This window comes from Pseudomonas frederiksbergensis, assembly GCF_000802155.2.
GTDB lineage: Bacteria > Pseudomonadota > Gammaproteobacteria > Pseudomonadales > Pseudomonadaceae > Aquipseudomonas > Aquipseudomonas frederiksbergensis_A.
Window position 1 is genome coordinate 1 of the sequence record NZ_JQGJ02000013.1, and the last position, 57,671, is coordinate 57,671.

54 protein-coding genes (1 of these 54 running past the window's edge) are annotated in these 57,671 nt (G+C 55.8%); 40 read left to right on the forward strand and 14 right to left on the reverse strand.

The genetic code is table 11. The features are described 5' to 3' along the window. Positions 1 to 131 precede the first annotated feature (131 nt). Genes gyrB through dnaA form a run of 4 tightly spaced genes read right to left on the reverse strand, consistent with a single transcriptional unit; the run spans position 132 to position 6,345 of the window. Entirely contained in the window at positions 132 to 2,549 is a 2,418-nt protein-coding gene (gene gyrB / locus JZ00_RS21030; RefSeq protein ID WP_039593247.1) for a DNA topoisomerase (ATP-hydrolyzing) subunit B, read from the reverse strand. Between the two features lie 5 nt (positions 2,550 to 2,554). Next, positions 2,555 to 3,658, reverse strand: a complete 1,104-nt coding sequence (gene recF / locus JZ00_RS21035; RefSeq protein ID WP_039593171.1) for a DNA replication/repair protein RecF — start codon at positions 3,656 to 3,658, stop codon at positions 2,555 to 2,557. A 14-nt stretch (positions 3,659 to 3,672) separates the two neighbouring features. After that, positions 3,673 to 4,776, reverse strand: a complete 1,104-nt coding sequence (dnaN, locus tag JZ00_RS21040; RefSeq protein ID WP_030132563.1) for a DNA polymerase III subunit beta — start codon at positions 4,774 to 4,776, stop codon at positions 3,673 to 3,675. 39 nt (positions 4,777 to 4,815) lie between these two features. Further along, positions 4,816 to 6,345, reverse strand: a complete 1,530-nt coding sequence (dnaA, locus tag JZ00_RS21045; protein WP_039593172.1) for a chromosomal replication initiator protein DnaA — start codon at positions 6,343 to 6,345, stop codon at positions 4,816 to 4,818. A 567-nt stretch (positions 6,346 to 6,912) separates the two neighbouring features. Between dnaA and rpmH the strand changes: the two genes are divergently transcribed. The 27 genes from rpmH (at position 6,913) to JZ00_RS21180 (ending at position 36,176) form a co-directional block, all read left to right on the forward strand. Then, positions 6,913 to 7,047 carry a 50S ribosomal protein L34 gene (gene rpmH / locus JZ00_RS30400; protein ID WP_003213577.1) on the forward strand — a complete coding sequence of 45 codons (135 nt, stop codon included), beginning with the start codon at positions 6,913 to 6,915 and terminating at the stop codon, positions 7,045 to 7,047. Positions 7,048 to 7,063: 16 nt separating this feature from the next. After that, on the forward strand, positions 7,064 to 7,465 hold the full coding sequence (gene rnpA, locus JZ00_RS21050) for a ribonuclease P protein component (protein ID WP_039593248.1): 402 nt from the start codon (positions 7,064 to 7,066) through the stop codon (positions 7,463 to 7,465). Next, positions 7,458 to 7,703 carry a membrane protein insertion efficiency factor YidD gene (gene yidD, locus JZ00_RS30405; RefSeq protein ID WP_010465488.1) on the forward strand — a complete coding sequence of 82 codons (246 nt, stop codon included), beginning with the start codon at positions 7,458 to 7,460 and terminating at the stop codon, positions 7,701 to 7,703. Before rnpA ends, yidD begins: the two co-directional genes overlap by 8 nt. 2 nt (positions 7,704 to 7,705) lie before the next feature. Continuing rightward, positions 7,706 to 9,388, forward strand: a complete 1,683-nt coding sequence (gene yidC / locus JZ00_RS21055; RefSeq protein ID WP_039593173.1) for a membrane protein insertase YidC — start codon at positions 7,706 to 7,708, stop codon at positions 9,386 to 9,388. A 79-nt stretch (positions 9,389 to 9,467) separates the two neighbouring features. Next, positions 9,468 to 10,838: a tRNA uridine-5-carboxymethylaminomethyl(34) synthesis GTPase MnmE gene (gene mnmE, locus JZ00_RS21060; protein WP_039593174.1), complete on the forward strand. Its 1,371-nt coding sequence runs from the start codon at positions 9,468 to 9,470 to the stop codon at positions 10,836 to 10,838. Between the two features lie 564 nt (positions 10,839 to 11,402). After that, positions 11,403 to 13,301: a tRNA uridine-5-carboxymethylaminomethyl(34) synthesis enzyme MnmG gene (gene mnmG / locus JZ00_RS21065; RefSeq protein ID WP_039593175.1), complete on the forward strand. Its 1,899-nt coding sequence runs from the start codon at positions 11,403 to 11,405 to the stop codon at positions 13,299 to 13,301. 5 nt (positions 13,302 to 13,306) lie between these two features. Next, positions 13,307 to 13,942 carry a 16S rRNA (guanine(527)-N(7))-methyltransferase RsmG gene (gene rsmG, locus JZ00_RS21070; protein WP_196304733.1) on the forward strand — a complete coding sequence of 212 codons (636 nt, stop codon included), beginning with the start codon at positions 13,307 to 13,309 and terminating at the stop codon, positions 13,940 to 13,942. Between the two features lie 18 nt (positions 13,943 to 13,960). Further along, positions 13,961 to 14,758 carry a ParA family protein gene (locus JZ00_RS21075; RefSeq protein WP_039593177.1) on the forward strand — a complete coding sequence of 266 codons (798 nt, stop codon included), beginning with the start codon at positions 13,961 to 13,963 and terminating at the stop codon, positions 14,756 to 14,758. Positions 14,759 to 14,767: 9 nt separating this feature from the next. After that, complete coding sequence (locus tag JZ00_RS21080; protein ID WP_039593178.1) at positions 14,768 to 15,640, forward strand: ParB/RepB/Spo0J family partition protein; 873 nt, start codon at positions 14,768 to 14,770, stop codon at positions 15,638 to 15,640. 148 nt (positions 15,641 to 15,788) lie between these two features. Continuing rightward, complete coding sequence (locus JZ00_RS21085; RefSeq protein ID WP_039593179.1) at positions 15,789 to 16,196, forward strand: F0F1 ATP synthase subunit I; 408 nt, start codon at positions 15,789 to 15,791, stop codon at positions 16,194 to 16,196. Positions 16,197 to 16,212: 16 nt separating this feature from the next. Next, positions 16,213 to 17,082, forward strand: coding sequence for a F0F1 ATP synthase subunit A (gene atpB, locus JZ00_RS21090; RefSeq protein WP_039593180.1), 870 nt, complete (start codon positions 16,213 to 16,215; stop codon positions 17,080 to 17,082). Between the two features lie 132 nt (positions 17,083 to 17,214). Beyond that, positions 17,215 to 17,472 carry a F0F1 ATP synthase subunit C gene (gene atpE, locus JZ00_RS21095; RefSeq protein WP_003097235.1) on the forward strand — a complete coding sequence of 86 codons (258 nt, stop codon included), beginning with the start codon at positions 17,215 to 17,217 and terminating at the stop codon, positions 17,470 to 17,472. A gap of 58 nt (positions 17,473 to 17,530) precedes the next feature. Next, complete coding sequence (locus JZ00_RS21100) at positions 17,531 to 18,001, forward strand: F0F1 ATP synthase subunit B (RefSeq protein ID WP_030139033.1); 471 nt, start codon at positions 17,531 to 17,533, stop codon at positions 17,999 to 18,001. A gap of 12 nt (positions 18,002 to 18,013) precedes the next feature. Continuing rightward, positions 18,014 to 18,550 (forward strand): F0F1 ATP synthase subunit delta, encoded by a 537-nt coding sequence (locus tag JZ00_RS21105; protein ID WP_003187192.1) that lies wholly within the window; start codon positions 18,014 to 18,016, stop codon positions 18,548 to 18,550. Positions 18,551 to 18,571: 21 nt separating this feature from the next. After that, a complete protein-coding gene (gene atpA / locus JZ00_RS21110; protein ID WP_024777788.1) occupies positions 18,572 to 20,116 on the forward strand; it encodes a F0F1 ATP synthase subunit alpha in 1,545 nt (514 codons plus the stop codon). A gap of 50 nt (positions 20,117 to 20,166) precedes the next feature. Next, the gene (gene atpG / locus JZ00_RS21115) at positions 20,167 to 21,027 is read left to right on the forward strand and encodes a F0F1 ATP synthase subunit gamma (protein ID WP_030139034.1); all 861 of its coding nucleotides are present in this window, start codon (positions 20,167 to 20,169) and stop codon (positions 21,025 to 21,027) included. A 27-nt stretch (positions 21,028 to 21,054) separates the two neighbouring features. Next, positions 21,055 to 22,431, forward strand: coding sequence for a F0F1 ATP synthase subunit beta (gene atpD / locus JZ00_RS21120; protein ID WP_039593181.1), 1,377 nt, complete (start codon positions 21,055 to 21,057; stop codon positions 22,429 to 22,431). A 45-nt stretch (positions 22,432 to 22,476) separates the two neighbouring features. Next, positions 22,477 to 22,902 carry a F0F1 ATP synthase subunit epsilon gene (locus JZ00_RS21125; RefSeq protein WP_039593182.1) on the forward strand — a complete coding sequence of 142 codons (426 nt, stop codon included), beginning with the start codon at positions 22,477 to 22,479 and terminating at the stop codon, positions 22,900 to 22,902. Between the two features lie 115 nt (positions 22,903 to 23,017). Continuing rightward, positions 23,018 to 24,385, forward strand: coding sequence for a bifunctional UDP-N-acetylglucosamine diphosphorylase/glucosamine-1-phosphate N-acetyltransferase GlmU (gene glmU, locus JZ00_RS21130; protein ID WP_039593183.1), 1,368 nt, complete (start codon positions 23,018 to 23,020; stop codon positions 24,383 to 24,385). Between the two features lie 208 nt (positions 24,386 to 24,593). Further along, positions 24,594 to 25,373 carry a DeoR/GlpR family DNA-binding transcription regulator gene (locus tag JZ00_RS21135; RefSeq protein WP_200900496.1) on the forward strand — a complete coding sequence of 260 codons (780 nt, stop codon included), beginning with the start codon at positions 24,594 to 24,596 and terminating at the stop codon, positions 25,371 to 25,373. A gap of 1 nt (position 25,374) precedes the next feature. Then, positions 25,375 to 27,207 (forward strand): glutamine--fructose-6-phosphate transaminase (isomerizing), encoded by a 1,833-nt coding sequence (gene glmS / locus JZ00_RS21140; RefSeq protein WP_039593185.1) that lies wholly within the window; start codon positions 25,375 to 25,377, stop codon positions 27,205 to 27,207. Between the two features lie 282 nt (positions 27,208 to 27,489). Next, positions 27,490 to 28,344 (forward strand): TnsA endonuclease N-terminal domain-containing protein, encoded by an 855-nt coding sequence (locus JZ00_RS21145; RefSeq protein WP_039593186.1) that lies wholly within the window; start codon positions 27,490 to 27,492, stop codon positions 28,342 to 28,344. Further along, positions 28,341 to 30,509: a Mu transposase C-terminal domain-containing protein gene (locus JZ00_RS21150; protein ID WP_039593187.1), complete on the forward strand. Its 2,169-nt coding sequence runs from the start codon at positions 28,341 to 28,343 to the stop codon at positions 30,507 to 30,509. The genes JZ00_RS21145 and JZ00_RS21150 overlap by 4 nt, the downstream gene beginning before the upstream one ends. Beyond that, positions 30,506 to 31,966, forward strand: a complete 1,461-nt coding sequence (locus tag JZ00_RS21155; protein WP_039593188.1) for an ATP-binding protein — start codon at positions 30,506 to 30,508, stop codon at positions 31,964 to 31,966. The genes JZ00_RS21150 and JZ00_RS21155 overlap by 4 nt, the downstream gene beginning before the upstream one ends. Before the next feature lie 16 nt (positions 31,967 to 31,982). Beyond that, complete coding sequence (locus JZ00_RS30415; protein ID WP_082112117.1) at positions 31,983 to 33,650, forward strand: TnsD family Tn7-like transposition protein; 1,668 nt, start codon at positions 31,983 to 31,985, stop codon at positions 33,648 to 33,650. Between the two features lie 374 nt (positions 33,651 to 34,024). After that, a complete protein-coding gene (locus JZ00_RS30420; protein ID WP_230082024.1) occupies positions 34,025 to 35,656 on the forward strand; it encodes a TniQ family protein in 1,632 nt (543 codons plus the stop codon). Between the two features lie 187 nt (positions 35,657 to 35,843). Beyond that, positions 35,844 to 36,176 carry a DUF2790 domain-containing protein gene (locus JZ00_RS21180; RefSeq protein ID WP_039593249.1) on the forward strand — a complete coding sequence of 111 codons (333 nt, stop codon included), beginning with the start codon at positions 35,844 to 35,846 and terminating at the stop codon, positions 36,174 to 36,176. 305 nt (positions 36,177 to 36,481) lie between these two features. Here the strand turns inward: JZ00_RS21180 and JZ00_RS21190 are convergent, their stop codons facing one another. The 6 genes from JZ00_RS21190 to JZ00_RS21210 form a co-directional block, all read right to left on the reverse strand. Beyond that, on the reverse strand, positions 36,482 to 36,949 hold the full coding sequence (locus tag JZ00_RS21190; protein WP_039593193.1) for a DUF411 domain-containing protein: 468 nt from the start codon (positions 36,947 to 36,949) through the stop codon (positions 36,482 to 36,484). After that, the gene (locus JZ00_RS21195; protein ID WP_039593194.1) at positions 36,939 to 37,742 is read right to left on the reverse strand and encodes a c-type cytochrome; all 804 of its coding nucleotides are present in this window, start codon (positions 37,740 to 37,742) and stop codon (positions 36,939 to 36,941) included. Before JZ00_RS21195 ends, JZ00_RS21190 begins: the two co-directional genes overlap by 11 nt. Positions 37,743 to 37,751: 9 nt before the next feature. After that, positions 37,752 to 38,726 (reverse strand): copper resistance protein B, encoded by a 975-nt coding sequence (locus JZ00_RS21200; protein ID WP_039593195.1) that lies wholly within the window; start codon positions 38,724 to 38,726, stop codon positions 37,752 to 37,754. Next, positions 38,698 to 38,946, reverse strand: a complete 249-nt coding sequence (locus JZ00_RS30960; RefSeq protein ID WP_143170045.1) for a hypothetical protein — start codon at positions 38,944 to 38,946, stop codon at positions 38,698 to 38,700. The genes JZ00_RS21200 and JZ00_RS30960 overlap by 29 nt, the downstream gene beginning before the upstream one ends. 12 nt (positions 38,947 to 38,958) lie before the next feature. Then, entirely contained in the window at positions 38,959 to 40,935 is a 1,977-nt protein-coding gene (locus JZ00_RS21205) for a copper resistance system multicopper oxidase (protein ID WP_024014918.1), read from the reverse strand. 177 nt (positions 40,936 to 41,112) lie between these two features. Further along, complete coding sequence (locus JZ00_RS21210; protein ID WP_019816895.1) at positions 41,113 to 41,319, reverse strand: co-regulatory protein PtrA N-terminal domain-containing protein; 207 nt, start codon at positions 41,317 to 41,319, stop codon at positions 41,113 to 41,115. A 383-nt stretch (positions 41,320 to 41,702) separates the two neighbouring features. On the opposite strand from JZ00_RS21210, the gene flgB reads away from it, so the two are divergent. Beyond that, positions 41,703 to 42,116 carry a flagellar basal body rod protein FlgB gene (gene flgB, locus JZ00_RS21215; protein ID WP_019816894.1) on the forward strand — a complete coding sequence of 138 codons (414 nt, stop codon included), beginning with the start codon at positions 41,703 to 41,705 and terminating at the stop codon, positions 42,114 to 42,116. Positions 42,117 to 42,226: 110 nt separating this feature from the next. Here flgB and JZ00_RS30425 read toward each other — a convergent pair whose 3' ends face one another. Beyond that, positions 42,227 to 42,427 (reverse strand): heavy-metal-associated domain-containing protein, encoded by a 201-nt coding sequence (locus tag JZ00_RS30425; protein WP_047292961.1) that lies wholly within the window; start codon positions 42,425 to 42,427, stop codon positions 42,227 to 42,229. Between the two features lie 358 nt (positions 42,428 to 42,785). Between JZ00_RS30425 and JZ00_RS30430 the strand changes: the two genes are divergently transcribed. Genes JZ00_RS30430 through JZ00_RS30435 form a run of 4 tightly spaced genes read left to right on the forward strand, consistent with a single transcriptional unit; the run spans position 42,786 to position 44,598 of the window. After that, a complete protein-coding gene (locus JZ00_RS30430) occupies positions 42,786 to 43,061 on the forward strand; it encodes a metal/formaldehyde-sensitive transcriptional repressor (protein WP_073470825.1) in 276 nt (91 codons plus the stop codon). A gap of 20 nt (positions 43,062 to 43,081) precedes the next feature. Further along, positions 43,082 to 44,002: a CDF family Co(II)/Ni(II) efflux transporter DmeF gene (gene dmeF / locus JZ00_RS21225; protein WP_024014915.1), complete on the forward strand. Its 921-nt coding sequence runs from the start codon at positions 43,082 to 43,084 to the stop codon at positions 44,000 to 44,002. A gap of 39 nt (positions 44,003 to 44,041) precedes the next feature. Continuing rightward, the gene (locus JZ00_RS21230; protein WP_024014914.1) at positions 44,042 to 44,413 is read left to right on the forward strand and encodes a hypothetical protein; all 372 of its coding nucleotides are present in this window, start codon (positions 44,042 to 44,044) and stop codon (positions 44,411 to 44,413) included. A gap of 2 nt (positions 44,414 to 44,415) precedes the next feature. Continuing rightward, a complete protein-coding gene (locus JZ00_RS30435; protein WP_024616838.1) occupies positions 44,416 to 44,598 on the forward strand; it encodes a DUF1289 domain-containing protein in 183 nt (60 codons plus the stop codon). Between the two features lie 37 nt (positions 44,599 to 44,635). Here JZ00_RS30435 and JZ00_RS21235 read toward each other — a convergent pair whose 3' ends face one another. The 3 genes from JZ00_RS21235 to JZ00_RS21245 all read right to left on the reverse strand — a co-directional run bounded on the left by JZ00_RS21235 (position 44,636) and on the right by JZ00_RS21245 (position 48,218). Beyond that, positions 44,636 to 46,993, reverse strand: coding sequence for a heavy metal translocating P-type ATPase (locus JZ00_RS21235; protein ID WP_024014913.1), 2,358 nt, complete (start codon positions 46,991 to 46,993; stop codon positions 44,636 to 44,638). 180 nt (positions 46,994 to 47,173) lie between these two features. Then, the gene (locus tag JZ00_RS21240; protein ID WP_024014912.1) at positions 47,174 to 47,707 is read right to left on the reverse strand and encodes a cupredoxin domain-containing protein; all 534 of its coding nucleotides are present in this window, start codon (positions 47,705 to 47,707) and stop codon (positions 47,174 to 47,176) included. A gap of 157 nt (positions 47,708 to 47,864) precedes the next feature. Further along, positions 47,865 to 48,218 (reverse strand): co-regulatory protein PtrA N-terminal domain-containing protein, encoded by a 354-nt coding sequence (locus tag JZ00_RS21245; protein WP_024014911.1) that lies wholly within the window; start codon positions 48,216 to 48,218, stop codon positions 47,865 to 47,867. A gap of 204 nt (positions 48,219 to 48,422) precedes the next feature. Between JZ00_RS21245 and JZ00_RS21250 the strand changes: the two genes are divergently transcribed. The 8 genes from JZ00_RS21250 to JZ00_RS21285 all read left to right on the forward strand — a co-directional run. Next, positions 48,423 to 49,109 carry a heavy metal response regulator transcription factor gene (locus tag JZ00_RS21250; RefSeq protein WP_019816984.1) on the forward strand — a complete coding sequence of 229 codons (687 nt, stop codon included), beginning with the start codon at positions 48,423 to 48,425 and terminating at the stop codon, positions 49,107 to 49,109. After that, entirely contained in the window at positions 49,109 to 50,497 is a 1,389-nt protein-coding gene (locus JZ00_RS21255; protein WP_024014910.1) for a heavy metal sensor histidine kinase, read from the forward strand. The genes JZ00_RS21250 and JZ00_RS21255 overlap by 1 nt, the downstream gene beginning before the upstream one ends. A gap of 360 nt (positions 50,498 to 50,857) precedes the next feature. Further along, entirely contained in the window at positions 50,858 to 51,241 is a 384-nt protein-coding gene (gene copC / locus JZ00_RS21260) for a copper homeostasis periplasmic binding protein CopC (protein WP_024014909.1), read from the forward strand. A gap of 3 nt (positions 51,242 to 51,244) precedes the next feature. Further along, positions 51,245 to 52,183: a copper homeostasis membrane protein CopD gene (gene copD / locus JZ00_RS21265; protein WP_024014908.1), complete on the forward strand. Its 939-nt coding sequence runs from the start codon at positions 51,245 to 51,247 to the stop codon at positions 52,181 to 52,183. A 73-nt stretch (positions 52,184 to 52,256) separates the two neighbouring features. After that, positions 52,257 to 52,598, forward strand: a complete 342-nt coding sequence (locus tag JZ00_RS31575) for a hypothetical protein (protein WP_080377434.1) — start codon at positions 52,257 to 52,259, stop codon at positions 52,596 to 52,598. 100 nt (positions 52,599 to 52,698) lie between these two features. After that, complete coding sequence (locus tag JZ00_RS21275) at positions 52,699 to 53,955, forward strand: TolC family protein (protein ID WP_024014906.1); 1,257 nt, start codon at positions 52,699 to 52,701, stop codon at positions 53,953 to 53,955. After that, complete coding sequence (locus tag JZ00_RS21280; protein WP_039593196.1) at positions 53,952 to 55,436, forward strand: efflux RND transporter periplasmic adaptor subunit; 1,485 nt, start codon at positions 53,952 to 53,954, stop codon at positions 55,434 to 55,436. Before JZ00_RS21275 ends, JZ00_RS21280 begins: the two co-directional genes overlap by 4 nt. Continuing rightward, positions 55,433 to 57,671, forward strand: partial view of an efflux RND transporter permease subunit gene (locus JZ00_RS21285; protein WP_024014904.1) — the 5' portion only. The gene runs 905 nt beyond the window's last position; 2,239 of the gene's 3,144 nt are visible here — the first part of the coding sequence; its start codon is at positions 55,433 to 55,435; its stop codon lies beyond the right edge, outside the window. Before JZ00_RS21280 ends, JZ00_RS21285 begins: the two co-directional genes overlap by 4 nt.

A 57,671-nucleotide genomic window follows, 5' to 3' on the forward strand; every position in this document is an offset into this window, starting at 1 on the left:
TTTCTTCCTGAATCCATTGGTTCCTCCTGAGGATAGGTCAGGAGGTGTAAACCTTATTCAGGACGAGACATAGCACAAAAAAAGGCCAACGCATAAGCGTTGGCCTTTTTCGTTGGGGCAGGGCAGTCGGATCAGAAATCCAGGTTGGACACCGCCAACGCATTGCTCTCGATGAAGTCACGACGGGGCTCGACCGCATCACCCATCAGGGTGTTGAAGATCTGGTCCGCGCCAATGGCGTCTTCGATGGTGACTTTCAGCATACGGCGCGAGCCCGGGTCCATGGTGGTTTCCCACAGCTGATCCGGGTTCATCTCACCCAGCCCTTTGTATCGCTGGATGGTGTGGCGCTTGGTGCTTTCAGCCATCAGCCATTCAAGGGCTTCCTTGAACTCCGTCACGGACTTTTTGCGCTCACCGCGTTGAATGTACGCACCTTCATCCAGCAACGTGCTCAGCTGAGCACCGAGGGAGACCACGGTCTTGTAGTCGTTGCTGCTGAAGAAGTCGCGGTTGAAGGTGACGTAGTTCGACAGCCCGTGGGAGATCAGCTCGACCTCTGGCAGCCAGACGTTGCGTTCACGGTCTTCGCGCAGGCTGGCCTTGTAGACCAGGCCGGATTTTTCCACGGTGCGCAGGCGGACTTCGTACTGGGCCAGCCAATCCTGCATCGCAGCATGGTCGGACAGCTGCTCCAGGCTGACGGCTGGCAAGTAGATGAAGTGCTCAGTCAGTTCCTGTGGGTACAGGCGCGACAGGCGCTTGAGGGTCTTCATCACCAGGCGGAAGTCGTTGACCAGGCGCTCAAGGGCTTCGCCGGAAATGCCCGGCGCATCCTCGTTCAAGTGCAGGCTCGCATCTTCCAGCGCCGACTGCGTCATGTACTCTTCCATGGCATCGTCGTCTTTGATGTATTGCTCTTGCTTGCCTTTCTTGACCTTGTACAGCGGCGGCTGGGCGATGTAGATGTAGCCGCGCTCGATCAGCTCCGGCAACTGGCGGAAGAAGAACGTCAGCAGCAGGGTACGGATGTGCGAACCGTCGACGTCAGCATCGGTCATGATGATGATGTTGTGATAACGCAGCTTGTCGATGTTGTACTCTTCGCGGCCAATGCCACAGCCCAGCGCGGTGATCAGCGTGCCGACTTCCTGGGAAGAAATCATTTTGTCGAAGCGCGCTTTCTCAACGTTGAGGATCTTGCCCTTGAGCGGCAGGATCGCCTGGGTACGACGGTTGCGGCCCTGCTTGGCGGAACCGCCAGCAGAGTCACCTTCCACAAGGTACAGCTCGGACAGGGCAGGGTCTTTTTCCTGGCAGTCAGCCAGTTTGCCCGGCAAGCCGGCAATATCCAGCGCGCCTTTGCGGCGAGTCATCTCACGAGCCTTTCGCGCCGCTTCACGGGCACGGGCGGCGTCGATCATCTTGCCGACGACCAGCTTGGCTTCGTTCGGGTTCTCCAACAGGAAATCGGAGAAATACTTGCCCATTTCCTGTTCCACGGCGGTCTTCACTTCGGAAGACACCAGCTTGTCCTTGGTCTGGGAACTGAACTTCGGATCCGGGACCTTTACCGAAATGATCGCGGTCAAGCCTTCACGGGCATCGTCACCGGTGGTGGCGACTTTATGCTTCTTCGCCAGGCCTTCCTGTTCGATGTAGTTGTTCAGGTTACGAGTCAGCGCGGAACGGAAACCCACCAGGTGAGTACCGCCATCGCGCTGTGGAATGTTGTTTGTGAAGCACAACAGGTTCTCGTTGAAGCTGTCGTTCCACTGCAGGGCGATTTCCACGCCGATACCGTCATCACGCTGAACGTTAAAGTGGAACACCTGGTTGACCGCAGTCTTGTTGGTGTTCAGGTACTCAACGAACGCACGCAGGCCACCTTCGTACTTGAACAGCTCTTCCTTGCCGCTGCGCTCGTCCTTGAGGACGATGCCAACGCCGGAGTTCAGGAAGGACAGTTCACGAATCCGCTTGGCCAGGATGTCCCAGCTGAAGTGGATATTCTTGAAGGTTTCGCTCGAAGCCTTGAAATGGATCTGGGTGCCAGTGGTCTCGCTGTCGCCAACGATCGCCATCGGTGCCTGAGGCACGCCATGGACATAGGTCTGTTCCCAGATCTTGCCGCTGCGGCGAACGGTCAGTACCAGCTCTTCGGACAGCGCGTTTACCACCGATACACCTACGCCGTGCAGACCGCCGGAGACCTTGTAGGAGTTGTCGTCGAACTTACCGCCAGCGTGGAGGACGGTCATGATGACCTCGGCGGCGGAAACACCTTCCTCTTTATGCACGTCTACCGGGATGCCACGACCGTTGTCGCGAACGGTGATGGATTCGTCCGGGTGAATGATGATGCTGATATCGTCGCAATAACCGGCGAGGGCTTCGTCGATGGAGTTGTCGACCACCTCGAACACCATGTGATGCAGGCCGCTACCATCGTCGGTGTCACCAATGTACATACCGGGACGTTTGCGTACGGCATCCAGGCCTTTAAGCACTTTAATGCTCGTTGAGTCGTACGTATTTTCTTCGCTCAATGCCTTCACTCCCGATGGTCGTGGGTCTGGGTGATACGGCCCTGTTCCACGTGGAACAGAGCGACTGGCGTTTCCGTCTGCCAGCCTTCCCTCAATAATTCGTGGTCTACACAGGTAATGAACACCTGGCAGCGTAAGTCTTCCAGCAAGCGGCATAACGCTCGGCGGTGGGCTTCGTCCAGCTCGGACGGCAAGTCATCCACCAGATAAATACACTGACCGCGACGGGCCTGGCTGACCAGATGCCCCTGGGCAATACGCAAGGCACACACCACTAGCTTTTGCTGCCCCCGGGACAAAATGTCCGCGGCATTGTGTGCGCCCAATCTGAGACGCAAGTCAGCGCGTTGTGGTCCAGCCTGGGTATGGCCCATCTGCTGGTCTCGCTGAAGCGACCCAGCCAGCACGGCACTCAATTCCCGGTCCTTGTCCCAGCCTCGGTAATAGCTGAGTGTCAGGCCCTCAAGCTCAACCAGTTCGCTCAAGGTCTGCTCGAAGACCGGTTTCAAGGCTTTGATGTAAGCGCGGCGGTATTCATCGATTTCAGCGCTGGCCTGGCACAGTTCCCTGTCCCAAACCGCTTGTGAAACGGCGTCAAGTGTACCATGTCGCAGCCAAGAGTTTCGCTGGCGCAGCGCCTTCTGCAGGCGTTGCCAAGTCGTCATGAAACGCGGTTCCACGTGGAACACGCCCCAGTCGAGGAATTGCCGGCGAATCTTCGGTGCGCCCTCCAACAGGCGGAAGCTGTCCGGGTTGATCAACTGCAACGGCAGGATCTCGGCCAACTGCGCAGCACTTCGGGCGTTCTGCCCATCGATGCGAATCTGGAACTCGCCTTGCCGGTCCCGCGAAATTCCCAGGGCGCTATGTCCGCCTTCCGCCAATTCCACCTGCCCGAACACTGTGCACGCCAATTGGTCGTACTGGATGACCGGTAAGAGGCGGGTGCTGCGAAACGAACGCGCAAGCCCAAGCAGGTGCACAGCTTCCAGGACGCTGGTTTTGCCACTGCCGTTGGCGCCGTAAAGGATATTGATGCGGGGGGAGGGGGAGAAGGTCACCGGGTGCAGATTGCGCACCGCGGTGACCGAGACGCGACTTAAGGACATCTAGCTGGTTCTGGTTACAGACGCATCGGCATGACAACGTAAGCCGAATCGTCGTTGTCGGACTCTTGCACCAGGGCACTGCTGTTGGAGTCGGACAGGATCAGACGCACTTGCTCGGTGGTCATCACGCCCAGCACGTCGAGCAGATAGCTGACGTTGAAGCCGATTTCCAGGGAGCCACCGTTGTACTCGACGCCTACTTCTTCTTCGGCTTCTTCCTGCTCCGGGTTGTTCGCCTGAATTTTCAGCTGACCGTTGGCCAGTTGCAGACGGATGCCGCGGTACTTTTCGTTGGACAGGATTGCGGTACGGCTGAAGGCTTCGCGCAACGCCTGGCGATCGCCCAGTACCAGCTTGTCGCCACCTTTTGGCAACACGCGCTCGTAGTCAGGGAACTTGCCGTCCACCAGTTTCGACGTGAAGGTGAATTCACCGGTGGTGGCGCGGATGTGGTGCTGGCCCAGCACGATGCTGACGTTGCCGTCCGGTTCGGTCAGCAGGCGGGCCAATTCCAGGATGCCTTTACGCGGCACGATCACTTGGTGGCGATCCGGCTGACCGATATCGGCCTGCATCGAGCACATGGCCAGGCGATGCCCGTCAGTGGCGACAGCGCGGATGACCCCGGCAGACACTTCCAGAAGCATGCCGTTGAGGTAATAGCGCACGTCCTGCTGGGCCATGGCGAAACTGGTGCGTTCGATCAGGCGACGCAGCTTGCTCTGCTCCAGGCTGCAGGTCAGGGAGCCTGGGCCTTCTTCCACAGTCGGGAAGTCGTTGGCTGGCAACGTGGACAGGGTGAAGCGGCTGCGTCCAGCCTTGACCACGAGCTTCTGCTCATCAACCTTGATGTCGATCAGCGCATCGTTAGGCAGGCTCTTGCAGATGTCCATCAGCTTGCGCGCCGGCACAGTGATGGAGCCCGGATCGGCCGGTTCTTCAAGCTGCACACGACCGACCAGCTCGACTTCCAGGTCGGTACCGGTCAGCGACAGTTGCTGGCCTTCGACAACCAGCAGCACGTTGGAAAGTACCGGCAAGGTCTGGCGGCGTTCGACGACGCCTGCGACCAGTTGCAGGGGTTTCAACAGGGCTTCGCGTTGAATGGTGAAATGCATGGTCTAGTCCCTTGCCTTAATAAGCTGCGCTGGTGGTCATCAAGTGGTCAGTGTACGCAGCAGGTTCTTGTAGTCCTCGCGGATGTCCGCGTCGGATTCCTTAAGTTCGTTGATCTTGCGGCAGGCGTGCAACACGGTGGTGTGGTCGCGTCCGCCAAACACATCGCCGATTTCCGGCAGGCTGTGGTTGGTCAGTTCCTTGGACAGGGCCATGGCCACCTGGCGCGGACGAGCAACCGAACGCGAACGGCGTTTGGACAGCAGGTCGGAGATCTTGATTTTGTAGTATTCGGCAACCGTTCGCTGGATGTTATCCACAGAAACCAATTTGTCCTGGAGCGCCAACAGGTCCTTCAAGGATTCGCGAATCAACTCGATGGTGATATCGCGGCCCATGAAGTGCGAGTGCGCGATGACCCGCTTGAGGGCACCTTCGAGCTCACGGACGTTGGAGCGGATACGCTGGGCAATGAAAAACGCAGCGTCATGAGGCAGCTCGACCTTGGCCTGGTCGGCCTTCTTCATCAGGATCGCAACCCGCGTTTCCAGTTCCGGTGGCTCGACGGCCACCGTCAAGCCCCAGCCGAATCGAGACTTGAGGCGTTCCTCCAGGCCTTCGATCTCTTTCGGGTAGCGGTCACTGGTGAGAATGACCTGCTGTCCACCTTCAAGCAATGCGTTGAAGGTGTGGAAAAACTCTTCCTGGGAACGTTCCTTGCGGGCGAAGAACTGAATGTCGTCGATCAGCAAGGCGTCCACCGAACGGTAGAAGCGTTTGAATTCGTTGATGGCGTTCAGTTGCAACGCCTTGACCATATCGGCTACGAAACGCTCGGAATGCAGGTACACGACCTTGGCATTCGGATTCTTCTTTAATAGATGGTTGCCCACGGCATGCATCAAGTGGGTCTTACCCAAGCCGACGCCGCCGTAAAGAAAGAGCGGGTTGTAGCCATGCTTGGGGTTGTCCGCCACCTGCCAGGCCGCCGCGCGAGCCAATTGGTTGGATTTACCTTCGACAAAATTCTCAAAGGTAAAGGTCCGGTTCAGGTAGCTGGTGTGCTTGAGCGCGCCTTCGACCTGGACGGTGCGTTGTTCCGCGCGCACCGGTGCCTGTTGGGAGCTGGCGCCGGCCATCGGGTCGAAGCTGTCCCGGGAGGGCTCTTCACTGACTTCGGCAACCTTTTGTGCGCTGCGTTTGCTCGGGGCGGGCGAAGGCGTCGGGGCGGCGTGGTTGTTGACCGGTGCCGGGGCTGCCTGCTGCGCTTGGGAAGCGGCGGCAGCCGCCAGCGGCGCATTGGGCGCGGCGCGGGGTGCCGAGCTGCGCTTGCTGCCTATTAATAGGGACAACGCAGGCGCCATGCCATTGCCATGCTCGTCGAGCAGTTCCATGACCCGGCCCAGGTACTTTTCGTTGACCCAGTCGAGAACGAAACGGTTCGGTGCATAGACACGCAACTCGTCGCCTTCGGCTTCGACCTGTAGTGGACGGATCCAAGTGTTGAATTGTTGGGCAGGCAGCTCATCGCGCAAAAGCTCCACGCACTGCTGCCAAAGTTCCACTGACACGGATATCCCCTAAGTTGAAAGCCGGTGAGGCAAAAACAAGCGGCCATTGTAGCGAGCAGGCGTGCACTTATCCACACGCAGCTTGCTCATCGGCCATGATTTATCAATGCGTTAACGCTGGGAAAGACGACCAACGGTCGGTGGATAAGCTCTGTGGATAACCCCACCTGAGGGCATTGCACAAGTGGGGGCGAAACTCGGTGGATAACCTCCCTGTGGATAACCAGGCATTCCACACACAGCTTATCCGACAGCGCAGCACAGCCTGGCCACTGCTTTCCCGCCTAGTTGTCATTCTCTGTACACAGCGGATTACAAGGCCTGAGCTTGGTTATCCACAGATAGGTGCCGCCCTTGCTTTTATAAGCTTTACAGAAAAGCTTTAAATAATTCCCTTCTTTATTTCTATATCTAGCCCGGTGTGATGAAACCGCCGAACACGGCTGGATATCTATTTAAAGGAAACACTGGTTGGAAATTGACCTAGAGGCTTGCTTTCTCTAGAATCCCCGGTCTCTTAAAACGGGGGCCATTCCGGCCCGTTGTGGACGAACCAGGTAACACGACATGAAACGTACTTTCCAACCAAGCACTATCAAACGCGCTCGTACCCACGGTTTCCGTGCTCGCATGGCTACCAAGAATGGTCGTGCCGTCCTGTCGCGTCGTCGCGCCAAAGGTCGTGCGCGTCTGGCAGTTTGATAATCCGGCACTGGAGGTGAGTCAGGACTTCAGTCGGGAAAAGCGTCTGCTTACCCCCCGGCATTTCAAGGCAGTCTTTGACTCCCCTACCGGCAAGGTTCCGGGGAAAAATCTCCTGCTCCTTGCGCGCAGCAACGATCTCGATCACCCCCGGCTCGGGCTGGTTATCGGGAAAAAGAGCGTAAAACTCTCCGTTCAGCGCAATCGCCTCAAACGTCTGATGCGCGAATCGTTTCGCCTGAACCAGGATTCACTGGTGGGGTGGGACATTGTTATCGTCGCGCGCAAAGGTTTGGGGGACGTAGAAAACCCCGAATTGATTCAGCATTTCGGCAAGCTCTGGAAGCGCCTGGCCCGTAACAAGCCAGCACCAGCAGTCAACACCGAAACTGTAGGGGTAGACAGTACCGATGCGTAAACTGGCACTCGTTCCGATCCAGTTTTATCGCTACGCCATTAGTCCTTTGATGGCCAGTCACTGTCGTTTCTACCCCAGTTGTTCCTGCTACGCGTACGAAGCCATAGAAAATCATGGTCTCCTGCGCGGTGGCTGGCTGACCTTTCGTCGTTTAGGTCGCTGTCATCCGTGGAATCCCGGCGGTTATGACCCGGTTCCGCCTATCCCTACCTCCCGTTCTTCTTCGATGGCCGAGTAATCATGGATATCAAACGCACGATCCTGATCGTCGCCCTGGCAATCGTGTCCTACGTCATGGTCCTTAAGTGGAACCAGGACTATGGCCAGGCTGCCCTGCCGACTCAGAATGTTGCAGCCAGCAATACCGCACCGAGCCTGCCGGACACCGCAGCTGGCAATAATACCGCCAGCAATGACGACGTTCCGCGCGCGGCAAGCGATACCAGCGCCCCAGCTGAAGCCCCCGTGGCTGCAAGCAAGGATCTGATCCAAGTCAAGACAGATGTGCTCGACCTGGCGATCGATCCACAAGGTGGCGATGTCGCCCAGTTGAAGCTGCCGCTGTACCCACGTCGCCAGGACCATCCGGAAATCCCGTTCCAGTTGTTCGACAACGGCAACGAGCGCACTTATCTGGCCCAAAGTGGCTTGATTGGCGCAAACGGTCCGGACGCCAACCCGGCCGGTCGTCCGGTTTATTCCGCCGAGAAGAAGGTTTATCAACTGGCTGACGGTCAAGACCAATTGGTTGTCGACCTGAAATTCAGCAAGGACGGCGTCAATTACATCAAGCGTTTCACCCTGAAGCGCGGCCTGTATGACGTGACGGTGTCTTACCTGATCGACAACCAGAGCAGCCAACCTTGGTCGGGCGCAATGTTCGCGCAGCTCAAGCGTGATGCCAGCGACGATCCTTCTTCCAGCACCGCCACCGGTACCGCGACTTACCTGGGCGCCGCCCTGTGGACAAGTTCCGAGCCGTACAAAAAGGTGTCCATGAAAGACATGGACAAGGCCCAGCTGAAAGAAACCGTGCAAGGTGGCTGGGTTGCCTGGTTGCAACATTACTTTGTAACCGCGTGGATCCCGCAAAAAGGCGAAAGCAACGTCGTCCAGACCCGCAAGGACAGCAAAGGCAACTACATCGTCGGTTACACCGGCCCCGCGTTGACGGCAGCGCCTGGTGCGAAAGTCGAAACCAGCGCCATTCTGTATGCCGGTCCAAAGAGCCAGGCTGTACTGAAAGAGTTGTCCCCAGGCCTGGAACTGACTGTCGACTACGGCTTCCTGTGGTTCATTGCCCAGCCTATCTTCTGGCTGCTGCAACATATCCACAGCCTTGTCGGCAACTGGGGTTGGTCGATTATCTTCCTGACGATGCTGATCAAGGGGATCTTCTTCCCATTGTCGGCCGCCAGCTACAAGTCGATGGCGCGCATGCGCGCAGTGGCGCCGAAACTGGCTGCCTTGAAAGAACAGCATGGCGATGACCGGCAGAAAATGTCCCAGGCCATGATGGAGCTGTACAAGAAAGAGAAGATCAACCCGCTGGGTGGTTGCTTGCCGATTCTCGTACAGATGCCGGTTTTCCTCGCCCTCTACTGGGTTCTGCTGGAAAGCGTGGAAATGCGTCAGGCACCGTTCATGCTGTGGATTACCGACCTGTCGATCAAGGATCCGTTCTTCATCCTGCCGATCATCATGGGCGCAACCATGTTCATCCAGCAGCAGTTGAACCCGACACCTCCGGACCCGATGCAGGCGAAGGTGATGAAAATGATGCCAATCATCTTCACCTTCTTCTTCCTGTGGTTCCCGGCCGGTCTTGTGCTGTACTGGGTTGTGAACAACGTGTTGTCCATTACGCAGCAGTGGTACATCACGCGTAAGATCGAAGCGGCAACGAAAAAAGCCGAGGCGTAACTTGCTCTGTGGATAACCACACAAAACGCCCCCTAGTGGGGCGTTTTGCTATCTGTCACTTTTGTCTGGATACCGCTTTATGAGCGCACCGCGTGAAACCATTGCCGCCGTCGCCACCGCCCAAGGTCGCGGCGGTGTCGGCATTGTCCGCATTTCCGGGCCGTTGGCCAGTGTCGCGGCCAAGGCTATCAGCGGCCGTGAACTCAAACCGCGGTTCGCTCACTACGGGCCGTTCCTTGATGGGCAGCAGCAAGTGTTGGATGAAGGACTGGCCTTGTATTTCCCGGGGCCTAACTCATTCACCGGCGAAGATGTACTGGAACTGCAGGGCCACGGCGGCCCAGTTGTCCTGGACATGCTGCTCAAGCGTTGCCTCGAGCTGGGCTGTCGCCTGGCGCGACCGGGGGAATTCAGTGAACGGGCCTTTCTCAACGACAAACTCGACCTGGCCCAGGCCGAGGCGATTGCCGATTTGATTGAAGCGAGCTCCGCGCAAGCGGCCCGCAACGCATTGCGATCCTTGCAGGGGGCGTTTTCCCAACGGGTGCATAACCTCACCGAGCAATTGATCGGCCTGCGGATCTATGTCGAGGCCGCGATCGATTTCCCGGAAGAAGAAATCGACTTCCTCGCCGATGGCCATGTGCTGAGCATGCTCGACAAGGTGCGCGATGAGTTATCCACAGTGCTTCGTGAAGCGGGCCAAGGCGCGTTGTTGCGTGACGGGATGACCGTGGTGATCGCTGGACGACCGAACGCCGGCAAATCCAGCCTACTGAATGCCCTGGCCGGGCGCGAGGCTGCGATCGTCACCGAGATTGCCGGCACCACCCGGGATATCTTGCGTGAACATATCCACATCGATGGCATGCCCCTGCACGTGGTGGACACTGCAGGCTTGCGCGATACCGACGACCAAGTGGAAAAAATCGGCGTTGAACGCGCCCTCAAGGCCATTGGTGAAGCTGACCGGGTGTTGCTGGTGGTAGATGCCACCGCGCCTGAAGCGGATGATCCCTTTGCACTGTGGCCGGAATTCCTTGAAGTCCGCCCGGACCCATCGAAAGTCACGCTGATTCGTAACAAGGCCGACCTGACGGGGGAAGCAATTGTCCTCGAGGTCAGCACTGACGGCCATGTGACTATCAGCCTGAGCGCGAAGTCGGCGGGTGAAGGCCTGGAATTGCTGCGCGAGCACCTCAAGGCGTGCATGGGTTATGAGCAGACTTCGGAAAGCAGCTTCAGCGCACGTCGGCGACATCTTGAAGCGTTGCGCCATGCCAGCGCGGCGCTGGAACACGGTCGCGCGCAGCTGACCTTGGCGGGGGCGGGTGAGTTGTTGGCCGAAGACCTTCGGCAGGCCCAACATTCCCTTGGGGAAATTACCGGCGCCTTCAGCTCCGACGACCTGTTGGGGCGGATCTTTTCCAGCTTCTGCATCGGTAAATAATCCCCCCTTTCAAACCGGGTTTGTCCTCGAAGCCTCTCGAGTCCAGCGCAAACCCGGTTCCTCCCCTCTGTTTTTGAAACGATTGCCCTTGATGGCGGCTTACCTGTGGACGCTGCTGCGGTCCATTGCGGCGGTTTTCTGTGAATTAAGCCCTGTGAATAACTGCCATTGAGGTCGGTTGATAAACCCACTCCAAAACTGAAGATAACCGCCGCTGTGGATAACCTGCCCTTTCATCCACAGGCTTACACCGGTTATCCAAGCCCCTCATGGCCAGCTTACCACAGGGTTTTGAATCTCTGTACACTACGTAAAATAAGGCCTACAGCGGGTTATCCACAGAAATGTGGTTCAGTAAGAATAAACATAAAAACAAAGATTCTATAAATTTCTTTCTTTTTTATTTTTTTAACCGCAAGTTCTCCACAGCTGGTTAAATTTTGTGCAAAGGGTTCTTTAGAAAGGGCGAAGTCCCTATACTTGCCGACCTGGCTCGAAAAACGCCCAGGCCAGACTCAAAACCTATTTCCGAATTAACTGAATAAAGCAGGCACGAGGTGCGTGGTGGATTTCCCTTCCCGTTTTGAAGTGATCGTCATCGGCGGCGGTCATGCCGGTACCGAGGCAGCACTTGCATCAGCACGCATGGGGGCCAAGACCCTGTTGCTGACGCATAACGTGGAAACCCTCGGAGCCATGAGCTGCAACCCTGCCATTGGTGGCATCGGCAAAAGCCACCTGGTCAAGGAAATCGATGCCCTTGGCGGCGCGATGGCCATTGCCACTGATAAGGGTGGTATCCAGTTTCGTGTATTGAACAGCCGCAAAGGCCCAGCCGTGCGCGCAACCCGCGCCCAGGCCGACCGAGTTCTGTACAAGGCCGCTGTCCGCGAAATCCTGGAAAACCAGCCGAACCTGTGGATATTTCAACAAGCAGCCGATGACCTGATCGTTGAGCAGGACCGGGTACGCGGTGTCGTCACACAAATGGGCCTGCGTTTCTTCGCCGATTCCGTGGTGTTGACCACCGGGACCTTCCTCGGCGGACTTATCCACATCGGTTTGCAGAATTTTTCCGGCGGTCGCGCCGGGGATCCGCCGTCGATTGCTCTGGCTCACCGTCTGCGTGAGTTGCCATTGCGTGTCGGGCGCCTGAAAACCGGTACGCCACCTCGCATCGACGGCAAATCCGTGGATTTCTCGGTGATGACCGAGCAACCTGGCGATACTCCGATCCCGGTGATGTCATTCATGGGTAACAAGGAACAGCATCCACGCCAGGTCAGTTGCTGGATCACCCACACCAACGCCCGCACCCACGAAATCATCGCGGCGAACCTCGATCGTTCGCCGATGTATTCCGCTGCCGGTGAAATCGAAGGTGTAGGCCCGCGCTATTGCCCGTCGATCGAAGACAAGATCCATCGCTTTGCCGACAAGGAAAGCCATCAGGTGTTCATCGAACCGGAAGGTTTGACCACCCATGAGCTGTATCCGAACGGGATATCCACAAGCCTGCCGTTCGACGTGCAGTTGCAGATCGTGCAATCGATCCGTGGCATGGAGAACGCGCACATCGTGCGTCCAGGTTATGCGATCGAGTACGACTACTTCGATCCGCGCGATCTGAAGTACAGCCTGGAAACCAAAGTCATCGGCGGTCTGTTCTTCGCCGGGCAAATCAACGGCACCACCGGTTACGAAGAAGCGGGTGCCCAGGGTTTGCTCGCCGGTGCCAACGCCGCACTGCTCGCCAAGGGCAAAGAAGCGTGGTGCCCGCGTCGCGATGAGGCGTACATCGGCGTGCTGGTGGATGACCTAATTACCCTGGGCACTCAGGAACCGTATCGGATGTTCACCTCCCGCGCCGAATACCGCCTGATCCTGCGTGAAGACAACGCCGACCTGCGCTTGACCGAGAAAGGTCGCGAACTGGGGTTGGTGGACGACGCGCGCTGGGCCGCGTTCTGCAAGAAACGCGAGAGCATCGAGCTGGAAGAGCAGCGCCTGAAAAGCACCTGGGTTCGTCCCGGTACTGAGCAAGGCGATGCCATCGCGGCGAAATTCGGTACGCCACTGACCCACGAATACAACCTGCTCAACCTCTTGAGCCGTCCGGAAATCGATTATGCCGGGCTGGTGGAAGTGACCGGCCAGGGCGCTGAAGATCCGCAGGTAGCCGAGCAGGTCGAGATCAAGACCAAGTACGCCGGTTACATCGATCGCCAGCAGGATGAAATCGCTCGCCTGCGCGCCAGCGAAAACACCAAGCTGCCTGTGGATATCGATTACACCGGCATTTCCGGATTGTCGAAAGAAATCCAGAGCAAGCTCGGTGCAACCCGTCCCGAGACCCTGGGCCAGGCTTCGCGCATTCCCGGCGTGACGCCGGCGGCGATTTCCCTGTTGATGATTCATTTGAAAAAACGCGGCGCGGGCCGCCAGTTGGAGCAAAGCGCTTGAGTTCGATGGTCACCTCGCAACACGCTGCAGAGTTATCCACAGGTGCCCGTGAGCTCGGCGTCAGCCTGACCGAAGTCCAGCACACGCAACTGCTGGGTTACCTGGCGCTGTTGATCAAATGGAACAAGGCCTACAACCTGACCGCCGTGCGCGATCCGGATGAAATGGTCTCGCGGCATTTGCTCGACAGTCTCAGCGTCATGTCCTTCATCGAAAACGGTCGTTGGCTGGATGTCGGCAGCGGCGGTGGCATGCCGGGCATTCCGCTGGCGATCCTGTTTCCCGACTCGCAAGTGACCTGTTTGGACAGCAACGGCAAGAAAACCCGCTTCCTGACCCAGGTCAAACTTGAGCTCAAGCTGGATAACCTGCAAGTTATCCACAGCCGCGTCGAAGCGTTCCAGCCTGCCGAGCCGTTCAACGGGATCATCTCCCGGGCGTTCAGCAGCATGGAGAACTTCAGCAACTGGACTCGCCACCTGGGCGATGCCGATACGCGCTGGCTGGCAATGAAGGGCGTTCATCCGGCCGATGAGCTGGTAGCATTGCCGGCAGACTTCCACCTCGATAGCGAACACGCCTTGGCCGTCCCCGGTTGCCAAGGCCAACGCCATCTGCTGATACTGCGCCGCACGGCATGATTGGGAACACAAGCAAGAATGGCTAAGGTATTCGCGATAGCGAACCAGAAAGGTGGTGTGGGCAAGACCACCACCTGCATCAACCTCGCAGCATCCCTGGTCGCGACCAAGCGCCGGGTGCTGTTGATCGATCTCGATCCACAGGGCAACGCCACCATGGGTAGCGGTGTGGATAAACATGGCCTGGAAAACTCCATCTACGATGTCCTGATCGGCGAATGCGATCTGGGCCAGGCCATGCACTTCTCCGAACACGGCGGTTATCAACTGCTGCCGGCCAACCGTGACCTGACGGCGGCCGAAGTGGTGCTGCTGGAAATGCAGATGAAGGAAAGCCGTCTGCGCAGCGCCTTGGCGCCGATCCGGGAAAACTACGACTACATCCTGATCGATTGCCCGCCATCGCTGTCGATGCTGACCCTCAACGCCCTGGTGGCGGCCGATGGGGTGATTATCCCCATGCAGTGCGAGTACTTCGCCCTGGAAGGGTTGAGCGACCTTGTGGATAACATCAAGCGAATCGCCGAACTGCTGAACCCTGAGCTGAAGGTCGAGGGCCTGTTGCGGACCATGTACGATCCGCGCCTGAGCCTGATGAACGACGTTTCCGCCCAGCTCAAGGAGCATTTCGGCGAGCAGCTCTACGACACGGTCATCCCACGCAACATCCGCCTGGCCGAAGCGCCGAGCTACGGCATGCCGGCCCTGGCCTACGACAAACAATCCCGTGGTGCGCTGGCCTACCTGGCCCTGGCGGGCGAGATGGTTCGCCGTCAGCGCCGCCAACCACGCATCGCTGCAGCCCAGCCAACTTAAGGAAACCCCATGGCCGTCAAGAAACGAGGTCTCGGACGTGGACTGGATGCGCTGCTCAGCGGTCCGACTGTCAGTTCGCTGGAAGAGCAGGCCGTGCAGGCCGATCAGCGCGAACTGCAACATTTGCCCCTTGACCTGATCCAGCGCGGCAAATACCAGCCGCGCCGGGACATGGACCCGCAGGCCTTGGAAGAGCTGGCACAGTCGATCAAGACCCAGGGCGTGATGCAACCGATCGTTGTGCGGCCGATCGCCGACGGACGTTTCGAAATCATCGCTGGCGAACGCCGCTGGCGCGCCAGTCAGCAGGCCGGGCAGGAAACCATTCCTGCGATGGTCCGTGATGTGCCGGACGAAACCGCCATTGCCATGGCGCTGATCGAGAATATCCAGCGCGAAGACCTCAACCCGATCGAAGAAGCCGTGGCCCTGCAACGTCTGCAGCAAGAATTCCAGCTGACCCAACAGCAAGTCGCCGAAGCGGTGGGCAAGTCCCGGGTGACGGTGGCCAACCTGCTACGACTGATTGCCTTGCCCGAAGTCATCAAGACCATGCTGTCCCATGGCGACCTGGAAATGGGTCATGCCCGTGCATTGCTCGGTTTGCCGGAAAATCAACAGGTTGAAGGGGCGCGACATGTTGTCGCACGCGGGCTGACCGTGCGCCAAACCGAGGCACTGGTCCGTCAGTGGTTGAGTGGTAAACCTGCGCCTGTCGAAGCGGCAAAACCCGATCCGGATATCGCTCGCCTGGAGCAGCGCCTGGCCGAGCGCCTAGGCTCTGCGGTGCAGATTCGCCACGGAAAGAAGGGCAAAGGGCAACTGGTGATCGGCTATAACTCCCTTGATGAGCTGCAAGGTGTTCTTGCGCACATTCGCTGAAACAATTGCTCTTGTAGCGCGCAGTCGGAAATCACTACCTGAAGGTTGAATAGGGGCAGAACCGCCCCTATACTCTGCGCGCATTTTGTCGGCACAAATTATGCCAAGTTATTGAATTCAGGCAGCCGACCATTGGAGAGCAAAAGCGATGGAAACACGCACGCCAAACCGCTTGCCGTTCCATCGTCTGGCTGTTTTCCCGGTGTTGATGGCCCAGTTCGTCGTTGTACTGATCGCCGCGTTGGCGCTTTGGCAATGGAAGGGAGTCGTCGCCGGATACTCGGGTCTTTGCGGAGGCCTGATAGCCTTGCTTCCCAATATTTACTTCGCTCACAGGGCATTTCGGTTTTCCGGCGCCCGAGCAGCCCAAGCCATCGTCCGGTCTTTTTATGCCGGCGAGGCGGGGAAACTGATTTTGACGGCAGTGCTGTTTGCGCTGACGTTCGCAGGTGTGAAGCCACTGGCGCCGCTGGCGGTATTCGGCGTGTTCCTGCTGACCCAGATGGTCAGCTGGTTCGCTCCCCTGCTAATGAGAACAAGACTTTCGAGACCTTAGGGCGTTTGAGGCAACCATGGCAGAGACAACCGCTTCGGGCTATATCCAGCACCACTTGCAGAACCTGACCTTCGGGCAGCTACCCAATGGCGGCTGGGGCTTTGCTCACACCGCAGCAGAAGCCAAGGAAATGGGCTTCTGGGCTTTCCACGTCGATACCCTCGGCTGGTCGGTCGCGTTGGGTCTGATCTTCGTCCTTCTTTTCCGCATGGCGGCCAAGAAAGCGACTTCCGGTCAGCCTGGTGCACTGCAGAACTTCGTTGAAGTATTGGTCGAATTCGTCGATGGCAGCGTGAAAGACAGCTTCCATGGCCGTAGCCCGGTGATTGCACCGCTGGCACTGACCATCTTCGTCTGGGTGTTCCTGATGAACGCCATCGACCTGGTACCGGTCGACTGGATTCCTCAACTGGCCATCCTGATCTCCGGCGATGCTCACATCCCGTTCCGCGCCGTGTCGACCACTGACCCGAACGCGACCTTGGGCATGGCGTTCTCGGTGTTCGCACTGATCATTTTCTACAGCATCAAGGTCAAGGGCATCGGCGGCTTCATCGGCGAACTGACCCTGCACCCGTTCGGCAGCAAGAACATCCTCGTTCAAGCGTTGCTGATCCCGGTGAACTTCCTCCTGGAGTTCGTGACCCTGATCGCCAAGCCAATCTCCCTGGCCCTGCGTCTGTTCGGCAACATGTATGCCGGCGAGCTGGTGTTCATCCTGATCGCTGTGATGTTCGGCAGCGGCCTGCTCTGGCTCAGCGGCCTGGGCGTGGTGCTGCAATGGGCGTGGGCTGTGTTCCACATCCTGATCATCACCCTGCAGGCGTTCATCTTCATGATGCTGACCATCGTCTACCTGTCGATGGCGCACGAAGAAAACCATTAAGGCCAGTCTCGACTAGTCTGATGTCCTTCCCGGTCAAACGGGAAGGGGCCCGAACGGGCTCGATGAAACGATTTGTTTTACCGCTTTAATCTAAAAAACCTAAACCATACGACGTAAAAGTCGGGAGGAAAGATGGAAACTGTAGTTGGTCTAACCGCTATCGCTGTTGCACTGTTGATCGGCCTGGGCGCACTGGGTACCGCAATTGGTTTCGGCCTGTTGGGCGGCAAGTTCCTGGAAGGCGCCGCGCGTCAGCCAGAAATGGTTCCAATGCTGCAAGTCAAAATGTTCATCGTTGCCGGTCTGCTCGACGCCGTAACCATGATCGGTGTTGGTATCGCTCTGTTCTTCACCTTTGCGAACCCGTTCGTTGGTCAGATCGCTGGCTGATTACTCGGATTTTCCGGGTAATTTGGTGTGATGGACAACGTAACTGCGAGGTGTTGGCGTGAACATTAATGCGACCCTGATTGGCCAGTCCGTTGCGTTCCTGATTTTTGTACTGTTCTGCATGAAGTTCGTATGGCCTCCGGTCATTGCGGCATTGCACGAACGTCAAAAGAAGATCGCTGATGGTCTGGACGCTGCCAGCCGAGCAGCTCGCGACCTGGAGTTGGCCCATGAGAAAGTGGGTCAGCAACTGCGCGAAGCGAAAGCTCAGGCAGCTGAAATCATCGAGCAAGCCAAGAAGCGCGGTACGCAGATTGTCGACGAAGCCCGTGAACAGGCTCGCGTCGAAGCTGACCGTGTGAAGGCTCAGGCTCAAGCCGAGATCGAACAGGAACTCAACAGCGTCAAAGACGCGCTGCGCGCCCAAGTGGGTAGCCTGGCCGTTGGCGGTGCTTCGAAGATCCTGGGTGCCACAATCGATCAAAACGCGCACGCAGAGCTGGTAAACCAACTGGCTGCTGAAATCTAAGCGAGGGCGATCATGGCAGAACTGACCACGTTGGCCCGACCTTACGCTAAGGCGGCCTTCGAGCACGCTCAGGCCCACCAGCAACTGGCCAATTGGTCAGCCATGCTCGGCCTGGCAGCAGCGGTGTCGCAAGACGACACCATGCAGCGCGTGCTCAAGGCCCCGCGACTGACGAGCGCAGAAAAGGCCGCCACGTTCATTGACGTGTGCGGCGACAAGTTCGATGCCAAGGCACAGAATTTCATTCACGTCGTTGCCGAAAACGACCGTCTCCCGCTTCTGCCGGAGATCGCCGCTCTTTTCGACCTGTACAAGGCCGAACAAGAGAAGTCGGTAGACGTGGAAGTGACCAGTGCTTTTGCATTGAACCAAGAACAGCAAGACAAACTCGCCAAGGTTCTCAGTGCACGACTCAACCGGGAAGTGCGCCTGCAAGTCGAGGAAGACAAGTCCCTGATAGGGGGCGTTGTAATCCGCGCCGGCGACCTGGTTATCGATGGCTCGATTCGCGGCAAAATCGCGAAACTTGCCGAAGCATTGAAATCTTGAGTTTGAAGGGGCAGCAGAGCAATGCAGCAACTCAATCCTTCCGAAATAAGTGAAATTATCAAGGGCCGCATCGAAAAGCTCGATGTGACCTCCCAAGCCCGTAACGAAGGCACTGTCGTCAGCGTATCTGACGGCATCGTGCGGATTCACGGTCTGGCCGACGTCATGTACGGCGAGATGATCGAGTTTCCGGGCGGCGTCTACGGTATGGCCCTCAACCTGGAGCAAGACTCTGTAGGTGCCGTGGTATTGGGCGCGTACACGACTCTGGCTGAAGGCATGAGCGCCAAGTGCACCGGCCGCATCCTCGAGGTTCCAGTCGGTAAGGAACTGCTGGGTCGCGTAGTCGACGCACTGGGTAACCCAGTTGACGGCAAAGGTCCGCTGAACAACACCGAGACCGACGCGGTCGAGAAAGTTGCTCCTGGCGTGATCTGGCGTAAGTCGGTAGACCAGCCTGTACAGACTGGCTACAAGGCTGTCGATGCCATGATCCCAGTCGGCCGTGGCCAGCGTGAGCTGATCATCGGTGACCGTCAGATCGGTAAGACCGCTCTGGCGATCGACGCGATCATCAACCAGAAGAACAGCGGTATCTTCTGCGTCTACGTGGCAATCGGTCAGAAGCAATCGACCATCGCCAACGTGGTTCGCAAGCTGGAAGAAAACGGTGCACTGGCCAACACCATCATCGTTGCCGCCAGCGCCTCCGAATCGGCTGCCCTGCAGTTCCTGGCACCGTACTCCGGTTGCACCATGGGCGAATACTTCCGCGACCGCGGTGAAGACGCGCTGATCGTTTATGACGATCTGTCCAAGCAAGCAGTGGCCTACCGCCAGATTTCCCTGCTGCTGCGCCGTCCACCAGGCCGTGAAGCCTACCCAGGCGACGTGTTCTATCTCCACTCCCGTCTGCTGGAGCGCGCATCCCGCGTTTCGGAAGAGTACGTAGAGAAGTTCACCAACGGCGCAGTGACTGGCAAGACCGGTTCCCTGACCGCCCTGCCGATCATCGAAACCCAGGCTGGCGACGTTTCCGCGTTCGTTCCGACCAACGTGATTTCCATCACCGACGGTCAGATCTTCCTGGAATCGGCCATGTTCAACTCGGGCATCCGTCCTGCTGTGAACGCCGGTGTTTCGGTATCCCGTGTAGGTGGTGCCGCTCAGACCAAGATCATCAAGAAGCTGTCCGGTGGTATCCGTACCGCCCTGGCCCAGTACCGTGAACTGGCGGCATTCGCCCAGTTCGCTTCTGACCTGGACGAAGCGACCCGTAAGCAACTTGAGCATGGTCAGCGCGTTACCGAGCTGATGAAGCAGAAGCAATACGCACCGATGTCGATCGCTGACATGGCGCTGTCGCTGTATGCCGCTGAGCGTGGGTTCCTGACTGACATTGAAATCGCCAAGATCGGCAGCTTCGAACAAGCGCTGATCGCTTTCTTCAACCGCGATCACGCCGATTTGATGGCCAAGATCAACGTTAAAGGTGACTTCAATGACGAAATCGACGCTGGCCTCAAAGCCGGTATCGAGAAGTTCAAGGCCACCCAAACCTGGTAAGCCGCAGCGGGAGCCGCAAGGCTCCCGCTTGCTAACCTGATAGGTGTTACATGGCAGGCGCAAAAGAGATTCGCAGTAAGATTGCGAGCATCAAAAGCACGCAAAAGATTACCAGCGCCATGGAAAAAGTGGCGGTCAGCAAAATGCGCAAGGCACAAATGCGCATGGCTGCTAGCCGTCCTTATGCGGAGCGCATCCGCCAGGTGATTGGTCATCTGGCCAACGCCAACCCGGAATACCGCCACCCGTTCATGATCGACCGCGCCGTCAAGCGCGTCGGTTACGTTGTGGTGAGCAGTGACCGTGGTCTGTGCGGTGGCTTGAACACCAACCTGTTCAAGGCCCTGGTCAAGGACATGGCGGTAAACCGCGAACAAGGCGTCGAGATCGATCTGTGCGTGGTCGGTAGCAAGGGTGCGGCTTTCTTCCGCAACTTCGGCGGCAACGTCGTCGCTGCTATCAGCCACCTGGGTGAAGAACCGTCGATCAATGACCTGATCGGCAGCGTCAAGGTGATGCTGGATGCTTACCTGGAAGGCCGGATCGACCGCCTGTCCGTGGTATCCAACAAGTTCATCAACACCATGACGCAACAGCCGACCGTGGAGCAGTTGATTCCACTGGTGGCGACCCCGGAACAGGAACTCAAGCACCACTGGGACTATCTCTACGAACCGGATGCCAAGGAGCTGCTCGACGGCTTGATGGTCCGCTACGTGGAGTCGCAAGTCTACCAGGCGGTGGTCGAGAACAACGCAGCTGAACAAGCGGCGCGGATGATCGCGATGAAGAACGCTACCGACAACGCCGGTGATTTGATCAGCGATTTGCAGCTGATCTACAACAAGGCGCGTCAGGCTGCGATCACCCAAGAGATCTCGGAAATCGTCGGCGGCGCTGCCGCGGTTTAACGGTTCAAATATTCAGAGGATCCAGCTATGAGTAGCGGACGTATCGTTCAAATCATCGGCGCCGTTATCGACGTGGAATTCCCACGCGACAGCGTACCGAGCATCTACGACGCCTTGAAAGTTCAAGGCGCCGAAACCACCCTGGAAGTTCAGCAGCAGCTGGGCGACGGCGTGGTTCGTACCATTGCGATGGGCTCCACCGAAGGCTTGAAGCGCGGTCTGGACGTCAACAACACTGGCGCAGCCATCTCCGTACCGGTCGGTAAAGCGACCCTGGGCCGGATCATGGACGTACTGGGCAACCCGATCGACGAAGCTGGCCCGATCGATACCGAAGAGCGTTGGGGCATTCACCGTCCTGCGCCATCCTTCGCTGAACAGGCCGGTGGCAACGAGCTGCTGGAAACAGGCATCAAGGTTATCGACCTGGTTTGCCCGTTCGCCAAGGGCGGTAAAGTCGGTCTGTTCGGTGGTGCCGGTGTAGGCAAGACCGTAAACATGATGGAACTGATCCGTAACATCGCCATCGAGCACAGCGGTTATTCCGTGTTCGCCGGTGTGGGTGAGCGTACTCGTGAGGGTAACGACTTCTACCACGAGATGAAGGATTCCAACGTTCTGGACAAAGTGGCACTGGTCTACGGCCAGATGAACGAGCCGCCGGGAAACCGTCTGCGCGTTGCCCTGACCGGCCTGACCATGGCCGAGAAGTTCCGTGACGAAGGTAACGACGTTCTGCTGTTCGTCGACAACATCTACCGTTACACCCTGGCCGGTACCGAAGTATCCGCACTGCTGGGCCGTATGCCTTCGGCAGTAGGTTACCAGCCGACCCTGGCTGAAGAGATGGGCGTGCTGCAAGAGCGCATCACTTCGACCAAGCAAGGTTCGATCACCTCGATCCAAGCGGTATACGTACCAGCGGACGACTTGACCGACCCGTCGCCAGCGACCACCTTCGCCCACTTGGACGCCACCGTCGTTCTGTCCCGTGACATCGCTTCCCTGGGTATCTACCCAGCGGTAGACCCACTGGACTCGACTTCCCGCCAACTGGACCCGAACGTGATCGGCCAGGAGCACTACGACACCGCTCGCGGCGTCCAGTACGTGCTGCAGCGCTACAAAGAGCTGAAGGACATCATCGCGATCCTGGGTATGGACGAACTGTCGGAAACCGACAAACAGTTGGTATCCCGCGCTCGTAAGATCCAGCGCTTCTTGTCGCAACCGTTCTTCGTGGCTGAAGTCTTCACCGGTGCCTCGGGTAAATACGTTTCCCTGAAAGACACCATTGCTGGCTTCAAAGGCATCCTCAACGGTGACTACGACCACCTGCCAGAACAAGCGTTCTACATGGTCGGCGGCATCGAAGAAGCGATCGAGAAAGCCAAGAAACTGTAATCCCGGCGCCCGGCAACGGGCGCTAATTTAGGTTGAGGCAATCAGATGGCTATGACAGTCCATTGCGATATCGTCAGTGCGGAAGGGGAAATCTTCTCCGGTCTGGTCGAGTTTGTGGTTGCGCACGGTGAGCTGGGTGATCTTGGTATCGCCCTGGGTCACGCACCGCTGATCACCAGCTTGAAGCCAGGTCCGATTACTCTGACCAAGCAGGGCGGGGAACGGGAGGTGTTCTACATCTCCGGTGGTTTCCTCGAGGTTCAGCCGAACATGGTCAAGGTTCTTGCCGACACCGTGCAACGTGCTGCCGACCTGGACGAAGCCTCCGCTCAGGAGGCCGTCAAGGCCGCCGAGAAGGCTCTGCATGAAAAGGGCGCGGACTTCGACTACGGTTCTGCTGCCGCACGTCTGGCCGAGGCCGCAGCCCAGCTGCGCACCGTCCAGCAGATCCGCAAGAAGTTCGGCGGCTAAGCCGTCAGCTTTCTGTGTGATTGATTAAAAAGGGTAGCCTCGGCTACCCTTTTTTCTTTTTCCGACACTCATTACCTGGTCGCAGCCGCTGACCACCCAGGATTGGTAGCCAGTCATGTCTCTCGAAATCGTTATCCTCGCGGCCGGCCAAGGCACCCGCATGCGTTCGGCGTTGCCCAAGGTGTTGCATCCGGTCGCCGGCAATTCCATGCTCGGTCATGTTATCCACAGCGCACGGCAACTTGATCCGCAGCGCATTCATGTGGTGATCGGTCACGGTGCCGATGCGGTGCGCGAACGCCTGGCGGCGGACGACCTGAATTTCGTCCTGCAAGACAAGCAACTGGGTACCGGCCACGCGGTAGCCCAGGCCGTGCCGTTCATCAAGGCCGATACGGTGCTGATTCTCTACGGCGATGTGCCGCTGATCGAAGTCGACACCTTGCAGCGCTTGCTCAAGCATGTCGCGCCACAGCAGTTGGGCTTGCTGACCGTGGAGTTGGATGATCCTACCGGCTATGGCCGCATTGTGCGCAACTCCGACGGCCAGGTGATGGCGATCGTTGAGCAAAAGGACGCAAACGAGGCCCAGCGAGCAATCACCGAGGGCAACACCGGCATTCTTGCGGTGCCGGCCGAGCGTCTGGGTGACTGGATGAGTCGCCTGTCGAACAACAATGCCCAGGGCGAGTACTACCTGACCGACGTCATTGCGATGGCGGTGGCGGACGGGCTAGTCGTCGCCACCGAGCAGCCGCTGGATGCCATGGAAGTGCAGGGCGCCAACGACCGCCGGCAACTGGCCGAGTTGGAGCGCCACTATCAATTGCGCGCCGCCCGGCGCCTGATGGCCCAAGGCGTGACGCTGCGCGACCCTGCCCGTTTTGATGTACGCGGTGAAGTCAGCGTAGGTCGCGATGTGGTCATCGACATCAATGTCATTCTCGAAGGCAAGGTTGTCATCGAAGACGACGTGATCATTGGCCCGAACTGCGTGATCAAGGACAGCACCCTACGCAAAGGCGTGGTGATCAAGGCCAACAGTCATCTCGACGGCGCGGTCATGGGCGAGGGCAGCGACGCCGGCCCGTTTGCCCGCTTGCGTCCAGGCTCCGTGCTGGAAGCCCGTGCCCATGTGGGTAACTTCGTTGAACTGAAGAATGCCCACCTGGGCGAAGGCGCCAAGGCCGGGCACCTGACCTACCTGGGTGACGCTGAAGTCGGTGCGCGCACCAACATTGGCGCCGGGACCATCACCTGCAATTACGATGGTGCCAATAAGTGGAAAACGGTATTGGGCGAAGACGTCTTCATTGGTTCGAACAATTCCTTGGTAGCTCCTGTGGATATCTCTAGCGGTGCGACCACGGCAGCCGGTTCGACCCTCACCCAGAATGTGGATAACGGGCAACTGGCGGTAGGGCGTGCGCGCCAGCGCAATATCGACGGCTGGAAGCGGCCGGAGAAAATCAACAAGTCCTAAAGTTATCCACAATCCTTCTATGGGCGCGGGCTTGCTCGTGTAGGCATTGGTCCAGCCGATTGGTCGTTGCTGAACCAACGCCTTCGCGAGCAAGCCCGCTGCCACATTCGATTTGCGCAATTTTCTGAATTTTTCTCCCCGCGCCTTGACGACATCGCTTCAATAGGTTTTGATTGCTTACGTTATCTTTCGAATCGAAACTTAAGCCATCATGTCGAAACGCAACACGCCACAGCGCCGTCATAACATCCTTGCGTTGCTCCAAGAGCAGGGCGAGGTCAGTGTGGATGAACTGGCCAAGCGCTTCGAAACCTCGGAGGTTACGATTCGCAAGGATTTAGCCGCCTTGGAAACCAATGGCCTGCTGCTGCGTCGCTACGGTGGTGCGGTGCCGCTGCCGCAGGAGTTGGTGGCCGATAACGGGCAAACCGTCTCCAAGTACAAACAAGCCATTGCCCGGGCCGCCGTGAAGCGGATCCGCGAGCACGCGCGCATCATTATCGACAGCGGCAGCACCACGGCGGCCATGATTCCGCAACTCGGCCAACAGCCGGGCCTGGTGGTGATGACCAATTCCCTGCACGTCGCCAATGCCTTGAGCGAACTGGAGCATGAGCCGGTGCTGTTGATGACCGGTGGCACCTGGGACCCTCACTCCGAGTCGTTCCAGGGACAAGTCGCCGAGCAGGTCCTGCGTTCCTACGATTTCGACCAGTTGTTCATCGGCGCCGATGGCATCGATCTGGTTCGAGGTACCACCACCTTCAACGAACTGCTGGGCCTGAGCCGTGTAATGGCTGAGGTCGCCCGCGAAGTGATCGTGATGGTGGAGGCCGACAAGATCGGCCGCAAGATTCCCAACCTGGAACTGCCGTGGAGCAGCGTCCATACCCTCATTACCGATGATCGCCTGCCCGTGGAGGCACGCGATCAGATCCAGGCCCGCGGCATCAATGTCATCTGCGCGTCTGTCAGCCAGGAGAAATAGCATGTGTGGAATTGTCGGCGCCGTTGCTGAACGCAACATCACGGCCATCTTGCTGGAAGGTCTCAAGCGTCTCGAATATCGCGGCTACGACAGTGCCGGTGTGGCGGTATTCACCAACGACGAGACGCTTGAGCGCATGCGGCGCCCGGGAAAGGTCAGTGAATTGGAACAAGCGCTGGATGCCGAGCCGCTGATCGGTCGCCTGGGCATCGCCCACACCCGTTGGGCCACCCACGGCGCGCCATGCGAGCGAAATGCCCATCCGCATTTTTCCGGCGACCTGGCGGTGGTGCACAACGGCATCATCGAGAACTATGAAGCCCTGCGCGAGCAACTCAAGGCACTCGGCTATGTGTTCACCTCGGACACCGACACCGAAGTCATCGCTCACTTGCTCAATCATAAGCTCAAGGACCTGGTGGACCTGAGCGTGGCGCTCAAGGCCACTGTCAAGGAACTCCATGGCGCTTATGGCCTGGCGGTGATCAGCGCGAAACAACCGGATCGCCTGGTAGCGGCCCGCAGCGGCAGCCCATTGGTGATCGGCCTGGGCCTGGGGGAGAACTTCCTGGCTTCCGATCAACTGGCGCTGCGTCAGGTCACTGACCGCTTCATGTACCTGGAAGAGGGCGATATCGCCGAAATTCGTCGTGATAGCGTGCAGATCTGGGACCTTGACGGCAAAGAAGTGGTGCGCGAGGTCGTGCAATACCGCGACGGCGCCGAAGCTGCCGAGAAGGGCGAGTTCCGCCATTACATGCTCAAGGAGATCCACGAGCAGCCGGCCGTTGTGCAGCGCACCCTCGAAGGTCGGCTGAGCCAGGATCAAGTGCTGGTCCAGGCCTTCGGCCCTCAAGCGGCCGAGCTGTTCGCCAAGGTGCGCAATGTGCAGATCGTGGCGTGCGGCACCAGTTACCACGCCGGCATGGTTGCGCGTTACTGGCTTGAAGAGCTGGCCGGTATCCCTTGCCAGGTCGAAGTCGCCAGCGAGTTCCGCTATCGCAAAGTCGTCGTGCAGCCTGATACCCTGTTCGTGACCATTTCCCAGTCCGGTGAAACCGCCGACACCCTGGCCGCGCTGCGCAATGCCAAGGAACTGGGTTTCCTCGCCAGCCTGGCGATCTGCAACGTCGGCATCAGCTCGCTGGTGCGCGAATCCGACCTGACCTTACTGACTCAGGCCGGTCGCGAAATCGGCGTGGCGTCGACCAAGGCGTTCACCACGCAATTGGTGGGCTTGCTGTTGCTAACCCTTTCGCTGGGCCAGGTGCGCGGCACGCTGGCGGAGGGCGTCGAAGCCAAGCTGGTGGAAGAACTGCGGCGTCTACCGGCTCGCCTGGGTGAAGCCTTGGCCATGGACAGCATTGTGGAAAAAATCGCCGAGCTGTTCGCTGAGAAGAACCACACCCTGTTCCTGGGCCGCGGTGCGCAATTCCCGGTGGCGATGGAAGGGGCGCTGAAGCTCAAGGAGATTTCCTACATTCACGCCGAAGCCTACCCGGCCGGCGAACTCAAGCACGGCCCGCTGGCGCTTGTGGATAACGACATGCCGGTGGTAACCGTCGCGCCGAACAATGAGCTGCTGGAAAAGCTGAAGTCCAATCTGCAGGAAGTCCGCGCCCGTGGCGGCCAACTGGTGGTCTTCGCCGATGAGAAGGCTGGCATGACCAACGGCGAAGGCACCCACGTTGTGCACATGCCGCACATTCACGACATTCTGTCGCCGATCCTCTACACGATCCCGCTGCAATTGTTGTCGTACTACGTGGCGGTGCTCAAGGGGACCGATGTGGACCAGCCGCGTAACCTGGCGAAATCGGTCACGGTTGAGTAAGAACGTCACGCGGGGTGCGCCCCGGTGGTTTTGAACAATAAGGATTGACACAAAACAATAAAGTTTGACACTTAAGAACATAGATTGACACAAGGCTCAAACCCCCGTATCTACGGGGGTTTTCCTGTCCAGGCTTTTCCTTTGGTCTGGATTCATCGCTTCAACTTTTACCGGGTGTAGTCTGGAAAATGTTTTGAATACGGCCGCTTTGGCAGTCGTGTCCTTCTACGACTTTTTCTCGACGCGAGGTGAAGCGGTCCGCATCGACTGAGGAGGCGTGGGTTGCGAGGTCGTAAATTTGCATCACAGCAGGACATTGAACGGCACATTGCAAATGGATTTGGCGAAGGCGCCGGGGCAAGCTACGTGCCTTGGCTGCGGGTACAAGATGTCCCGTCGATTGGTCGTTCGCACAAGATCCAAGGTGTGAGGATCGAGAGGATTCATCACCTCCTGTCAGATCTCGAGCGTTCTTACTTTCTTGTGTGTGAATTTTCTGAAGACGTCGTGGATATCCGGGAGCAATACCCGTTACTACCCACAGAGCGTGCGCAGGCGATAGCGTCGGCGATCGATGTACGTTATCCAAGATACCCTAGAACAACACTGCCTTATGTGATGACAACAGATTTCCTGTTAACTGTTAAGGACCCGAGCGGAAACTTCAAATCGGTAGCGAGGACGGTGAAGTATCGTTCCGATTTAGTTGGCAGCGGCAGTAAAAGAACGCTTGAAAAACTTGAGATTGAAAAGCGCTTTTGGGAAAGCCAAGGTGTTGATTGGAAAATCGTCACAGACGAATTTGTGACACGGGATTTGATCAAAAATCTTGGACTTATCAGAAAATACTCGAAGCTCTCTCGTGATTTAATGAAAGCCCCGTTGCATTCGAATTTTATCGAGTGCCTAGCAAACTCCCGGGAATATTCGTGGACCTTGGCCACCTGTCTAAGAAAAATAGCGTCCCTTCTTTCCATTTCCTACATAGACGCTCAAGCAATTTTCTTCCATCTGGTTTGGAACAAAATACTGAAAATAGATTTGGTTAACACTCCTCTCCACCTTACTGGTCTAGTCCCTGACTTCGAAGTTTCCCCGAGCCCTGTCCAAGTATCGTTGAAGGAGAAAATGTCATGACTGTTCTCGTTAATGACGTCTTCGAGCCTGTAACCGATCTGTCGGTCATCGCTACGATAGCCAGGCTCCTTTACCACGATGAAACGCAAGACTTAGCAGTTGTGATAGATCTAGCTGACCCACCCCGACAGCCGTACGCGGTTGGTCTGGAGGAGCTGCGTCGCTCGATAGCGTCTGGTCACACCAAACCAGCAGCCATTACCACACCAGAGTTTATGCTTGTGCTTGAGGAACAGTTGGATGAGAGAGCCAAGCAAGGCCGGGACGAAAAGTGGGCCGTCATCGCCCCTCTGCTAGATCCTGAATACCCAGGACAAATATTTGTACGAGGTGAGTTAGGCCGACTTGTTAGCAAACGGGCGTCAGAGCTCGGAATCCAGCGGAAAACCATCTATCGGCTTCTTTACCGCTATTGGTCTTATGGTCAAGTTCGCAACTCATTGCTTAACAATTATACGGCAGTAGGTATTGCCGATAGAAAATATGATCCGAGCAGGCCACCAGGGCGAAAGCCTAAATTTCAAGGCGTTCTTACTTCGCCTTCCAAGATGCTCAGTGCCGTTGATAAACGATGCATCCGTGTTGGATATGCTCTTTATGTAAGAGATAAGAAATCTTCTATTTCGAGCGCATATGACGAAATGTTGAGACGATTCTACTCTGTCCGAGACATCTCCAAAAACAGTGAAGAAGAGCTTCGTTTGTTGCCTAGTTCAGAACTCCCCAGCTTGAGGCAGTTCCAATATTGGGGACAGATTTTTTTCGACGAGATTGCAACCGAGCGTGGCCGTAAAGGGTTGAGAAGGTGGTTAAAGGATTGCCGTCCGCTTTCAGGTACCGTTCGCGATTGGCTGCGTGGACCCTGTCATCAGTTCGAAATCGACGCAACGATTGCCGATATTTATTTGGTCAACAGCTACTCTAGACGGATGCTCATTGGTCGGCCCGTCGTTTATATCGTAGTGGATAGTTTCTCCGGAATGATTGCTGGTCTCTATGTAGGATTGGAGGGCCCTAGTTGGAATGGGGCGAGACAAGCGCTGTTCAACGCGTTTACCTCCAAAGTCGAGTTCTGCGCTCAGAACGGCGTTGAAATCAATGCAGATGATTGGAATTGTCACCACCTGCCCCACCAGATTTACGCCGACCGGGGAGAGATGCTGTCACTCGCAGCAGAGGGGTTATCCTCAGGATTGGGAATTGAGATGGGCACTGCTCCACCTTATCGGCCTGATTGGAAGCCTATGGTAGAAAGTCGGTTTGGCATTTTGAATGATTTGACGGGTATCAGATGGCTACCTGGCGGGGTGGCTGCGCGGGACAAAGAGCGCGGCGAGCGAGATTACCGGCTCGATGCCACGCTGAATCTCAAAGAGTTCACCCAAATCCTCATTAATTGCGTGCTCCACTATAACCGGCACCATCGACAGCCTGACCGACTGACTCAAGCGATGATGAATGACGGCGTTGAACCTACGCCCAACGGGATATGGAATTGGGCCTGCGACAACGACCTGATGGAATCCAACAAACGTCCCGACGAGCTGGTTTATCTCCACCTTTTACCCCGTGAGCGCGCGACCGTTCAAAAGGGCGGAGTGATGTTTCGCGGCATGCACTACGTGTGTGATATGGCCATAGAGAAAGATTGGTTTGCCAAGGCTCGCAAAGGGGGCGTTTGGTCAATAGAGTGTTGGTTCGATCCGAACTCTGCGGCACACATTTGGATTCAGGGAGAGGCCAAGCAGTTTATCCGTTGTGATCTTCGACGATCGGATGCCGGTTACGCGAATTACCGCTCGGACGAGATTTTTGATCTGCTCGAAGCCTATCGCCAAAAACCGCCTACTCGCCGGCGAGCCGAGCTGGAAAGCCGTGTGCAGCTTAGCGATCAGGTCCACCAGATCATCAGTCATGCACTCGCAGAACGAAAACTGGAACCTGCTCCGCCCACCAAGGCAGAGGCCACTGGAAACATCCGCGAGAACCGCGCAGAAGAACGTCTCCGTGAGCGTGAAAATGCGGTTGTTCCTGAAGGCGTCAGGGCGGAGCCAGCTTCACTTCAATCTGAATTGACACCGAAAGCGCATGATTCATATGCCGGCGAGCGCACTGCGCAGGTTATCGATTTGCTCAAAAGAATTCGGCCAGGACAGGCAAAATGAAAGGTGCACAGACGTTTGCCAATTACGTCAGACAGGACATTAGTGAGTATGCGGGTAACCCGCTTATCGAAGCTTTGCCTCCGATATTGTCAGAGGCGGCGGCTGTTGAGCTGATCTCGAATTTTCCTCAGCCGGTGGATCCGAAAGAGCTGACTCTCGAAGGAGCCACTCGAATTCACTGTATCGACCGGCTAAGAACCGTGGTACAGCCGTTCTTGCTACATCTGGAATTGGAGGCCCTGTTCTCACTGCTCATTCGTCGAGGGTATGTTGGGCGTAACCCGATGTCGCCCGCTACCGTCCGGCATTTGCATTCTTTATCTGGGGCTCAGCGTTACCACGATGCGTTCAAGTCCACTGCAGAAACGTTTACCGTCGTTGGCCTGAGCGGCATTGGCAAGTCAACGGCACTCCACGCCATTTTGAGCCTTTATCCACAGACAATCCGTCATGAGCGCTATGAGGGAAAGCAGTTTGTTCATACCCAAATCACATGGCTGAAGCTTGACTGCCCTCGGGATGGATCGCTGGCTGGATTTTGTCAGCAGTTTTTTTATGCGGTGGGTGACGCTCTAGGAGACAAGGACTACCACAAGCGCTACAGGCATCGAAACATCAATGATGCGCTGCAACAGATGGAGCAGGTGGCCAGCACATTTTTCATCGGCGCCTTATTGATCGACGAGCTGCAAAACCTCCACCTGGCGAAAACCGGTGGTAAGGAGAGCATGCTGAATTTTTTTCTGCATTTGGTAAACAACATTGGTATCCCGGTCGTTTTCAGTGGCACGAATTCGACGATTAGCTTGTTCTCTGAAGCCATGCGGACTGCCCGCCGAGTCTGTGGTGCCGGTACGCTCGAATTCAAACGCTTCGAAAAGGATGATGAGGAGTGGCGGTTGTTGGTCGAAAATCTTTGGAGCTATCAGTGGTGCAAACAGACTGCTGAGCTGACCGACGAGATTTTTGACATGCTGTATGAGCACACTCAAGGCGTCACAGATTTCCTGGTCAAGCTGCTGGTATTGAGTCAGCGTTATGCGGTCCAGAGTGGCTCGGAGTGTTTGACTGCTGAGATCCTGGTGAAGGTAAGCAACTCAAAAATGCAGATTCTAAAGCCAGCCCTTTCAGCTCTGCGTAGCCGAGATCCGAAGCGGATGCGGCAGTTCGACGATTTGCTGCCGATTGAGGATCAGCTGAGCGAAATGATGGTCTTCGATGGTTTGGCACGAGAGGATCGCCTTGCCTTGCTTCGAAGCGTTGTATCCCGTGAGAAGCCGGCAGACCCATCTCCAAGCATCCTTGCGAAAGACCACCCATCGCCGATTGCTACTGCTGTGGAAAGCTCAGAGGCTAAAGCGCTTAGCGAACATGACGCTCCCCTCGACGCTCTGCGCGCTGCGGGCTGGCTCAACGAGGACCTGTTTGAGTTCTCACCGATGTATCACAAAGCGTGAGTCAGAGGGTGGTGAAGTGCACCTTAAACTCCATTTCTTCCCCGCCGCGTTTCCCGACGAGACGCTGCACAGCGTGATTTCTCGCTACACCCGTCTTTGTGGTGTTCGTAATTGCCAAGCAGCATTTGCCGGACTGAAATCGGCGGCAGCATTTTCACAAAATGTGGCATTCCCGAGCCATCTAGGGGATTTTGTCGACGCGCTACCCAGCGGTACCGAGCTATCGGTAGCCGAGGTCCTCATGCGCCACACATTATTACCCTACTATGCGCCGTTTTTGAGGATGAGCCAGGTTGAACACGCTCGGACGCTGATGACCGCTGATGGGAAAGGCTTGATGTTAAAGCTGGGCGTCAACGCGAGCCGTATTGGATTCGCCTCCCGAGTGCGGTTATGCCCAGAATGTATCGCCCAAGATCAGGCTCAACGGGGAGTCGCTTACTGGCACAGGGTCCACATGCTTCCAGGCGTGCTGGTATGTCCGCATCACGGCACGTCACTCAGGATCCTTGATCCTCGCTGGTCCAGCCGCAGCTCTCGACAACTCAATCTGCCCAATGATGGGAATGTGCAAGCACACACAGTACTCCTCGACACCCCGTTGCGGTGCATGGCGCCGCTTCACGAAATAGCTTTGCGCTCACTTCAGGTCCTTGAGTCTGAAGTCACTGCTTTGTCGGCGGAGGCGGTGCGCTGCACGCTTTTACACAGGGCAACGCAGCTCAACCTTGCTTCTGATAACCATCGCTTGCACCTGCACATGCTGGCGGAGCACATGACCGATTTTTTTGCCGCACTCCCGCAAGAATGGGAATTTTCTATACTCGGGGAAGTTCGTGCAGGTACACCCGCCTCATGGGTCACCAAGCTGCTTCGTACGCCTATAACCTCCCACCATCCGCTCAAATACATTTTATTGGCTGGTGCTCTGGGCATTGACATGGTGAGCTTGCTGCATGGCCAATGCCCTGTGAAACAGGCGGTGGCATGTGGCCCGGAAGCTCACATTAGACTTCCCACGCGTCCTTCTGCGGTGATGCCTGGTCAAGGCCTGGACTGTTCGTCAGCCGCTGTGTGGAGACATGCTCTTGAAGGAGCTGATGCCAAAAAGATCGCTGCGGTTCTAAGCGTTTCATTGGCGTATGTCTATCGTCACATCCGAAATGTACCTGGCGGGCAAGATGATTGGAGGGAGGCACGATTTCACATTGAGCTATGCGCAAGACGCGCGGCTTTCGAGGCTGATTATCGATTTTACAAAGCACATGCATGCAGGGGGTATGCGTGGCTGTATCGCCACGATAGGCAGTGGCTTTCGGAGTCTACTGCAAACCCAAGCCCACATCGTACGCCTCGTCTAAATAGCACCGAAATGTTCGCTGCCCTCGATGCGAGACTGGCCGGCGAAGTCCGTCAGTGTGCTGACGCGCTTTATGCTCTTGCGGGTAAGCCTGTCCGCATTTCGCGTACGAGGATTGGTCGTGAGCTTCATGTCCTATCCCGCTTCGAAAAACAGCTCTGCAAGCTTCCTCTCTGTGCAGCGATGCTCGACAAAGTATGTGAACCAATCGAAGGCTTTCACGATAGGCGTCTGCGATGGGCTAGATGCCAATTGCTCTCGGAGGGCAAGCCTGTATCACGTTCTTCGCTCTACCGGGTCGCGAGCATTCGACCCATGCTGTAATCCAGCTGGACATTCCCCCTCCATCTAAAAAAGTTCTAAATCAATTCACCATAAACCCATTATTTTGCTGTTAATGAAAAAATTCACCTCCAGAAAAGGTCCGGCATACCATCACGATCAGCATGTAAACGTACTAACCCGCGATCAACCGAAATAGTTTTGCAACCGGCATGGGCTGACCTACGCGGGTTTATCGATACGTGTTTTGTATTCGAGGAATACGGGCGCGGCAGGATTTAGATGAATTCACTACGATTCAAAGTTGAGCGGCTGTGTCATTTTCAAATCCAGACCGGATACAGAATTTTAGGGGTTGCATATATACTGCCCCCGGATGCACATTCTCTTCGAGCCCTACCTTTAATCGGTAAATGATGTCTGATCTATTATTTTTCCCCGTTTCGATGCCGGATGAAATGCTTTACTCTCGTGTCACCCGATATCACTATCTGTCAGGTAACAGAACCGCGACGGAAACCTATCGCGATTTGTTCGCATCGAAACCCTTTTGCATCGGTGGCATCGTACCCAAGCAGATCGAGAGGCTCGCGCACAGGCTGCCGGGGCAATCGGAGAGCAATCTCGCAGAGTTGATCAGTAGCAATACTACTTTTCCTGCTTACCGGCCGTTTCTTGGCGTTAAGCAGGGGCCGGAGAACGACGTAGGGCCACTGGGTTATGACGGGGTGGTACGGGTGCCCCGCAGAGAAGAGTCCACCCATGGCAAGGCTAAGCTTTGTCCTACCTGCGTTCAGGAAGATCTGATTGAGCGGGGTTCTGCCTACTGGCATCGATCTCACCAGATACCCGGTGTTGCCGTCTGTTGGCGTCATGGCGACGCATTGATCCATGCCTGCCCCGAGTGCTCTCGCCCGTTCTACCGTAAATTGAAGCTGCTTCCCAATCTGACTGAGCCATGTGCATGCGGCTGGAGCCCGTTAAACAGCGCAGCAATACACAAGGGGTCAAAGATGGAACAGAAAGTCGCTCTGTTCGCACACGATATCCTGCAACGCAATATCCCTCCGATAGGCAGTACGGTATTGAGTTCGTGCTACGTCCGCCAATGCAAGAAGCGCGGATTCATTTTCGGAAAAAATGCGGGTATTGCAAAACTGTTCGACAGCATCCAAAGCGCTTACGGCGACGAGCTTTTGGCGCAAATTGATCCGGCCTATAACACCGGGAAGCATGAGCAATGGATCCGGCTCAAATCAGACAAAGGTCAGCTAAATATGCCGCTCGCGCGGCATTTGATCATTGCTCTTCACTTGTTTTCCAGTGCAGATGGCTTTGAAGAGGCTCTGAAAAATGAGTCTATCCTGCTGAGTGCCGCTGTTTCTCCGCGAGCGCCCAAAGTCGAAGAATCGCGTCTAAGCCAAAAAACTAGATATCGCCAAAAAATCGAGTTGCTTTTAGCGCTACGTACCGATGCCGATATCGAGTACCTCTGGAAGAAGGCGTACAAACCTACGCAATGGATTCTAGAAAATGATAACGCATGGTTAATGGCAAAACTCCATGCACCTAAAAAAGCTACAGTTAAGGTCGAAAAGTCCATCGACTCAAGAGACGACGCCTATGCAGCCCTTATCGAAGCGGGCGTAGATGAGCTGTATAAAGTTACGAAAGATCCGAAGAGAGTGAACATTCGGAATTTACAATCGCTGCTCCCAGGTTCGTTACCTCATGAGCTGGATCTACGCAAGCAGAGGTTCCCTCTTACTTATCAACAGATCAAGATTCATCAGGAGTCAGTATGGCATTTCCGTCTAAGAACTTTAGTGTGGACTGTCTCTGAACTCATCAGGATGAAGCTCCCCGTGAATTACTCGACGGTAAGATTGACCTCAGCGGTATCAAGCAAGGTTTTCCTGGCTTTTTGCAGTTTCTTCGAGTGGGATCTGGAAAGCCTGGCAAGAACCGGGGTCGACGCGGAGGTCCTGCTCAGGTCTACCGGCGTATCGAGGAATTGGGAGGGACCACCGGTTCAAATAAGCTTTTGAGGGCATCTTTGTTCCGTCACCGTCTGCCAACCTTGGGTGTTAACAAAAATCCTATCTGGCTTGAAAGCGTAAATGCGGGGTAGCGTCCACCTTTCACATTAGTAACCTTCGCGGCAGCTTTCTGAAAGCTTTCACTTGTTACTCTTTAACTCAGTAAATTGAGCTTTAGGAGAAAATCATGAAAGCAATGACAGCAGTGAAAGCGTTTTGCGCCGCTTCGATTTTGACCTTATCTTCATTAGCCATGGCTGAAGGAGGCGGTGACCGCGTGTATGGTCGAATGATGCAAGAGAACCAACAAGCAATGGAGCAATATGCCTCAAGGAACGGCAAGACTCCTCCTGAAGTTGTTCATTATGAATATGGTATGAACCTCGATATCCAGAAGGTCGTCAGTGTCACGCAAGCCAATAAAACCTGTGGGGTTGCTCCTTCACGCATGACCTATGAAGACTCTACGGGCAAGCTTAACACCGTGGAATATAAGGTCATGGCCGACAACTGCCCCCATGGAAGCTAGACAATGAAAATTATTTAAGAACTGCATAATTTTCCTTTGTCCGAAACTAGCTTACTGCTCGCTGACGTAGAAGTAATTTTCAGGAAAGCCTGAAGTTATCCACTTTATGAAATCATGTCCGTCAGTCGAGGGGTTTCTAACGTGCAGTAAACAATTGCTCGACCACCTGATACATCCCGCCTCCTTGTTTTTCCTTTGGTTTGGGAGGTGGCTTAGGCGCCCTAGTGGCGCCTTTTTTACGTTCGAAATGAGCTATGTCCTCTGCACGGCCATGACCTTCACCATGCAGGAGCGAGATTAGAAGATCAGTTTTCGGGGTATTCAGCGACGACGTGGTCTGTGCCTGCCTTTGACAAGCCGATTACCTTATACGCGTCATGTTTCCCGTCCACTTCCATTCCTGGGGAGCCGGCCGGCATGCCTGGAACGGCAATCCCGAGCAGGTCATCACGTTTGCTCATCGCAATGATTTGCTCGGCGGGCACGTGACCTTCAACAAACTTTCCGTTGATGGTTGCTGTGTGACAGGACGAGAGCTCAGGAGAAATTCCGAAACCGCGCTTGATCGCGCTCATGTTGGTTTCCACGTGATCAACGACGGTAAAGCCGCTGGCTTCAAGGTGCTGGACCCATTTCTTGCAGCACCCGCAATTAGCGTCGCGATGTACATCGATCGTCAATGGCTCTGCTGCGTGACTGGCTGAACTGATGAACAGAGCCACGAAAGCAGCGAGACGAAGTGCCCGTCTGCGACGAAGAGAATTATTTCGCATGGGTATGTTCCTTCCCATCAGTATGTGTATGTGATTTGGGCTGTACGGTTGGAGTCGGGGCCGCGTCATCTGAAGCTTCCCTACCCTTATGATCGGCGTGGTCAGCAGGCTCCTTTGCAGATGGCGCTGCGGAGGGGCCATGGGCATGTGCCGTGTTTTTCTCGTCATCATGAGCGCGGACTTCCGCCCTTTGGTCGGCAGCACCTGCGCCACTTTGCCCCTGGATCGTTCCATGCTGACCCTCATGGTTGTGCATCACGCTTTCGCCACCACCGTGTTGATGGCCACTGCTACTCGTGATCAGAGCTTTGTATTGCTCTGCATCCAGTGACGGAAGCTGCTGGAGAAATGCAACCATCCCCCATACGTAGGGATCGGCCATGCTTTTGCCCCACGCGGGCATGCCGGTGGATTTGATTCCGTGTTTGATGATCCAAAAAGCTGCAGCTGGGTGCCCGTCGACGCCCAGTTTCGAAAGATTCGGAGGTGCAGGGTAAAGGCTGTTACTCAGTTCGGTGCCTGCAAGCCCCGGAGCCAAATGGCAACCGACACACATCGAGTTGTAGTTGCCAGCACCTTCACGGATGAGAGCTTCTTGGCTCAGGTCGGGGACCTGAATGTCGCGCGAGCGCACGTGTATCGAGCGATCCCGAGCAATAGAAAGTAGCGCGTAGACGGGGGCAGAGTGGGGATCATCCGCCCCGACATTGATCACGCCGAAATACACCACGCCGGCAGCCGCTGCTACGGTGGCCAGACCAGCAGCTATTAGTGCCTTCAGTGTAATCTTCATGCCCGGTTCTCAGAACCACATCCGTATACCGGCGACAAAGCGTGCCTCGCTGGCATCTTCACCTTCCTCACGTGCAAAGTCTGCCGTATTGCCATAGGAACGGCTCCAACTCACCCCGATATAAGGGGCAAATTGGCGGACAATCTCATAACGCAATCGGAGCCCCACTTCGGTGTTGGCTAATCCGGACCCGATGCCGCGCTGAGGGTCATTCTTCCCATAAAAATTGACCTCGGCCGTCGGCTGCAAGATCAATCGATTCGTCAGCAGAATGTCGTAATCGCCTTCCAGTCGAGCAGCCGATTGACCGTTCTCACCGATGTAGGCAGTTGCTTCGGCCTCGAAGTTGTAGAGGGCCATGCCCTGAATGCCGAGTGCGGCCCAGGTTTGAGGGGACCCTGGTTTGAAATCCTGTCGTACACCGGTGACGACGTCCCACCACGGTCCGATGGAGTGCCCCCAGAGCGCGGATAATTCAGCGCTTTCCGTCACGCCATTGGTACGTTCGCCTTCCGAGCGCAACCACAGTCGATCAATGTCACCGCCGATCCATCCTTTCGCATCCCAGGCCAACGCACTACCGTTGTCAGCATCCTGGTATTCAAACTTATCCAGCAGCATGAAAGAGTTGATTGTTTTGTCGTGGACACCATGACCAGCGACATCTGGGAAGGCGGCTGCACGGTCAGCATCGGTAAGAACGGGGATAGGGGTTCGACTGGTTGTCGTCGTCCCTTCATCCATACTTTCCATGCCGGTCATTTGACCGTCGTCCATTTTCATCTTGCTGTGCTCCATAGCCCCCATGTTGCTATGGTCCATCGCTCCCATGGAGCCATGGTTCATCTTGGAGTGATCCATCTCTTCAGCGGCGTGAGCCACGGCAAAGAAGACAGGACTCGTAGAAACTGCCAATACCATCAACGTTGGGCGTAAAAAATTCCTGGTCATGATCTCAATCCGCCTTCTTGTTTTCTTGGTCATGATCCATCGACTCATGGCGCATCTTGGTATGAGGCATCGTCGCGTGATTCGGCGTTGCCTCGTTTGACGTGGTCGCAGTCTTGTTCGGCGCATCCGCAGAAGTAGCAGGTGAAGGATCACCACGTTCTTCGACTGCCAATGCTACGCAGGAGAATCCACCCATCAGGCCAAAGGCAAAGAGGCAACCGACCAGCGATTTACGATTTAGGTGTGTGCTCACAGATCGTCTCCTTTACTCATCAACCCGTACTTCACGGAACATGCCCATTTCCATATGGAAAAGCAGGTGGCAGTGATAGGCCCAGCGACCTAAAGCATCGGCGGTGACTCGATAGCTGCGCTTGGTACCCGGTGGCATGTCGATTGTGTGCTTACGTACCATGAACTTGCCGTTTTCATCTTCAAGGTCGCTCCACATTCCATGAAGGTGGATGGGGTGCGTCATCATGGTGTCGTTTACCAAGGTGATGCGAAGACGCTCCCCGTACTTGAGGCGAAGGGGCTCAGCATCAGAAAATTTGATGCCGTTGAAGGACCAGGAAAACTTTTCCATGTGACCGGTCAGATGCAGCTCAATGGTGCGATTGGGCTCTCGGCCATCAGGGTCCTGGAAAGTGCTCTTCAGATCTGAGTAAGTGAGCACGCGTCGACCGTTGTTCCGCAAACCGATACCTGGATCGTTCAGTTTTGGCGTTGGGTTCATGGCCTGCATGTCAACCAACGGGTTGTTGGTTTCGGACGCTGGGTGAGATTGCATCTCGCCTCCCATGCCCCCCATGCCTCCCATCTGGCTGTGATCCATGCCGGCCATGTTGGGCATGTCACCTTTGTCCATCCCCGCCATCTTGCTGTGGTCCATGCCGGCCATGTTGGACATGTCACCTTTGTCCATACCTGCCATCTTGCTATGGTCCATGCCGGCCATATTAGTCATGTCACCACTGTCCATGCCGGTCATCCCGGTCATGCCACCTTCGTCCATTCCCTGCATCTTGCTGTGATCCATGCCAGCCATACCTGACATGTCACCCGGTTTCATATCGCCGCCGCCCATGCCAGCCATGCTGCCATGGTCCATGCCAGCCATACCGCCCATGCCCATGTCATCCATGGTCAACAGCGGACGCGGATCGATCGCCGGTACCGGTGCTTTCAGTCCTTCACGAACTGCCAAGGTCCCCCGCGCATAGCCGGTTCTATCCATGGACTGGGCGAAGATTGTGTAAGCCTCCTCGGTGGCAGGCTCAACAATCACATCATAGGTTTCTGCCACGGCGATGCGGAATTCATCGACACTGACTGGTTGGACATATTGGCCGTCGGCCGCCACCACGGTCATTTTCAAACCAGGAATGCGAACATCGAAATAGCTCATCGCTGAGCCATTGATAAAGCGCAGGCGCAGCTTCTCGCCAGGCTTAAAAATACCGGTCCAGTTGCCGTTCGGCGCTTGGCCATTCATGAGGTAGGTGTAGGTATCCCCGCTGACGTCTGCCAGATCAGTGGGGTTCATTTTCATTTCGGCCCACATTTTCCGGTCGGCGACGGCAGCAGACCAACCTTGCTTGCTGACGTCGTCGATGAAGTCGCCCACGGTACGTTTGTGGTGGTTGTAGTAGTCCGATTGTTTCTTGAGTTTGGCCATGACGCGACCAGGATCCTCATCGGTCCAGTCAGTCAGCATCACCACATAGTCGCGATTGTATTGAAACGGCTCAGGCTCTTTCGAATCGATGACTATTGGCCCGTAAACACCGGCCTGCTCTTGCAACCCAGAATGGCTGTGGTACCAGTACGTGCCGTTTTGATGCACCTTGAACTTGTACTCGTACATGCCGTCGGGCGCGATGCCATGGAAGCTCAAACCCGGTACACCGTCCATGTTGGCAGGCAAAATGATGCCGTGCCAGTGAATGGAGGTATCTTGCTCCAGACGGTTTTTCACGCGCAGAGTGACCGTCTCGCCTTCGCGCCAACGCAGCAAAGGCCCCGGCAACGAGCCATTGATGGTCATGGCTGTGCGCGGCGAGCCAGTGATGTTTACCGGCGTTTCACCAATAAACAGATCAAATTCGTTGCCGGTGAGGACGCTCGGCAGGCCGGGACTGGTCACTGCCCATACAGGAGTGCGCCACAGACCAAGGCCACCAAGGATGCCGCCGGCGGCCAGGCCTTTAACGAATGTCCGTCTAGAGGTTTTGGAATGCATGCCGTTTATTTCCAATCAGTCAAAAGGGAGCCGTTCAAATCAACCCGTGAGTTGGCAAGATGAGCTTCGCGTACCGAAAAAAAGACGAATTTTTCATTGCAAGCGAGCTCAGAAATTGCCACATCTAAACCACCTTCGTGATTACATTTCTGTCAGCTTGGCCGCGTGCCTGATCGTTCAGCAGTTTTTATGGTCCATCGCTTTGGCTTTGCTTTCAGCGACAGGCGGTTGAGCGCTCTGCGTTTGAGCTACCTGGTACGATTCCATCGAATTCGTCCTGGCCACTTCCATACGTGCGAAAGTCCGGTCACCACCGCCTTCAGCCATGGCCAGAGTGGAAACAGTCAGCGCTGCGACGACGAACAAGGTTTTGATGGTGTTCATATGGGCTACCTCAGATGTGTGAAAATATCCCCTCTGAATCACATCATGGATTGGACTCTTTGGGGGTGAGCAAAAGACTCAGTTGGACTATAAGAGACACCCCCTGTCAGGAAGCTTAGGCCAATATTACAGTTGTGTCAGTTTGGAATATTTTTCTTGAAGTACACGCTATTTAATACGTATGGTCTCCATCTTTTCGCATTGCGCGACTTTTATTGAATATAAGATTGAAGTGTAATCATTGCTTTGGGTTCCATTAATTCTCACGGAGGCGATGTTCTAGGTCTCTGCATTAAAATTAATAGGAGACTTGAATGCTCTGCTGCAACAGCTGGGTGTTCAATGATCAAAGAAGATAGTAATGCCACCGAGGGTGATTGATTGTGAGTATTAATTTTGAGAAAGCATTAGGCTCCGCAGAAAGAGCGTTAGTTTATCGTGGCCAAAGAGCTGAGATCTTAAGTAACAATATCGCGAACGCTGACACTCCGAACTTCAAAGCCCAAGACTTGGATTTTTCTACTGTGCTCGCCAGCCAAACCAAAGAACCTGCTACCACTGCGTTTTCTTTGAAAACAACAAACGCAAAGCATTTTCTTAAGAAAGAATCGGCGGTGGCTATATACGGGCGCGACTTGCTTTACAGCACGCCGGCTCAGCCTGCCTTGGACCAAAATACTGTCGATCAGCAGGTCGAGGTCGCGAAATACACGGAAAACGCGATACGTTTCGATGCCGCTTTTACTCGGCTAAATGGAGCATTCAAGGGTTTGCTCAAAGCTCTGCGCGGTGACTAGCAGCATAGGCGCATGCGAGCCAACTTTGGCCGATACAGCGGCTCAGGTACTTTCGGATTCAAAGGTATTCACCATCAGACGACGCTCTACTCAGGAGCAGGCGTCTCCATTCAATGGCTGATCTTGGAAGGAAAACCAACAGCCTCCACAGCTTTACGAAGCTGTTCCGCGTTTTCGCTACTTTCAACACTCACCTTACCGGTTGATCGATCGACTGAGACCGTAGCGTTGCCGTCCAGTGCCTGGATCGCTCTGGTGATTTTGCCGACGCAGCTGCCGCAACCAATGCCTGATACATCTAAGACGACCATGTTAATTATCCTCGTGCTGAGCGGTGTCTTTTCCCCGCAGCTAAAGCATCGACGTTGACACCGTGGCAAGGTCAACAATTATCTAATCAAGGCCGTGAGCGTCATTTCGAGAAATTTCACAAACTTGACCACCCGGTTGTTAATCAGCTCACTACCGTTTGAACGGATTCGACCAGTGCGCCCTATGGCCCTGGTCGGTTGAGGTCGCCTAACGGCACATTGCGGCTCTCTTGCTTGATCCCTCGATTTTGTAAGCCTCTCGTTCCGTCAAAAAGCTTTGATCTGTCCTCCCGCGAACCTTGCATAGGTATAGGGGGTACGCCTATCATGCGAGCTAATATAGCCAGGGGGGTATCACGTGGGCCACATCGCATCACACAAAGACGATCTTCTTAAACGCGTAAAACGTATTGCCGGACAGATTCAAGCTGTTGAACGAGCATTGGAATCGGATCTCGACTGCGCCAAGACACTCCATCTTGTTGCGGCCACTCGGGGTGCCATCAACGGGCTGATGGAAGAGATCATCGAGGATCACGCACGAGAGCATGTCGCGAACCCTGCGCTCAGCGAAGAAGAGCGTAACAAGGGCGTCGAAGAGCTTCTTGAAGCTATCCGCCGGTACTCCAAGTGAATGCATCCAGGTAAACACGTATGAGCAGGACAGACATCGATTACACACACGACCACGTGTTTCTAGGCTCAGCGCACGACGAGAATGCCAAGCGTACGCTTTGGGTTGTAGCACTCACGGTGGTAATGATGATCGGGGAGATCACCGCCGGCTATATCACGGGTTCGATGGCGTTACTGGCCGATGGCTTCCACATGGCAACCCATGCCGGCGCATTGGGCATCGCGGCGGCCGCTTACGGATACGCAAAACGCCACGCTACCAGCCAGCGCTACAGTTTCGGTACAGGAAAGGTTGGAGACTTGGGCGGGTTCGCCTCGGCGCTGATTCTCGGCATTGTTGCGTTGGGCATTGGCGTTGAATCGGTCATGCGTTTGTTGCAGCCAACACCGGTTCAATTTGGCACCGCGACCCTCATCGCCGTTGTCGGTTTGCTCGTCAACATTGTCAGTGCCCTGCTGCTGGGGCATGGGCACGACCACGACCACGACCACGACCACGATCACCCTCATGCCCACAACGGAAACGACAACAACTTGAGGTCGGCCTATGTCCATGTCATTGCAGACGCGTTGACGTCGATTCTGGCCATCGCTGCATTGCTTGCCGGTCGGTATCTGGGCTGGGTGTGGCTCGACCCGGTCATGGGTATCGTCGGCGCTTTCGTTATCGCGCGTTGGGCCTGGACCTTGATGGGGGTAACTGCGGGCGTGTTGCTCGATCAGACCGACGCCCACGTTGCCGAGGAAATCCGCGAACTCGTTGAGAAACCGGGTGGCGCTACCATTACAGACTTGCACGTTTGGAGGGTGGGTCCTCAAGCGCGCGCGGCGATCGTCAGCGTTCTAGGTGAAGCCACTGTGAACGCCGACAGCATTCGTGAACGTCTCAAACCGGTTCACGAAGTCAGCCACCTGACCGTCGAGTTCCGACAAACATGACTCAGCGCCTGTCCAGCACAGCCTCTATAGGAAACACCGATGCCGCCCGGTAAACGTGAGCTGGCTCGAATCGAGCGCCAGTTGATCGTCACGCTCACCGACGCGTGCGAAACAGCAAAGGACGAGATAAAGGGCTTTATTTGGCTCACTCACACCGCTGACCTAAGTGCGTTGGCTGAAACCCTAAAGGTCATCTGGGTGTTCGAAACCCTGGCTGACAGGAAGCGGGCCGAGATTGATGCGAAGGCCCGCATCTTTGAGTTGACGGCGATCGCCTTGAAAGAGGCCAATCTTGACCTGCCTGTTTCAGACCGCAATGTCCGCTTTGACTCGGAGCAAGAGTGCCAACGCACGCACATAGGCGACTGGAAACGTCGCATGGCTCAACTACATAAAGCTAAGGGGGACTGACCATGGCAAAAGAAATCGAGAATCCTTGTATCTCGGTTTGCCAACTCAGTGGTGATCTGTGTGTGAGCTGCGGGCGAAGCAAGGAAGACATCAGAAAGTGGAAGCGCATGAAGCGGCCTGAAAAAATGGCCGCTGTGCAACGGGCGAATGCGCGCTTAAAGGGACTGAAGAAAGCACATGGATAGCCATTCCCCCGAGTTAAAACCGCTGCAATTTTGAAGGTCAGTCAACTCGGGTATTCCTCAGCCTCAATGCATTGAAAACTACAGATGCAGAACTGACGCTCATGGCTATGGCAGCGATCATTGGCGACAGGAGGTGCCCCGTCAATGGATAGAGCAAACCAGCGGCAAGAGGTATACCCATTGAGTTGTAGAGAAAAGCAAAGCCCAAATTCTGGCGCATGTTTTTAACTGTGGCGACCGAAAGAGCTCGTGCTCGTAAGATCCCCATCAGGTCACCTTTGACCAGCGTGAGTTGCGCGCTATTCATCGCCACGTCAGTCCCCGTTCCCATGGCTATCCCCACATCTGCTCGCGCCAGGGCCGGAGCATCGTTGATACCGTCACCTGCCATGGCCACTTTTCGCCCGTGTTGCTGTAGGTCTGCCACCAGACGTTCCTTGTCTTGGGGTTTGACTTCACCGTGGACCTCTTCAATCCCCATCTCCCTGGCGACAGCCCGAGCGGTAGTAAGCCCGTCCCCAGTAGCCATGATGATTTTCACGTTGTGAGCCTTAAGCTTGGTGACGGCCTCTTTTGAGGTCGGCTTGATCGGATCTGATACGGCCAACAAACCTGCCAATGCGCCGTCGACGGCGAGGTAGATAATACTGATGCCGTCAAGTCGCAACACCTCAGCGCGCTCTTGTAGGGAGTTGGTGCTCACGCCTGCGGCTTCCATCAACGCTGTGTTCCCCAGCTGGAGCTTCTTGCCATCGACAACGCCACTGACGCCGATACCCGAATCCGACTCAAAGGATTCGGGCTTGGTGAGCTTTATGTTCTCGGCTCGGGCGTGATCGACGATCGCATGTGCTAAAGGATGCTCGCTGCCCTGATCAAGGCTGGCAGCCAGGTGAAGGACGTCGTCGGGATTGAAGGTGGGAGTGGCCTCCACGCTGTGAAACACGGGCCGTCCCTCTGTCAGAGTGCCTGTCTTGTCGACAATCAGCGTGTCGATTCTGCAAAGGCTTTCAATTGCACTGGCATCTCTGAACAAAACACCCATGCTGGCTGCTTTACCTGTCGACACCATGATCGACATAGGCGTAGCAAGTCCCAACGCACAGGGACAAGCGATGATCAGCACGGCGACAGCGTTGATTAGACCAAACACCCAACTGGGCTCAGGGCCGAAAAGCCCCCAACCGATAAATGTCATTATCGCAATCGCGATAACACCCATCACGAAGTAGCCGGCAATCGAGTCGGCCATTCGTTGCATCGGCGCCTTGGAACGCTGAGCTCTCGCGACCATCTGTACGATCTGGGACAGCATGGTTTCGGCACCGACCTTCTGGGCCTCCATCACCAGGCTCCCATGCGTATTCAGCGTGGCGCCGATCAGGCTATCTCCAGCTTTCTTCATTACCGGGACTGGCTCGCCAGTGAGCATCGACTCATCCACCGCACTTTCACCCTCAAGTACCGAACCATCAACTGGCACCTTTTCACCCGGTCTGACCCGTAAGTGGTCTCCCAGGTGCACATGTGTGAGAGGAATGTCTTCCTCCTGGCCATCGGCATTGATCCGGCGTGCAGTTTTGGGCGAAAGGCCGAGAAGAGACTTAATGGCGGCGGAAGTTTGTGATCGGGCTTTGAGCTCAAGGATCTGGCCAAGCAACGTGAGCGAGATGATGACCGCTGCCGCTTCGAAGTAAACGCCGATACGTCCATCTTGCATGAAATTGGAGGGAAAACTTTGGGGGAAGAGCGTTGCTATGACGCTGTACAGATAAGCTGCGGCGGTGCCCAACCCAATCAGAGTCCACATGTTGGGACTGCGATTTTTAACCGAGGCCAGTCCCCTTACAAAAAAAGGCCATCCTGCCCATAAGGTCACGGGTGTCGCCAGAGCGAACTCGATCCAGTTTTGAGCCGAACCATGAAGAAGTTGTAACGAGTGACCCGCCATCGCGAGCACGGTTACGACCACGGTTAAGGGCAGCGACCACCAGAAGCGGCGATTGAAATCCCGGAGTTCAGGATTTTCTTCTTCATCAAGCGCCGGCATGACAGGCTCTAGTGCCATGCCACATTTAGGACAGTTACCGGGGCCGGTCTGCCGTATTTCAGGATGCATCGGGCACGTAAATTCAGTGCCCGTTTGTACCGCAGACTCCGGCGTTGTGCTGCCTGACTCGTTGCGCACCACGTGGCCACTGTAGCGCTCAGGGTCCGCTCGAAACTTCTCCTGACATTTCAGGCTACAGAACCGATACGTCTGTCCCTGGTAAGTCTCAGCAAATTTACTCGACGAAGTGACTGCCATTCCACACACCGGGTCATGTAGATCAGCATCATCCCGGGAAGCAGCATGGGTGTGATTATGGTCGTGATGGCCAGAGGTGGTAGGCATGTCTATTCCCCTTGTAAGGTGCTACTAGAAATGAGCATATTCAGTACAACGCTGATTTGCGGCTCCACAGTGGTGCGGTGATGTTTCCGCACGGACCCCGGCTGAGAAGCGTTGCTATGTTACTTGCGACTTAGCGTAGCCAACTCTTGCGTCGGGCCGGCAGAAACAGCCGACTCCGGTTTATTTCAGATCAAATTCGCCGACCATTCCCGATTGGTAATGCCCCGGCACGTTGCAGGCAAACTGAAGCCCTGCACTGTTGTTGAAGGTCCAGATCAGCTCTTGGGTTGAGCCAGGCTCAATCAGGACACTGTTAGGGTCGTCATGCTCCATTGCGACCATCTTCATTCCGCCCATGCCGTGGCTCATGCCGCTCATCTTCCCGGTACCGGTAGGGCTTAATGTTCCGTTCTTGAACATGCTTGCCATTTCTTTCTGGTGTGCTGCATGAGCAGCGGCTTTGCCGATGTTGAACTCATGCAGCAGCGAACCCTCGTTGCGAAGGACAAAGCGGATTGTTTCACCAGGTTTTACGTCAATGCTTTTAGGCTTGAAAAAAATGTCGCCCATCTCGACCTCTACAGTGCGGGTAACGTCAGAGGCCACACCAGGCTGGCCTATGTCGTCTTGTCCATGCCCAGCATTAGCCATAGCCGTAGCAGCGAAAAAAAGGGTCATTGCTGCGATGAACGGGGTAGCGAGCGTAGTTTTCATGGTGACCTCAGGAATACGTGGGAACATTGGCTATGCTAATGATGCTCAGCTGCCAGCTAACTGACTTGGGCATTACTTCTTTGTCAGTTTTCTAAATAGATACGGCGTCCAATTGACGCCGCAACAAGATGCTGACAAGTACTTATCCTGGGGGCGTTTATTGATGGTTTTCTGAAAGCATCAATTTGTGCTCGCGCTGCATCTGGCGCAAAACGTCGTCAACAATTTTGTCGTGCTTCTCCATCCAGGCTAGATGCTGTTGGGGTGACATTGAGGCATCTGGGTGATCGTTGTGGAGCTGGCTCATGATGTCGCCAAGCATCTTCATGTGTTCTGCCATGTGGACGTGACGCTCTCCTTCAGGGGCTTGTTCAGCTTTCATCAACGTGGCCTCGGCCTTGTCGCGCAAACCTTCCATACGCTCAATCACACGATCTCCGCCGCTTTCAGCCCACACAGAAGCCGAGACCAGTATCGAGCTTACAAAAAACAGCATTTTCAGGTGGTTCATCGGGGTAGCTCCTCATGAGGGAATCCGACTTCCATACGATTCATCGCTCAGAGGTCGGTCGAGCACCAATGAAGTGCTCATGTCTGAACCCTAGCCAGCACTCGCTGACATCTACCTGAAGCCAAGATTACTTTTCTGTCAGTTGCTGGTTGGCTGCCAGTTTTCGTTGCAGACTCCGCTTAACCTTTATCTGAGAACGACCTCATGAGACTTCTTGTCGCTGAAGACGAACCAAAAATAGGTATCTATTTGCAGCAAGGGCTCAACGAGGCCGGGTTCAATGTCGACCGTTTCACGAATGGAAAAGAGGCGCTTCAGCACGCTTTGAGCGAAGCCTATGATCTGCTGATTCTCGACGTCATGATGCCGGGTTTGGATGGCTGGGAAGTCCTGCAGAAGGTGCGCGCTTCCGGGAAAGACGTCCCGGTGCTTTTTCTCACCGCCAGAGACCGCGTTGAAGACCGAGTGAAGGGACTTGAACTCGGTGCGGATGACTATCTGATCAAACCCTTCGCGTTTTCTGAATTGCTTGCTCGAGTCAGAACGCTGCTGCGTCGCGGTAGCAGCGCACCTTCGCAAACCTTTATGAAACTGGCTGACCTTGAAGTGGACCTGCTCAAGCGTCGAGCCATCCGAGGAGGCAAACGCATAGACCTTACGGCCAAAGAGTTCGCGTTGCTTGAGCTTCTGCTGCGTCGTCGAGGGGAGGTGCTGCCAAAGTCTCTTATCGCCTCCCAGGTTTGGGATATGAACTTCGACAGCGATACCAACGTTATCGAGGTTGCAGTGAGACGGCTCAGGGCCAAGATAGACGACGATTTTGAGGTCAAGTTGATTCATACCTCAAGGGGAATGGGTTACATGCTCGATGCACCAGATTCGGAGTCGTGATGAACCGGATGTCCCTGACGACTCGTATGAGTCTGATGTTTATGCTCGCGGTAACGGCCGTGCTCACGGTCGCCGGACTCAGTTTCAATAACCTCAGCCGGCATCATTTCAAGATGCTGGATCAGCAGGCATTGTACGAAAAACTCCACTCGACCCAGCGGATCTTGTCCGGGCTGAGCAACATCGATCAATTCAGCGAGGCTAAACCGGAGTTAGAAGCGCTGCTGGGCGCACACCGTGATTTGACTGCGCTTATCATCGATGGCGACGGCAAGGTGCTGTTTGCGGATCCCGGCCCGGTCGACGTTCCGAAGGCGTTTCGAACAACCACAAACACAACCGTCTGGGAATGGCGGGAGCAAGAGCAGATGTTCCGTGGTGTGACTGCGCAATCCGTAGTGACGGGACAAGAAAGGCCATTAACTGTCATGTTGATTTTTGACGTTACGCAGCATATGTCCTTTTTCGAGACGCTCGAACGATGGTTTTGGATAGGGTTGGTGATCAGCGCATTGGTCAGTGCTGCACTCGGCTGGATGGTAGCTAGCAGTGGCATGCGGCCTATCCGCCAGGTCACACGGGTTGCTGCCTCCATGTCAGCAAAATCACTCAAGGAGCGTATTCCCCTGGCACCCGTTCCGAAAGAGCTTCAACAGATGGTGTTGTCGTTCAACGCCATGTTATCCAGGCTCGACGATGCATTTGTCCGGTTATCCAACTTTTCGGCAGACATTGCCCACGAACTACGGACCCCCGTGAGCAACTTGATGACCCACACTGAAGTGGTGCTTTCGAGAAAAAGAAACATCGAGGACTACGAAGACAATTTGTACTCCAATCTTGATGACTTGAAGCGCATGAGCCGGATGATTGATGACATGCTTTTTCTGGCGAAATCTGACAATGGTCTAATTACGCACGAGAGCAAGCCAATAGACCTGGTGGCTGTCGTGGAAAAATTGCTTGAGTACTACCGCCTGTTGGCTGATGAACGAGGGATCGAGCTCAAGGTTTCAGGACGGGGGAGCGTGCGAGGTGATGTTCTTATGCTCCACCGAGCGATTTCCAATCTGCTCTCAAATGCGCTGCGCTACACCTATGAAGGGACGTCAATCAGTGTCGATATTCAGCACAAGGATGCGTCGGTAACGGTTGTCGTGGAAAACCATGGTGAGCCCATTGCACCCGAACACCTTGAAAAGCTGTTTGATCGTTTTTATCGCGTGGACCCAGCGCGGCGAGAAGGAAGTCCAAGCAACGCAGGGCTAGGTCTGTCGATTACCCGATCAATTGTCGAAGCGCACGATGGCAAGATCTGGTGTACGTCAGGCGACGGGAAAACGGCTTTTCATCTTGAGTTTCCGGCCGTCGATTCGACGGTTAGCTGAGCGACAAAACATTTGGGACCAACGGCGTCTTGGCGTTGTGCGTTTAGCTACGCCTCTGCGGATTTTTCAGAGTGATTGAGCTCCCCGGTCCTGCGGTACGCCGTCTCTTTTCAGGCCTTGCTACGCTCAACGATTAGATGCCAAACATCGGATCAAGCTGACTGAAATGTAATCGAACAGTTTGTGATCGTGTGGCATCGTGTTCTCGCACTGTGACGTTAGGGCTAGCGAGTTTCTCCTGTTCAACCTGGCGAAGAGGACGGGGGCTCCGAGTTAATCAACAGTGGTTTTTAAAGAAATTAAAAACTAGTTCCTCCCAAAAAACCTCGAATCAACAGCGCTTGCTGTGAGGAGTCTTGCATGTCATTCCTTAAAACTACGTCCGTGGCCGTTGCAATCACTGCTGGTTTGCTTCTGAGTGCAGTGGCCCAGGCACATCCAAAACTTCTTTCTTCCACTCCGGCAGAAGGCTCGGATGCGGCGGCTCCGTCGAAAATCGAACTGCATTTTTCTGAGAATCTCACCACTCAGTTTTCCGGTGCAAAGCTGATCATGACCGACATGCCTGGCATGCCTAACTCCCCCATGGGTGTAAAGGCCGCTGTCGCTGCTGGTGGTGATCCGAAAACGATGGTGATTACGCCGGCTGCACCGCTGACCACCGGTACCTACAAAGTTGAATGGCGTGCAGTGTCTTCGGACACCCACCCGATCACCGGCAACTTTTCATTCAAAGTGAAATGATCCATGAGCGACTCATTAAATATCGTGGTTCGCTTTGCTCTCTATTTTGACCTGATGTTGTTATTTGGACTGGCCATATTCGGCTTGTACAGTCTCAGGGGAAAGGAAAGGGTATCGGGCACGGTCTTGAACTTTGAGTCGCTTCTTTACGGTACTTCTATTGCAGGTGTAGCTCTGTCCCTTGCTGCGATGTTGTTGCTTGCAAAAGCAATGAGCGGTGTATCGGAGCTTATGGAGCTACATCACCACATTTTTGAAATGGTCATCATGGGCACCGATGTTGGGTTGACCTGGATGGTTCGGATAGCCGCCTTGGTGGGGGCAATTCTGGGCGTCGCGTTGAATAAACGATATCCGACACCCAGCCTCTGGATCGTCACCGCCTGTGGAGCAATCGCGTTGGCCACGCTAGCCTGGACAGGGCATGGTGCCATGGACGAAGGCAGCCGCCGCTACTGGCATTTTCTCAGCGACATTTTCCATTTATTAGCGGCAGGTGGCTGGTTGGGTGCTCTAGCGGCCTTCGCTCTACTGCTGCGGTTGAAATCGCTGAAGGGTGAGGAGGAAGCACGTATTCTTGCCCGCGTGCTGACTGGCTTTGAGTCGGCCGGCGGTGTGATTGTTGCGATCATAAGCGTTACGGGAGTAGTAAATTACCTTTTCATCGTCGGTCCCAACCTTGATGAGGTCATGCTCAGTACCTATGGCCAGTTGCTGTTTTTGAAGATCCTGCTCTTTGCCGGGATGATCGTTTTAGCGACGCTGAACCGCTTTCACTTAAGCCCGCTATTGGAGCGCTCGGTTCGCAATGGTCAATACTCTGTAGCGGTCAATGCCTTGCGCCGCAGCATGAAATTCGAATTCCTGATGGCAATCCTCATCATCTGTCTTGTCGCATGGTTAGGCACGCTAAGTCCTGAAATGGAAATGAGCGCGCAATAGAGGTTTCTGGCAGCTAACCAAGAAGCCTAGAACGTGATTGTTAGCACCATTTCTACTGGCTACACTTCAGCCCATGACACGCTATCTACGGCTTTGCCTGATTTTCCTGATTAGCCTGGCGCTTCCCTTCAGCGGGATGGCGGGTGTTCAGGCGCCGACAGAGCCGTGCCCGATGCAAACCATGGGCATGGCGATGATGGACGGCATGGGCCAAGACTGCTGCCATGACATGAAAAGCCCAACCGAGCACGGTAAACCCTGTAAGCCGGGCCAGGAGTGCAAGACCGGCGGCATGCTGCAAGTCTCCATCATCAAGCCTCCGGTGACCCTGTCGAGCCCCCTCGCAGCGTCCATCTCCATAGATTCCCATCCTGTCCAAACTCCATCAGGGGTATGGCGACCTCCCCGCATTTGATTCCTGTACCACACTGAGCCTCATTCCGCGTCAGGCGGTATGGGATATCTGCGTGCATCTCTCATGAAGCACGCAGTGGATCATCACAGGAATCGTGAACATGAAATCCAAGTGCTATTGCACAGGGCGGCCCCTCGTGGCCATCTTGGCGGCAAGCGTATTGGCCACGCCGAGTTTCGCTGCTGCGTTGACACTCGATGATGCTTTGCAGCTGGCTGAAACCAATGCGCCGTCGCTGACTGCACAAGATGCAAAAATTCGTGCCGCCACTAGTGCAGCCATCCCAGCCGGGGAACTACCCGATCCCAAGTTGCTGGTAGGTATACAGAACTATCCCATTGGGGGGCCGGATCGCTGGAGCATCGATCAGGACTTCATGACCATGCAAATGGTCGGTGTCAGTCAGGAAATGCCGAACAGCGCCAAACGAAAAGCCCGAATCGAGGTTGCTGATGCAGCCATTGACCGCGCTGCCGCTGAGCGTCTGGTCGAACGTCTAAAGGTTCGTCAGGCCACGGCGCTGGCCTGGATCAGCAGCTATTCCGTTGAGCGTAAAGACGCGCTGTTCCAGGACTTCTATAGGGAAAACCGCCTGCTGGCCGATACCGTCCGCGCGCAGATTGCCGGTGGCCGCGCTCAACCTGCTGATGCCGTCACGCCCAAACAGGAGGCGGCACAACTGGAAGAGCAGCAGGACGATCTGATTCGCCAGAGATCGCAAGCCCGAGCAGCTTTGAAGAGCTGGATTGGACCAGCCGCAAACGATAAACCTGTGGGCAGCTTGCCTGAATGGCCTGTAGAAGCCTCTGGGTACTCTCACAACGTTCAACATCACCCAGAATTGGCAGCGTTTGCCCCAATGACCCGCGAAGCGCAGGCCAAGGTGCGCGAGGCCGAAGCGGAAAAGCGGTCTGATTGGAGCTGGGAAGTCGACTATCAGCATCGCGGCCGAGAGTTCGGCGACATGGTCAGCGTGCAGTTTTCATGGGATCTACCACTGTTTCCTGACTCGCGACAAAACCCAAAAATCGCAGCCAAGCATGCGGAACTCAATCAGCTTGAGGCTGAGCGTGAGGTCCTTTCACGCGAGCACACCCAGCAATTGGAGGATGACTTAGCGGACTATGAGCGCCTGAACCGCGCCGTTCATCGAGCCCAGACCAGCCTGCTCCCTTTGGCTAAGGAAAAGGTCGAGCTCACTATGGCCAGCTATCGCGCCGGCAAAGGCGATCTGAACTCCGTCGTGGCCGCTCGGCGCGAGCTTATCGAAGCCCGTCTCAAGCAGATTGATGTTGAAGAGCAGCGTGCTCTCACCAGCGCTCGCCTGTATTTCGCCTATGGGGAGTCCGCTCAATGATCTCTCGAACATGGAAAGGGGTTTTTGTTGTCAGCATCTCAATTGCTTTGGGAGTCGCCGGTGGTTACTGGTTGGCTCAACCGAGGGTGAGCGCAGTACCGGATGCAGCATCGGAGCCGAAGCCGGAGTCCTCAGTCGATCGCAAGGTTCTGTATTGGTACGACCCCATGTACCCACAACAGAAATTCGATAAGCCGGGTAAGTCGCCCTTCATGGACATGGAGATGGTCCCTCAGTACGCGGATAGCAAGGGGGACAGCGCCACTGTTCGCATTGATCCAAGCCTGACCCAGAATCTTGGTGTGCGACTGGCTACGGTCAATCGAGGTGTGTTTGCTTCGAGTCTGGACGTTGTAGGTGTATTGACCTTCAACGAGCGTGACGTCGCCGTCATCCAGGCCCGTACGGCGGGTTTCGTCGAGCGCGTGTATGCCCATGCTCCTGGCGATGTGATCAAAGCCAACGCCGCCTTGGCGGATATTCTTGTCCCGGAGTGGTCTGCGGCTCAGGAGGAGTTTCTCGCACTTAAGCGTAGCGGCGATGCGGGCTTGCTGGCAGCGGCTCGCCAGCGTTTGCGGCTTACCGGGATGCCGGCGGCATCGATTACTCAAGTAGAGCGCAGTGGCAAAGTCCAACCGAACCTGACCCTCACCAGCCCTATCAGTGGGGTGTTGCAAGAACTCGATGTGCGCGAAGGTATGACAGTGGCTGCCGGCCAAACACTGGCACGCGTGAATGGGTTGAGTAACGTCTGGCTGGCTCTGGCGGTCCCGGAGACTGAATTCGGGTCGATACAGCTGGGACAAGTGGCTGAGGCGCGTTTGCCCGCGTTCCCAGGCGTCGTGCTCAACGGCGTGGTAAGCGCGATTCTTCCAGAAACCAATCCCGATAGTCGCACCCTTCGCGTGCGCGTCGAATTGCCTAACCCGCAAGGCCGTCTCAGGCCGGGTATGACCGCACGCGTGAGCCTTAATCGCGCGACGGAGCAAAGTGTGCTGTGGGTGCCGAGCGAGGCGGTCATTCGCACCGGTCTACGTGCCCTGGTGATGCTCGCTGAAGACGCCGGTCGCTATCGTCCCGTGGAGGTGCAACTTGGGCAGGAAAGCGATGGCAAGACGGCGATATTGAAAGGGTTGGAAGAGGGCCAAAAAGTGGTTAGCTCTGGCCAGTTCCTGCTCGACTCAGAGGCCAGTCTTAAAGGCATCGTTGCCAAATCAGAGGAACCTTCACCCACCAGTGCAGCCGCCGCCGGTTTGCATGAAGCGGATGGGCAAATCGTTGAGATCAACGATAAAGAAGTCACTCTCGCTCACGGCCCTTTTAAGACGCTGGGCATGCCTGGCATGACGATGACGTTCCCGCTCGCCAATCCCGCTCTGATGCAGGGTCTTAAAACGGGCGACAAGGTCCGGATAGGTGTGAATCAGACCGACGACGGCTTGCGTGTTGAGCGTCTGGACAAATCAGGGGGCCAGCCATGATTGCAGCCCTGATTCGTTGGTCCGTAACCAACCGATTCCTGGTGCTACTGGCGACGCTGTTTATCACGGCGTGGGGCATTTGGTCGGTGCAGAGCACGCCCATTGATGCGCTACCAGACTTGTCCGATGTGCAGGTGATCATCCGCACCCCGTATCCTGGACAAGCACCCCAGATTGTCGAGAACCAGGTCACCTATCCGTTGGCCACCACCATGCTCTCAGTACCAGGTGCCAAGACGGTGCGTGGTTATTCCTTTTTCGGTGACAGCTTTGTCTATGTGCTGTTCGAAGACGGCACTGACTTGTACTGGGCTCGCTCGCGGGTGTTGGAGTACTTGAGCCAAGTACAAAGCCGCTTGCCGGCCAGCGCCAAGCCAGCGTTGGGGCCAGATGCGACAGGCGTAGGATGGATCTTCCAGTACGCGCTGGTGGATCGCACTGGCGGGCATGATCTGGCGCAGCTACGCGCACTTCAGGACTGGTTCCTCAAGTTTGAACTCAAGACCCTGCCCAATGTGGCGGAAGTGGCCACTGTGGGCGGCATGGTCAAGCAGTACCAAGTGCAGCTTGATCCGCTCAAACTGGCCAGTCTTGGTATTACGCAGGCCGAGGTGACCGAAGCGATCGGCAAGGCCAATCAGGAAACGGGTGGCGCGGTGCTGGAGATGGCAGAGACCGAGTTCATCGTGCGTGCATCCGGCTACCTGAAGACGCTCAATGATTTTCGGGCGATCCCCCTCAAGCTGGGATCGGGCGGTGTGCCGGTGAACTTGGGCGATGTCGCCACGATCCAGTTGGGGCCGGAGATGCGCCGTGGCATCACCGAACTCGACGGCGAAGGCGAGACGGTTGGCGGCGTGGTGATTTTGCGCAGCGGTAAGAATGCTCGCGAGACCATTGCGGCGGTCAAGACCAAACTCGACGAGTTGAAAAGCAGCCTTCCGGCCGGAGTGGAAATTGTCACCACCTACGACCGTGGGAAACTGATTGACCGCGCTGTTGAAAACCTCAGCCACAAGCTCATCGAAGAGTTCATCGTTGTCGCATTGGTTTGCGGGATCTTTCTTTGGCACCTGCGCTCCTCTCTGGTGGCTATTATTTCCCTGCCGGTCGGTGTACTGATGGCCTTTATTGTCATGCGCTACCAAGGGCTCAACGCCAACATCATGTCCCTGGGTGGGATAGCCATCGCCATCGGCGCCATGGTCGATGCTGCTGTGGTGATGATCGAAAACGCACACAAGAAAGTTGAGGCATGGCACGTGGCCAATCCAGGTGAGGAACTGAATGGTGAACGTCATTGGCAGGTAATGACCGAAGCGGCGACTGAAGTTGGACCAGCCCTATTCTTCTGTTTGTTGATCATCACTCTTTCGTTCATTCCGGTGTTCACCCTGCAAGCGCAAGAGGGTCGGCTGTTCGGCCCGCTGGCTTTCACCAAGACCTACGCCATGGCTGCAGCAGCGGGATTGTCAGTGACCTTGGTGCCGGTTTTGATGGGCTACTGGATTCGGGGACGGATTCCTAATGAAAAAAACAACCCGCTGAGCCGCTGGCTCATCCGGATCTACCAGCCGGCTCTGGATGCAGTGCTGCGGCGACCGAGGATCACGCTGCTTGTGGCGGCGTTGGTGTTTTTTAGTGCGCTATGGCCAATGTCGCGCTTGGGGGGCGAGTTTCTTCCGCCTTTGAATGAGGGCGACCTGCTCTATATGCCTTCGGCGCTGCCCGGATTGTCCGCACAGAAAGCGGCGCAACTGCTGCAACAGACCGACCGCCTGATCAAGACCGTGCCAGAGGTCGAACATGTCTTCGGTAAAGCGGGACGTGCCGAAACTGCCACCGACCCGGCGCCGCTGGAGATGTTCGAAACCACCATCCAGTTCAAGCCACAGGAGCAATGGCGACCAGGCATGACTCCGGAAAAACTGGTGGAGGAGCTGGACCGAGTGGTGCGAGTTCCTGGGCTGACGAATATCTGGATACCACCGATTCGCAACCGAATAGACATGCTGGCTACGGGGATCAAAAGTCCTATTGGTGTAAAGATTGCCGGCACCAACCTGACGGAAATCGATTCGGCGACTCAGGCGGTCGAGCGAGTGGCCAAGGGCGTAGCCGGTGTCAGTTCGGCTCTGGCCGAGCGATTAACCGGTGGACGTTACATCGACGTGGATATCGACCGACAAGCCGCCGCCCGATACGGACTGAATATCGCCGATGTGCAGTCGATCG

Excerpts from the sequence above, each read along its gene's own strand:
- recF (WP_039593171.1), bottom strand. The coding sequence starts at position 3,658 with ATGTCCTTAAGTCGCGTCTCGGTCACCGCGGTGCGCAATCTGCACCCG.
- dnaN (WP_030132563.1), bottom strand. The coding sequence starts at position 4,776 with ATGCATTTCACCATTCAACGCGAAGCCCTGTTGAAACCCCTGCAACTG.
- rpmH (WP_003213577.1), top strand. The coding sequence starts at position 6,913 with ATGAAACGTACTTTCCAACCAAGCACTATCAAACGCGCTCGTACCCAC.
- yidD (WP_010465488.1), top strand. The coding sequence starts at position 7,458 with ATGCGTAAACTGGCACTCGTTCCGATCCAGTTTTATCGCTACGCCATT.
- yidC (WP_039593173.1), top strand. The coding sequence starts at position 7,706 with ATGGATATCAAACGCACGATCCTGATCGTCGCCCTGGCAATCGTGTCC.
- mnmE (WP_039593174.1), top strand. The coding sequence starts at position 9,468 with ATGAGCGCACCGCGTGAAACCATTGCCGCCGTCGCCACCGCCCAAGGT.
- rsmG (WP_196304733.1), top strand. The coding sequence starts at position 13,307 with ATGGTCACCTCGCAACACGCTGCAGAGTTATCCACAGGTGCCCGTGAG.
- JZ00_RS21075 (WP_039593177.1), top strand. The coding sequence starts at position 13,961 with ATGGCTAAGGTATTCGCGATAGCGAACCAGAAAGGTGGTGTGGGCAAG.
- JZ00_RS21080 (WP_039593178.1), top strand. The coding sequence starts at position 14,768 with ATGGCCGTCAAGAAACGAGGTCTCGGACGTGGACTGGATGCGCTGCTC.
- JZ00_RS21085 (WP_039593179.1), top strand. The coding sequence starts at position 15,789 with ATGGAAACACGCACGCCAAACCGCTTGCCGTTCCATCGTCTGGCTGTT.
- atpB (WP_039593180.1), top strand. The coding sequence starts at position 16,213 with ATGGCAGAGACAACCGCTTCGGGCTATATCCAGCACCACTTGCAGAAC.
- atpE (WP_003097235.1), top strand. The coding sequence starts at position 17,215 with ATGGAAACTGTAGTTGGTCTAACCGCTATCGCTGTTGCACTGTTGATC.
- JZ00_RS21105 (WP_003187192.1), top strand. The coding sequence starts at position 18,014 with ATGGCAGAACTGACCACGTTGGCCCGACCTTACGCTAAGGCGGCCTTC.
- atpA (WP_024777788.1), top strand. The coding sequence starts at position 18,572 with ATGCAGCAACTCAATCCTTCCGAAATAAGTGAAATTATCAAGGGCCGC.
- atpG (WP_030139034.1), top strand. The coding sequence starts at position 20,167 with ATGGCAGGCGCAAAAGAGATTCGCAGTAAGATTGCGAGCATCAAAAGC.
- atpD (WP_039593181.1), top strand. The coding sequence starts at position 21,055 with ATGAGTAGCGGACGTATCGTTCAAATCATCGGCGCCGTTATCGACGTG.
- JZ00_RS21125 (WP_039593182.1), top strand. The coding sequence starts at position 22,477 with ATGGCTATGACAGTCCATTGCGATATCGTCAGTGCGGAAGGGGAAATC.
- glmU (WP_039593183.1), top strand. The coding sequence starts at position 23,018 with ATGTCTCTCGAAATCGTTATCCTCGCGGCCGGCCAAGGCACCCGCATG.
- glmS (WP_039593185.1), top strand. The coding sequence starts at position 25,375 with ATGTGTGGAATTGTCGGCGCCGTTGCTGAACGCAACATCACGGCCATC.
- JZ00_RS21150 (WP_039593187.1), top strand. The coding sequence starts at position 28,341 with ATGACTGTTCTCGTTAATGACGTCTTCGAGCCTGTAACCGATCTGTCG.
- JZ00_RS21155 (WP_039593188.1), top strand. The coding sequence starts at position 30,506 with ATGAAAGGTGCACAGACGTTTGCCAATTACGTCAGACAGGACATTAGT.
- JZ00_RS30420 (WP_230082024.1), top strand. The coding sequence starts at position 34,025 with ATGTCTGATCTATTATTTTTCCCCGTTTCGATGCCGGATGAAATGCTT.
- JZ00_RS21180 (WP_039593249.1), top strand. The coding sequence starts at position 35,844 with ATGACAGCAGTGAAAGCGTTTTGCGCCGCTTCGATTTTGACCTTATCT.
- JZ00_RS21190 (WP_039593193.1), bottom strand. The coding sequence starts at position 36,949 with ATGCGAAATAATTCTCTTCGTCGCAGACGGGCACTTCGTCTCGCTGCT.
- JZ00_RS21195 (WP_039593194.1), bottom strand. The coding sequence starts at position 37,742 with ATGAAGATTACACTGAAGGCACTAATAGCTGCTGGTCTGGCCACCGTA.
- JZ00_RS21200 (WP_039593195.1), bottom strand. The coding sequence starts at position 38,726 with ATGACCAAGAAAACAAGAAGGCGGATTGAGATCATGACCAGGAATTTT.
- JZ00_RS21205 (WP_024014918.1), bottom strand. The coding sequence starts at position 40,935 with ATGCATTCCAAAACCTCTAGACGGACATTCGTTAAAGGCCTGGCCGCC.
- JZ00_RS21210 (WP_019816895.1), bottom strand. The coding sequence starts at position 41,319 with ATGAACACCATCAAAACCTTGTTCGTCGTCGCAGCGCTGACTGTTTCC.
- JZ00_RS30425 (WP_047292961.1), bottom strand. The coding sequence starts at position 42,427 with ATGGTCGTCTTAGATGTATCAGGCATTGGTTGCGGCAGCTGCGTCGGC.
- dmeF (WP_024014915.1), top strand. The coding sequence starts at position 43,082 with ATGAGCAGGACAGACATCGATTACACACACGACCACGTGTTTCTAGGC.
- JZ00_RS21230 (WP_024014914.1), top strand. The coding sequence starts at position 44,042 with ATGCCGCCCGGTAAACGTGAGCTGGCTCGAATCGAGCGCCAGTTGATC.
- JZ00_RS30435 (WP_024616838.1), top strand. The coding sequence starts at position 44,416 with ATGGCAAAAGAAATCGAGAATCCTTGTATCTCGGTTTGCCAACTCAGT.
- JZ00_RS21235 (WP_024014913.1), bottom strand. The coding sequence starts at position 46,993 with ATGCCTACCACCTCTGGCCATCACGACCATAATCACACCCATGCTGCT.
- JZ00_RS21240 (WP_024014912.1), bottom strand. The coding sequence starts at position 47,707 with ATGAAAACTACGCTCGCTACCCCGTTCATCGCAGCAATGACCCTTTTT.
- JZ00_RS21245 (WP_024014911.1), bottom strand. The coding sequence starts at position 48,218 with ATGAACCACCTGAAAATGCTGTTTTTTGTAAGCTCGATACTGGTCTCG.
- JZ00_RS21250 (WP_019816984.1), top strand. The coding sequence starts at position 48,423 with ATGAGACTTCTTGTCGCTGAAGACGAACCAAAAATAGGTATCTATTTG.
- JZ00_RS21255 (WP_024014910.1), top strand. The coding sequence starts at position 49,109 with ATGAACCGGATGTCCCTGACGACTCGTATGAGTCTGATGTTTATGCTC.
- copC (WP_024014909.1), top strand. The coding sequence starts at position 50,858 with ATGTCATTCCTTAAAACTACGTCCGTGGCCGTTGCAATCACTGCTGGT.
- copD (WP_024014908.1), top strand. The coding sequence starts at position 51,245 with ATGAGCGACTCATTAAATATCGTGGTTCGCTTTGCTCTCTATTTTGAC.
- JZ00_RS31575 (WP_080377434.1), top strand. The coding sequence starts at position 52,257 with ATGACACGCTATCTACGGCTTTGCCTGATTTTCCTGATTAGCCTGGCG.
- JZ00_RS21275 (WP_024014906.1), top strand. The coding sequence starts at position 52,699 with ATGAAATCCAAGTGCTATTGCACAGGGCGGCCCCTCGTGGCCATCTTG.
- JZ00_RS21280 (WP_039593196.1), top strand. The coding sequence starts at position 53,952 with ATGATCTCTCGAACATGGAAAGGGGTTTTTGTTGTCAGCATCTCAATT.